The organism is Billgrantia desiderata, assembly GCF_900108215.1.
GTDB lineage: Bacteria > Pseudomonadota > Gammaproteobacteria > Pseudomonadales > Halomonadaceae > Halomonas > Halomonas desiderata.
Window position 1 is genome coordinate 1 of sequence record NZ_FNVC01000013.1, and the last position, 54,183, is coordinate 54,183.

59 protein-coding genes (1 of these 59 only partly in view) are annotated in these 54,183 nt (G+C 65.9%); 27 read left to right on the forward strand and 32 right to left on the reverse strand.

Annotated features, from left to right (window positions below):
• Positions 1-232 (reverse strand): DUF6444 domain-containing protein (locus C4S71_RS12610; protein WP_235014359.1); only part of this gene is annotated, 232 nt, incomplete at its 3' end.
• Between the two features lie 238 nt (positions 233-470).
• On the opposite strand from C4S71_RS12610, the gene C4S71_RS12615 reads away from it, so the two are divergent.
• The 3 genes from C4S71_RS12615 to C4S71_RS12625 are packed head-to-tail and all read left to right on the forward strand — an operon-like array spanning position 471 to position 2,708.
• Positions 471-1,430, forward strand: coding sequence for a DMT family transporter (locus tag C4S71_RS12615; RefSeq protein WP_103969355.1), 960 nt, complete (start codon positions 471-473; stop codon positions 1,428-1,430).
• The gene (locus C4S71_RS12620) at positions 1,427-2,170 is read left to right on the forward strand and encodes a carbon-nitrogen hydrolase family protein (RefSeq protein ID WP_103969356.1); all 744 of its coding nucleotides are present in this window, start codon (positions 1,427-1,429) and stop codon (positions 2,168-2,170) included. The genes C4S71_RS12615 and C4S71_RS12620 overlap by 4 nt, the downstream gene beginning before the upstream one ends.
• Before the next feature lie 37 nt (positions 2,171-2,207).
• Positions 2,208-2,708, forward strand: coding sequence for an arsinothricin resistance N-acetyltransferase ArsN1 family B (locus C4S71_RS12625; RefSeq protein ID WP_103969357.1), 501 nt, complete (start codon positions 2,208-2,210; stop codon positions 2,706-2,708).
• Between the two features lie 30 nt (positions 2,709-2,738).
• On the opposite strand, the gene C4S71_RS12630 is transcribed toward C4S71_RS12625, so the two are convergent.
• A complete protein-coding gene (locus C4S71_RS12630) occupies positions 2,739-3,383 on the reverse strand; it encodes an MBL fold metallo-hydrolase (protein WP_103969358.1) in 645 nt (214 codons plus the stop codon).
• A 171-nt stretch (positions 3,384-3,554) separates the two neighbouring features.
• Here C4S71_RS12630 and C4S71_RS12635 point away from each other — a divergent pair, with 171 nt between their 5' ends.
• On the forward strand, positions 3,555-4,619 hold the full coding sequence (locus tag C4S71_RS12635) for a calcium/sodium antiporter (protein ID WP_103969359.1): 1,065 nt from the start codon (positions 3,555-3,557) through the stop codon (positions 4,617-4,619).
• Positions 4,620-4,629: 10 nt separating this feature from the next.
• Here the strand turns inward: C4S71_RS12635 and C4S71_RS12640 are convergent, their stop codons facing one another.
• Complete coding sequence (locus C4S71_RS12640; RefSeq protein ID WP_103969360.1) at positions 4,630-5,298, reverse strand: glutathione S-transferase family protein; 669 nt, start codon at positions 5,296-5,298, stop codon at positions 4,630-4,632.
• Between the two features lie 92 nt (positions 5,299-5,390).
• Here C4S71_RS12640 and C4S71_RS12645 point away from each other — a divergent pair, with 92 nt between their 5' ends.
• The 3 genes from C4S71_RS12645 (at position 5,391) to C4S71_RS12655 (ending at position 7,456) form a co-directional block, all read left to right on the forward strand.
• Complete coding sequence (locus C4S71_RS12645; RefSeq protein ID WP_200825290.1) at positions 5,391-6,353, forward strand: arsenic resistance protein; 963 nt, start codon at positions 5,391-5,393, stop codon at positions 6,351-6,353.
• 102 nt (positions 6,354-6,455) lie between these two features.
• On the forward strand, positions 6,456-7,064 hold the full coding sequence (locus C4S71_RS12650; protein WP_103969361.1) for a cell wall hydrolase: 609 nt from the start codon (positions 6,456-6,458) through the stop codon (positions 7,062-7,064).
• Positions 7,065-7,258: 194 nt separating this feature from the next.
• Entirely contained in the window at positions 7,259-7,456 is a 198-nt protein-coding gene (locus C4S71_RS12655; protein WP_103969362.1) for a hypothetical protein, read from the forward strand.
• 41 nt (positions 7,457-7,497) lie between these two features.
• Here C4S71_RS12655 and C4S71_RS12660 read toward each other — a convergent pair whose 3' ends face one another.
• The gene (locus C4S71_RS12660; RefSeq protein ID WP_103969363.1) at positions 7,498-8,388 is read right to left on the reverse strand and encodes a LysR substrate-binding domain-containing protein; all 891 of its coding nucleotides are present in this window, start codon (positions 8,386-8,388) and stop codon (positions 7,498-7,500) included.
• A 160-nt stretch (positions 8,389-8,548) separates the two neighbouring features.
• Here C4S71_RS12660 and C4S71_RS12665 point away from each other — a divergent pair, with 160 nt between their 5' ends.
• Positions 8,549-8,884 (forward strand): hypothetical protein, encoded by a 336-nt coding sequence (locus C4S71_RS12665; protein WP_103969364.1) that lies wholly within the window; start codon positions 8,549-8,551, stop codon positions 8,882-8,884.
• 86 nt (positions 8,885-8,970) lie between these two features.
• A complete protein-coding gene (locus C4S71_RS12670) occupies positions 8,971-9,690 on the forward strand; it encodes an SDR family oxidoreductase (RefSeq protein ID WP_103969365.1) in 720 nt (239 codons plus the stop codon).
• A gap of 7 nt (positions 9,691-9,697) precedes the next feature.
• Here the strand turns inward: C4S71_RS12670 and C4S71_RS12675 are convergent, their stop codons facing one another.
• Positions 9,698-10,597, reverse strand: a complete 900-nt coding sequence (locus C4S71_RS12675) for an arylamine N-acetyltransferase family protein (RefSeq protein ID WP_103969366.1) — start codon at positions 10,595-10,597, stop codon at positions 9,698-9,700.
• A 162-nt stretch (positions 10,598-10,759) separates the two neighbouring features.
• Between C4S71_RS12675 and C4S71_RS12680 the strand changes: the two genes are divergently transcribed.
• Genes C4S71_RS12680 through C4S71_RS12700 form a run of 5 tightly spaced genes read left to right on the forward strand, consistent with a single transcriptional unit; the run spans position 10,760 to position 13,501 of the window.
• Positions 10,760-11,125 carry an ArsR/SmtB family transcription factor gene (locus C4S71_RS12680; RefSeq protein ID WP_103969367.1) on the forward strand — a complete coding sequence of 122 codons (366 nt, stop codon included), beginning with the start codon at positions 10,760-10,762 and terminating at the stop codon, positions 11,123-11,125.
• Positions 11,118-11,669, forward strand: coding sequence for an SRPBCC family protein (locus C4S71_RS12685; RefSeq protein ID WP_103969368.1), 552 nt, complete (start codon positions 11,118-11,120; stop codon positions 11,667-11,669). Before C4S71_RS12680 ends, C4S71_RS12685 begins: the two co-directional genes overlap by 8 nt.
• Entirely contained in the window at positions 11,642-12,037 is a 396-nt protein-coding gene (locus C4S71_RS12690; RefSeq protein ID WP_103969369.1) for a VOC family protein, read from the forward strand. The genes C4S71_RS12685 and C4S71_RS12690 overlap by 28 nt, the downstream gene beginning before the upstream one ends.
• Positions 12,038-12,050: 13 nt before the next feature.
• Complete coding sequence (locus C4S71_RS12695) at positions 12,051-12,755, forward strand: DUF899 domain-containing protein (protein ID WP_103969370.1); 705 nt, start codon at positions 12,051-12,053, stop codon at positions 12,753-12,755.
• A gap of 50 nt (positions 12,756-12,805) precedes the next feature.
• Positions 12,806-13,501 (forward strand): aspartate/glutamate racemase family protein, encoded by a 696-nt coding sequence (locus C4S71_RS12700; RefSeq protein WP_103969371.1) that lies wholly within the window; start codon positions 12,806-12,808, stop codon positions 13,499-13,501.
• A gap of 138 nt (positions 13,502-13,639) precedes the next feature.
• Here the strand turns inward: C4S71_RS12700 and C4S71_RS12705 are convergent, their stop codons facing one another.
• Positions 13,640-13,843, reverse strand: coding sequence for a putative motility protein (locus tag C4S71_RS12705; RefSeq protein WP_103969372.1), 204 nt, complete (start codon positions 13,841-13,843; stop codon positions 13,640-13,642).
• A gap of 110 nt (positions 13,844-13,953) precedes the next feature.
• Positions 13,954-15,138 carry an MFS transporter gene (locus C4S71_RS12710; RefSeq protein WP_103969373.1) on the reverse strand — a complete coding sequence of 395 codons (1,185 nt, stop codon included), beginning with the start codon at positions 15,136-15,138 and terminating at the stop codon, positions 13,954-13,956.
• Between the two features lie 165 nt (positions 15,139-15,303).
• Between C4S71_RS12710 and C4S71_RS12715 the strand changes: the two genes are divergently transcribed.
• The 4 genes from C4S71_RS12715 to C4S71_RS12730 are packed head-to-tail and all read left to right on the forward strand — an operon-like array spanning position 15,304 to position 17,660.
• The gene (locus C4S71_RS12715; protein WP_103969374.1) at positions 15,304-16,326 is read left to right on the forward strand and encodes an AraC family transcriptional regulator; all 1,023 of its coding nucleotides are present in this window, start codon (positions 15,304-15,306) and stop codon (positions 16,324-16,326) included.
• Positions 16,292-16,825, forward strand: coding sequence for a GrpB family protein (locus C4S71_RS12720; RefSeq protein WP_103969375.1), 534 nt, complete (start codon positions 16,292-16,294; stop codon positions 16,823-16,825). Before C4S71_RS12715 ends, C4S71_RS12720 begins: the two co-directional genes overlap by 35 nt.
• Positions 16,826-16,876: 51 nt before the next feature.
• Complete coding sequence (locus C4S71_RS12725) at positions 16,877-17,194, forward strand: ArsR/SmtB family transcription factor (RefSeq protein WP_234238663.1); 318 nt, start codon at positions 16,877-16,879, stop codon at positions 17,192-17,194.
• Positions 17,187-17,660 carry an SRPBCC family protein gene (locus C4S71_RS12730; RefSeq protein ID WP_103969377.1) on the forward strand — a complete coding sequence of 158 codons (474 nt, stop codon included), beginning with the start codon at positions 17,187-17,189 and terminating at the stop codon, positions 17,658-17,660. The genes C4S71_RS12725 and C4S71_RS12730 overlap by 8 nt, the downstream gene beginning before the upstream one ends.
• Before the next feature lie 39 nt (positions 17,661-17,699).
• On the opposite strand, the gene C4S71_RS12735 is transcribed toward C4S71_RS12730, so the two are convergent.
• The gene (locus C4S71_RS12735; RefSeq protein WP_103969378.1) at positions 17,700-18,137 is read right to left on the reverse strand and encodes an META domain-containing protein; all 438 of its coding nucleotides are present in this window, start codon (positions 18,135-18,137) and stop codon (positions 17,700-17,702) included.
• A gap of 162 nt (positions 18,138-18,299) precedes the next feature.
• Complete coding sequence (locus C4S71_RS12740; protein ID WP_103969379.1) at positions 18,300-18,620, reverse strand: DUF1330 domain-containing protein; 321 nt, start codon at positions 18,618-18,620, stop codon at positions 18,300-18,302.
• Between the two features lie 116 nt (positions 18,621-18,736).
• Between C4S71_RS12740 and C4S71_RS12745 the strand changes: the two genes are divergently transcribed.
• A complete protein-coding gene (locus tag C4S71_RS12745; RefSeq protein WP_235014361.1) occupies positions 18,737-19,546 on the forward strand; it encodes a helix-turn-helix domain-containing protein in 810 nt (269 codons plus the stop codon).
• Here C4S71_RS12745 and C4S71_RS12750 read toward each other — a convergent pair.
• The 3 genes from C4S71_RS12750 to C4S71_RS12760 all read right to left on the reverse strand — a co-directional run bounded on the left by C4S71_RS12750 (position 19,543) and on the right by C4S71_RS12760 (position 22,717).
• Positions 19,543-20,550 carry a zinc-dependent alcohol dehydrogenase family protein gene (locus C4S71_RS12750; protein WP_103969381.1) on the reverse strand — a complete coding sequence of 336 codons (1,008 nt, stop codon included), beginning with the start codon at positions 20,548-20,550 and terminating at the stop codon, positions 19,543-19,545. The genes C4S71_RS12745 and C4S71_RS12750 overlap by 4 nt on opposite strands.
• Before the next feature lie 93 nt (positions 20,551-20,643).
• Entirely contained in the window at positions 20,644-21,450 is an 807-nt protein-coding gene (locus C4S71_RS12755) for an aminoglycoside adenylyltransferase family protein (RefSeq protein ID WP_103969382.1), read from the reverse strand.
• Between the two features lie 64 nt (positions 21,451-21,514).
• Positions 21,515-22,717: an MFS transporter gene (locus tag C4S71_RS12760; RefSeq protein WP_160113387.1), complete on the reverse strand. Its 1,203-nt coding sequence runs from the start codon at positions 22,715-22,717 to the stop codon at positions 21,515-21,517.
• Between the two features lie 94 nt (positions 22,718-22,811).
• Between C4S71_RS12760 and C4S71_RS12765 the strand changes: the two genes are divergently transcribed.
• Positions 22,812-23,627 carry an AraC family transcriptional regulator gene (locus tag C4S71_RS12765; RefSeq protein WP_103969446.1) on the forward strand — a complete coding sequence of 272 codons (816 nt, stop codon included), beginning with the start codon at positions 22,812-22,814 and terminating at the stop codon, positions 23,625-23,627.
• A gap of 61 nt (positions 23,628-23,688) precedes the next feature.
• Entirely contained in the window at positions 23,689-26,127 is a 2,439-nt protein-coding gene (locus C4S71_RS12770) for a membrane-bound PQQ-dependent dehydrogenase, glucose/quinate/shikimate family (protein ID WP_103969384.1), read from the forward strand.
• Here the strand turns inward: C4S71_RS12770 and C4S71_RS12775 are convergent.
• Together C4S71_RS12775 and C4S71_RS12780 are read right to left on the reverse strand one after the other, a co-directional pair.
• A complete protein-coding gene (locus C4S71_RS12775) occupies positions 26,106-27,005 on the reverse strand; it encodes a LysR family transcriptional regulator (protein WP_103969385.1) in 900 nt (299 codons plus the stop codon). The genes C4S71_RS12770 and C4S71_RS12775 overlap by 22 nt on opposite strands.
• Before the next feature lie 44 nt (positions 27,006-27,049).
• Positions 27,050-28,090 carry a zinc-dependent alcohol dehydrogenase family protein gene (locus tag C4S71_RS12780; RefSeq protein WP_103969386.1) on the reverse strand — a complete coding sequence of 347 codons (1,041 nt, stop codon included), beginning with the start codon at positions 28,088-28,090 and terminating at the stop codon, positions 27,050-27,052.
• 341 nt (positions 28,091-28,431) lie between these two features.
• Between C4S71_RS12780 and C4S71_RS12785 the strand changes: the two genes are divergently transcribed.
• A complete protein-coding gene (locus C4S71_RS12785; RefSeq protein WP_103969387.1) occupies positions 28,432-29,181 on the forward strand; it encodes an NAD(P)H-dependent oxidoreductase in 750 nt (249 codons plus the stop codon).
• 30 nt (positions 29,182-29,211) lie between these two features.
• Here the strand turns inward: C4S71_RS12785 and aroQ are convergent, their stop codons facing one another.
• The 6 genes from aroQ to C4S71_RS12815 all read right to left on the reverse strand — a co-directional run bounded on the left by aroQ (position 29,212) and on the right by C4S71_RS12815 (position 38,405).
• On the reverse strand, positions 29,212-29,805 hold the full coding sequence (aroQ, locus tag C4S71_RS12790) for a gamma subclass chorismate mutase AroQ (protein WP_086511287.1): 594 nt from the start codon (positions 29,803-29,805) through the stop codon (positions 29,212-29,214).
• Between the two features lie 57 nt (positions 29,806-29,862).
• A complete protein-coding gene (locus C4S71_RS12795) occupies positions 29,863-30,765 on the reverse strand; it encodes a PA4780 family RIO1-like protein kinase (RefSeq protein ID WP_103969388.1) in 903 nt (300 codons plus the stop codon).
• A 28-nt stretch (positions 30,766-30,793) separates the two neighbouring features.
• On the reverse strand, positions 30,794-32,194 hold the full coding sequence (gene dbpA / locus C4S71_RS12800) for an ATP-dependent RNA helicase DbpA (RefSeq protein WP_103969389.1): 1,401 nt from the start codon (positions 32,192-32,194) through the stop codon (positions 30,794-30,796).
• 262 nt (positions 32,195-32,456) lie between these two features.
• On the reverse strand, positions 32,457-33,935 hold the full coding sequence (locus tag C4S71_RS12805) for an efflux transporter outer membrane subunit (RefSeq protein ID WP_235014363.1): 1,479 nt from the start codon (positions 33,933-33,935) through the stop codon (positions 32,457-32,459).
• Entirely contained in the window at positions 33,928-37,101 is a 3,174-nt protein-coding gene (locus C4S71_RS12810) for an efflux RND transporter permease subunit (RefSeq protein ID WP_086511284.1), read from the reverse strand. Before C4S71_RS12810 ends, C4S71_RS12805 begins: the two co-directional genes overlap by 8 nt.
• A 95-nt stretch (positions 37,102-37,196) precedes the next feature.
• Complete coding sequence (locus tag C4S71_RS12815) at positions 37,197-38,405, reverse strand: efflux RND transporter periplasmic adaptor subunit (protein ID WP_103969390.1); 1,209 nt, start codon at positions 38,403-38,405, stop codon at positions 37,197-37,199.
• A gap of 472 nt (positions 38,406-38,877) precedes the next feature.
• Between C4S71_RS12815 and C4S71_RS12820 the strand changes: the two genes are divergently transcribed.
• Positions 38,878-39,852: a LysR family transcriptional regulator gene (locus C4S71_RS12820; RefSeq protein WP_086511276.1), complete on the forward strand. Its 975-nt coding sequence runs from the start codon at positions 38,878-38,880 to the stop codon at positions 39,850-39,852.
• Between the two features lie 30 nt (positions 39,853-39,882).
• Here C4S71_RS12820 and C4S71_RS12825 read toward each other — a convergent pair whose 3' ends face one another.
• Together C4S71_RS12825 and C4S71_RS12830 are read right to left on the reverse strand one after the other, a co-directional pair.
• Positions 39,883-40,299 (reverse strand): RidA family protein, encoded by a 417-nt coding sequence (locus tag C4S71_RS12825; protein WP_176342922.1) that lies wholly within the window; start codon positions 40,297-40,299, stop codon positions 39,883-39,885.
• Positions 40,300-40,337: 38 nt separating this feature from the next.
• Entirely contained in the window at positions 40,338-42,221 is a 1,884-nt protein-coding gene (locus tag C4S71_RS12830; RefSeq protein WP_086511275.1) for an ABC transporter ATP-binding protein, read from the reverse strand.
• Positions 42,222-42,476: 255 nt separating this feature from the next.
• On the opposite strand from C4S71_RS12830, the gene soxR reads away from it, so the two are divergent.
• Positions 42,477-42,992, forward strand: coding sequence for a redox-sensitive transcriptional activator SoxR (soxR, locus tag C4S71_RS12835; RefSeq protein ID WP_086511274.1), 516 nt, complete (start codon positions 42,477-42,479; stop codon positions 42,990-42,992).
• Between the two features lie 75 nt (positions 42,993-43,067).
• On the forward strand, positions 43,068-43,691 hold the full coding sequence (locus C4S71_RS12840; protein ID WP_103969391.1) for a glutathione S-transferase family protein: 624 nt from the start codon (positions 43,068-43,070) through the stop codon (positions 43,689-43,691).
• Positions 43,692-43,729: 38 nt separating this feature from the next.
• Here C4S71_RS12840 and C4S71_RS12845 read toward each other — a convergent pair whose 3' ends face one another.
• Together C4S71_RS12845 and C4S71_RS12850 are read right to left on the reverse strand one after the other, a co-directional pair.
• On the reverse strand, positions 43,730-43,951 hold the full coding sequence (locus C4S71_RS12845) for a hypothetical protein (protein WP_010629912.1): 222 nt from the start codon (positions 43,949-43,951) through the stop codon (positions 43,730-43,732).
• Positions 43,952-44,054: 103 nt separating this feature from the next.
• Positions 44,055-45,245, reverse strand: a complete 1,191-nt coding sequence (locus C4S71_RS12850) for a M24 family metallopeptidase (protein ID WP_103969392.1) — start codon at positions 45,243-45,245, stop codon at positions 44,055-44,057.
• Positions 45,246-45,389: 144 nt separating this feature from the next.
• On the opposite strand from C4S71_RS12850, the gene C4S71_RS12855 reads away from it, so the two are divergent.
• A complete protein-coding gene (locus C4S71_RS12855) occupies positions 45,390-46,112 on the forward strand; it encodes a YebC/PmpR family DNA-binding transcriptional regulator (RefSeq protein ID WP_086511271.1) in 723 nt (240 codons plus the stop codon).
• Between the two features lie 88 nt (positions 46,113-46,200).
• Here C4S71_RS12855 and C4S71_RS12860 read toward each other — a convergent pair whose 3' ends face one another.
• From C4S71_RS12860 to C4S71_RS12895, 8 genes are all read right to left on the reverse strand, one after another.
• Positions 46,201-47,250, reverse strand: a complete 1,050-nt coding sequence (locus tag C4S71_RS12860) for a DUF3618 domain-containing protein (RefSeq protein WP_103969393.1) — start codon at positions 47,248-47,250, stop codon at positions 46,201-46,203.
• Complete coding sequence (locus C4S71_RS12865) at positions 47,247-47,702, reverse strand: phage holin family protein (RefSeq protein ID WP_086511269.1); 456 nt, start codon at positions 47,700-47,702, stop codon at positions 47,247-47,249. The genes C4S71_RS12860 and C4S71_RS12865 overlap by 4 nt, the downstream gene beginning before the upstream one ends.
• 51 nt (positions 47,703-47,753) lie before the next feature.
• The gene (locus C4S71_RS12870) at positions 47,754-48,227 is read right to left on the reverse strand and encodes a hypothetical protein (RefSeq protein ID WP_103969394.1); all 474 of its coding nucleotides are present in this window, start codon (positions 48,225-48,227) and stop codon (positions 47,754-47,756) included.
• Positions 48,228-48,500: 273 nt separating this feature from the next.
• Positions 48,501-49,334: an alpha/beta hydrolase gene (locus tag C4S71_RS12875; protein ID WP_103969395.1), complete on the reverse strand. Its 834-nt coding sequence runs from the start codon at positions 49,332-49,334 to the stop codon at positions 48,501-48,503.
• Positions 49,335-49,336: 2 nt separating this feature from the next.
• Positions 49,337-51,271, reverse strand: coding sequence for an ATP-dependent zinc metalloprotease FtsH (gene ftsH / locus C4S71_RS12880; RefSeq protein WP_086511266.1), 1,935 nt, complete (start codon positions 51,269-51,271; stop codon positions 49,337-49,339).
• A gap of 62 nt (positions 51,272-51,333) precedes the next feature.
• Entirely contained in the window at positions 51,334-52,080 is a 747-nt protein-coding gene (locus C4S71_RS12885; protein WP_103969396.1) for a creatininase family protein, read from the reverse strand.
• 16 nt (positions 52,081-52,096) lie between these two features.
• Positions 52,097-52,294 (reverse strand): tautomerase family protein, encoded by a 198-nt coding sequence (locus C4S71_RS12890; protein ID WP_086511264.1) that lies wholly within the window; start codon positions 52,292-52,294, stop codon positions 52,097-52,099.
• A 93-nt stretch (positions 52,295-52,387) separates the two neighbouring features.
• Entirely contained in the window at positions 52,388-53,707 is a 1,320-nt protein-coding gene (locus C4S71_RS12895) for a putative bifunctional diguanylate cyclase/phosphodiesterase (protein ID WP_160113388.1), read from the reverse strand.
• A gap of 378 nt (positions 53,708-54,085) precedes the next feature.
• Between C4S71_RS12895 and C4S71_RS12900 the strand changes: the two genes are divergently transcribed.
• Positions 54,086-54,183 carry the 5' portion of a DUF3008 family protein gene (locus C4S71_RS12900; RefSeq protein ID WP_010629922.1) on the forward strand. 91 nt of this gene lie beyond the right edge of the window, so the window shows 98 of its 189 coding nt (coding positions 1-98); the start codon lies at positions 54,086-54,088; its stop codon lies beyond the right edge, outside the window.

Here is a 54,183-nt window from a genome sequence, read left to right on the forward strand (position 1 = left end):
CGCCGGGGCGCCGCTCGCCTTTGGCGCGCGAGCGGCGCTGGCGATTGGGATCCTGGGACGGTGGCTTGCTGCTGTTGCGGCTACTGGTGGCCAGGCGATCGGCCATGAGCTTGACCAGCAGCATCAGCACATCGATGGCGGCACGCAGCGACGGCGAGACCGTCTGGTCTTCCTTGAGCTGCTGCCGGACCCGCTCCAGGGCCTCGTCGACGTTGATATCGCTGATGGTCATATCACCGCATAGGTGTGCCGAATGATGCTGTGCACTATGCCAGAAAAATCAGCTGGTTGGCGATATCCCATCCGCAGCCACCTGAATAGTTACACGCTTGGAACGTCAGATTCACTACGCCTGATAGGCAGCCCTGCTGCGCCAGCAGTTCGACCACTTCACTTCCAGCGCAAGAAGCGGAGTTCCTTCGTCGCCTTGCTGCCCTAGGTTGGCTCCATTACCAACCGGAGTGGTAGCGATGAAAACGATCGATCGAAGCATGGGGCGCACGCAGTGGGTGTTGTTGCTGGTCTTGTCGGTGCTGTGGGGCGGCTCCTTCTTTTTCGTCGGAGTGGCGGTCGCGGAGCTGGGGCCGATCACCATCGTGGCCCTGCGCGTGGGGCTGGCGGCGCTGGCGCTGCATGCGCTGATTTTGCTGCTGGGCCAGCGCATGCCGCGCGACCCGCGGCTGTGGATGGCCTTCTTCGGCATGGGCCTGCTCAATAACATGATTCCCTTCAGCCTGATCGCTTGGGGTCAGGGGCATATCGCCAGCGGCCTGGCGTCGATTCTCAACGCCACCACGCCTTTCTTCACCATCGTCGTGGCGCATTTCCTGACCCGCGACGAACCTCTCACCCCGGCGCGCCTTGCGGGCGTGGCAATCGGTTTTGGCGGCGTGGTGTACATGCTGGGCGCCGAGGTTCACGAAGGTGCCGTCAGCCACTCATGGGCGCAGCTTGCAGTGCTGGCCGGCGCGCTCTCCTACGCCTTTGCCGGGGTGTTCGGGCGGCGCTTTGGTGCGCTGGGCTGTTCGCCCCTGGTGGCCGCCTGCGGGCAGGTCACGGCATCGGCGCTGGTACTCCTGCCCTTGGCCCTGACGGTGGAGCGCTTCTGGCAGCAGCCATGGCCGGGGCTGGATACCTGGGCAGCCGTGTTCGGCCTGGCGCTGTTCTCCACCACGCTGGCCTACCTGATCTATTTCCGCCTGCTGGCAAGCGCAGGGGCGACCAACCTGCTGCTGGTCACGTTCCTGATTCCGGCCAGCGCCATCGTGCTCGGTATCTTCGTATTGAACGAGCGGCTGGAGTGGCGCCATCTGGCCGGCATGGGGCTGATCGGGCTTGGGCTTGCGGCCATCGACGGCAGGCCGTTGTGGTGGTTTCGAAAAATGGCTTACGCTTACCGGAAAGCCAGGCGAGAGGGAGCGGGCCGATGAAGCTGTGTGCCGTGCAGTACGCCTCGATAACGGGCGATATCGAAGGGAACGTGGCACGCCACACCGAGTTCATCGAACTGGCGGCAGCGCACGATGCCGAGCTGATTTTCTTCCCCGAGCTCTCGCTGACCGGCTACGAGCCGACGCTGGCCAAGGGACTTGCCACCCACCCGGAAGACCCACGGCTGGAGGTGTTCCAGCGCCTGAGCGACACTCATGAGATCGTGATCGGCGTGGGGCTGCCGCTGGTTACCTCGACGAAGCCGCGGATCGGCATGGTGGTGTTTCAGCCCCATTCGGGGCGCCAGGCCTATGCCAAGCAGCGGCTCCACGACGACGAACTGCCCTACTTCTCCTCCGGCGAGCGGCCGATGGTGATCGAAACCCGTGAGCACCGTCTGGCCCTGGCGATCTGCTACGAGTCGCTACAACCCGACCATGTCGCCACGGCGGCCAGTCTGGGGGCGGACGTCTATCTGGCCAGCGTGGCCAAGTTAGCGCCGGGCATGGACGAGGCGCATGCCTACTACGCCACCTTCACCCGTTCTCACGCCATGACGATTTTGATGGCCAACTGCGTGGGACCCTGCGACGGCGATGCCGGCGGGGGCCGCTCGGCGGCCTGGATCGACCGCGGCAAGCGTATCGCCAGCCTGGACGGCGAGCAGGAAGCCATGCTGATGCTCGACACCACCACGCTCACCGCTCGCGTGCTGAGCCTGGCGGCGCCGGCGGCCTAGGCATTGGATGGCAAACCATAGAGAGACGATATCGACCATGGAAATTACCCTTCGGCCTGCCGAAGCCGGCGATGCGGCCGCCATTACCGACATCTACAACCCTTTTATTGCCAACACCTGCATCACCTTCGAGATGGAGCCTATCGTGCCCCAGGAAATGGCTCGCAGAATCACCGAGACCCAGGCTGCCCAACTTCCGTGGCTGGTGGCAGAGGTAGAGGGAAAGGTGATTGGCTACGCCTACGCCTCGAGCTGGAAGGGTCGCTGCGCCTATGGCGGCTCGGTGGAGGCGACGATTTATCTGGACCCGAGCGTGACGGGCAAGGGGGTCGGGCGCCGGCTTTACTCGGCGCTGATCGATCAGCTGCGCCAGCGCTCCCTGCATACCGTGGTGGGCGGCATCGCACTGCCCAATGCCGCCAGCATCGCCTTGCATGAAGCGCTTGGGTTCGAGAAGGTCGCTCACTTCCGCGAGATTGGCTACAAGCAAGATCGATGGATCGATGTCGGGTACTGGCAGTTGCTCATGAGGCAATGAAAGCGTCGCTTACCTGACGCTTCGGCCCCTTCAACCCAGCAAGCGCCCCAAGGCGCCATCGACATGACGCTTCCAGTCCTCTGGTGTCGTTTCCTCAAAACCCCTATCACCGACGAAGGCGCTGCCGAACACCACGTCCGGCTCGAGTTCGCGCAGCAGCCTCAGGCTCTCGGCCAGCTGTTCGCGATCCTTTTCATCGTTGTGCCCGGGAATGAAGCCGGCGTGCCAATCGCTCTTCTTGCCACGGTAGAGAGTATCCCCGGTGAACAGGTAGCGCTTGCCATGAGGCGAGTGCACCAGGAAGCAGGTGCTTCCCGGGCTGTGGCCTGGGGTGGGGATCACCTCGACACTGCCCAGATGCATCTCGCGCCGCTCGAACAGAATGTCGGGCGTGCGATAGCGGGCAAACTCATCCCGCTCGGCACGATGGCCACCCAGCTTGGCCCCGAATCGCTGGTGAATGGTCTTGAGTGTTTCCCCCAGCTCGTCCTGGTGGCTCAGGTACTGGTAGGCCACGCCGCCCAGCTCAGCCATTTCATCGATCTCATGCTGATGCCCAGTGTTGTAGAAAAGGACATTGCCCCCGTCCCGGGTCAGCAGGTAGGCGTGAACGGTCAGCCCGGGAAAGGGGCTCTCCATTTCGGTTTCCCAAATATCCGGTTGAACGCGTTGCATGATTCGCTCCTTTGCGTGGTTACACAGCCGAAGCGTAAAACCTCAAGCAACATTGAGGTCAAGAAGAGCAATAACCACGCCGGGAGCGGTAAACTACGCTCTTGAAGAAAAGCCAGGCATGCATTCCCGCACTGTGGATAAGATACGACTTGAACGGTAAGGAACTCTCGAATGGTGACGCTGCTGCTGTTGGCCCTCGGCCTGGGGCTGTTGATCGTGGGTGCGGAGGGTCTGGTGCAAGGTGCGTCGCGCCTGGCGGCGCGATTGGGCATTCCGCCGCTGGTGATCGGGCTCACGGTGGTGGCTTTCGGCACCAGCGCACCGGAGCTCGTGGTCAGCCTCAAGGCCGCTCTGGACGGTCAGGCGGGCATCGCCATGGGCAACGTGGTGGGCAGCAATATCTTCAACGTGCTGTTCATCCTCGGCGTCTCGGCGCTGATCGTGCCGCTGGCGGTGGCCCAGCAGCTGATCCGCCTGGATATTCCGCTGATGATCGTGCTTTCCCTGGTAGTGCTGGTGATGACACTGGACGGCAGCGTCGGCCGGCTCGACGGTGGGCTGCTGGTCCTTGGCCTGGTGGTCTACACCGTCTTCCTGCTTTGGCAGGGGAAACGCCAGGCGGCCAGCGACGAGCCGGCAGCCGACCGCGAAGCCCTGGCCCGCCCCGGATGGCATGATGCACTCTACGTCCTCGGTGGGCTTGCCATGCTGGTGGCCGGCTCACGTCTGTTCGTCGACTCGGCCGTGACCATGGCCGGCTGGTTCGGGGTCAGCGATCAGGTGATCGGACTGACCCTGGTGGCGGCAGGCACCTCGCTGCCCGAGGTCGTGACTTCGATCGTTGCGGCCCTGCGCGGCCAGCGCGACATCGCCGTGGGCAACGTGGTGGGCAGCAACATCTTCAACCTGCTCGGCGTGCTGGGCATCACCGCCCTGATCGCCCCTGCCGGCATCGCCGTCACCCAGGCCATGCTCAGCCTCGACCTGCCGGTGATGGTCGCGGTAGCCGTCGCCTGTCTGCCGATCTGCTTCACCGCCAGCGCCATCGATCGCTGGGAAGGGGCCGTGCTGCTGGGTTACTACGTGGCCTATACCGCCTATCTGGTACTGGCTGCCACCCACCACGACGCGCTGGCCGGTTTCAGTGCCCTGATGCTCTATTTCGTGCTGCCGATCACTGCCCTGACCCTGGCCGTGCTGGTCGTGCCCGAGCTGCGCCGAAGAGCGAACGAGTAGCGCCTGAGGCTCAGCCCAGCATGTCCATGGCCGGCTTGGGGGAAACACCCTGGGCCAGGGCCGCCTCACGCTCGGCGACCTTGGCCCGCTGGAAGGCCTCCCGTGCCTGCAGGCGCTGCCAATAGGCCGCCACGGCGGGTTTGAAGCGCTCATCCAGGCCGATGTAGCTGGCCAGCAGCAGCGCATAACCCACCGACACGTCGGCCGCGGTGAAGCGCCCGGCGCAGACGAACGCTTCACGCTCCAGGCGCGGCTCCAAGGTACGCAGGCGGGAGAGGAACCAGCGTGAGTAGTCCTCCACCACCTGGGGCAAACGGCGCTCCTCGGGCTCGAACCGGCCGTAGCGCAGCACCAGGGTCTGGGGAAAGGTCAGCGTCGCTTCGCCGAAGTGCAGGAAGTTGAGGTAGTCGCCGTAGGCGGGGTCGTCCGGCGTTACCGCGAGGCCCGCCTGGGGATGGCGACCGGCGAGATACTGGCAGATGGCCGCCGATTCGGTCATCGCCACCCTGTCGTCGAACAGCGCCGGCACCGTTCCCAGTGGATTGATCTCAAGAAAGGCTTCATCGCGTACCCGGGGCGGGAAATCGTGCATCACCAGTTCATAGGGCACTCCGATCTCCTCGAGCAACCAAAGGGGACGAAACGAACGAGCGCTGACGCAGTGATGGAGTGTGATCATGGCGGCCTCCGGTCTGTCCTTGAACGTATTGGCTTTACAGGCACGAAGCGGCTGCGCGATGCTGAGCCGCCACTGCCAGGGAGCCCTTCAGATTGACACGCCAGACGCTCGAGAAGTATCAGGTCTTGGTCTATCTGGCGTTCATCGCCATGGGCCTGGCGCTGGGTAGCGCTTTGCCGCAGCGGGTCGGCGTGCTGGAAGCGCTGCTGTGGCCGTTGCTGGGGGCGCTGCTCTACGTGACCTTCACCCAGGTGCCGCTCACGCAGCTGCGCGCCGCCTGGCGCGATACGCGCTTTCTGGCCGCGGCGGTGGTCGGCAATTTCGTCCTGCTGCCGCTCATCGCCTGGGGGCTGGCGAACCTGTTCGTCACCGAGCCGGCGGTACGCCTGGGCCTGCTGCTGGTGCTGTTGGTGCCATGTACCGACTGGTTCATCACTTTCTCTCACTTGGGTGGCGGCAAGGCGCAGTACGCCATCGCCTTCGCCCCGGTAAGCCTGCTGTTGCAGCTTGCCTTGCTTCCCCTCTACCTCTGGCTGTTCCTGGAGGAAAGCCTGCGCCTCGCCCTGGTTCAGCGTGAGCTGTTGCTGGCCTTTGCCGGGCTGATTCTGCTGCCGTTGCTGCTGGCCTTCATCACCGAGAAGTGGGCCCAGGGACACCTCAAGCGCGCAGCCGGCATCGAGCGACTGGGATGGCTGCCGGTACCGCTGCTGGCCCTGGTGGTGTTCAGCATTGCCGCCACCCAGGTGAATGTCGTCGCCGGTTCCTTGCCGCTGCTCGGCGGGCTGTTGCTGGCCTTCATCGGCTTTCTGTTGCTGGCAGCTGGCTTGGCCCGGCTGCTGGCATCCATGTGGAAACTCCCCACCGCCCAGGGGCGGGTACTCGCCTTCAGCCTGGGCACACGCAACTCCTTCGTTGTGCTTCCCTTGGCCCTTTCCTTGCCTACCTCCTACGAGCTGGCCGTGGTCGTCATCGTGTTCCAGTCGCTGGTTGAGCTGATCGGCATGGCATTCTTCCTGTGGTGGGTGCCACGCCGCCTGTTCCCTGCCGTAGGATGAAAACCATGCGGTGGCGTCGGGGGGGCAGCACATCCGGACCGCTATACTCGTTACGTAACCTCTTCACTTCGCGAACCATAACGACACAACAAAGGTTCCGCCATGCGCCTTCCCCTGCTGGCCGGCTGGCTTTTCCTGGCGCTGCCCATCGCAGCCGTGCTGGCCGATAGCACGGTGCAAGCAGAAGAAGCCGTACGCAAGACCGAGGTACTGGAGCAGGTCGTGGCGCCGGATGTTGAGGTCCGTGAGCCGGTGAAGCCGCTCGAGGAGCAGGAGGCGCAGGTCATAGATCCGGAGGGCAGCGACCCGCTGGAAGAGCCGCTTACCTGCCTGGCACGCAGCATCTATTGGGAAGCCAAGGGAGTACAGGGCCGCGACATGGAGTCGGTCGCCAACGTGGTGATCAACCGGCTTGCCAGCGAGGAGTTTCCCAACACAGTCTGCGAGGTGGTAAAGCAGGGCTCTGAGCAGAGCCCGTGCCAGTTCTCGTGGTGGTGCGATGGTCGCCCCGATGAGGTGGTGGAGGGCGATGCCTATGAAGTGGCCAAGGAAGTGGCGCGCCAGGCGCTGAACCGGGAGCTGCCCGACCACACCGACGGCGCGCTCTATTTTCACGACCGCACGGTGCGGCCCCACTGGGCCAACGAGTTTCTGCTGACCATCGAAACCGAGGCGTTTTTCTTCTATCGCCCCAACGACATGGCGCAGTGAATCGTCATCTGTTGCCACCGTCACCCGACCGCTGCCTACGATTTTTTTGGTAGATGCACGAATCGGCACGGTTTCGGTGCGTCTGGATTTGACCGGCCCCGCTTCGGGAACTCACCATGCAGTTACAAAAAGAACAAATAAAGCCCCTGACATTCTCAGCCATCACAAGGGGCAACTTGCAGGAGGAAACGCTTATGATCGTCTCACTGATCCCCAGTATCGCTTCCGTTCCCCAAACCCAGCATGAAGCGGATATCGAAGCCTTGCTCGACGGCCTGATGAGCGATGAAGGCCTGAGCCGGCAGGAGCGTGACGAACTGCTCGATCTGCTGATACTCGAGCGGGCCGAAATCAAGCGTCAGCTCAATCGCATCCGCGAAAAACGCGGCTGACCTGCCAGTCATGCCAGGCAAATGCGCTGGCAGAGAAAGATTCAAAGCTTCTGAAAAGCCGCCATGACCTGCCCTGCCAGCGTTTCGCATGCCTGATCGGCGCCGGGCCGCCTCACCATCGCCAACTGATATTCGCCCAGCGGCGGCAACAGGCCGGGATCGATACGCTTCAGTGGCGGTCGCACCAGGCTCAGCGGGAAAGGTGCCACCGCCAGGTCGGCGAGCATGGCCGCCTCCTGGCCGGCACAGTGCTCGCAGGAGTAGGCGATGCGGTAACTCAAGCCGGCCCGGTCCAGGGCTTCGAGGGCCATGCCCCGCCAGGCGCAGCCGGCGTGCGCCAGAGCTACCGGTAGCGGCGAGCGCTGTGCGGCAAGCCCGCCTTCCCGTCCCGCCCACACCAGCGGTTCGCTGTGAACGATCTCGCCGCGTATCTCCTGCCCCGGGTTGCCGGCGGTCACCAGAATCAGATCGAGCTCTCCGGCTTCCAGTCGAGCCAGCATCTCGCGGCTGCTGCCCACCACCACGTCGACCTGAACCGCCGGGTGCGAGCGGGCAAATTGCGCCAGCACACCGGGCAGGATGCGCGTGCCCACGTCATCGGTGGTGCCGAAGCCCAGCCGCCCCGACACGCTGGGTGCGAGGAACTGCGTCACCGCCTCCTCGTTGAGCTTGAGCAGGCGCCGCCCATAGCCGAGCAGCGTTTCTCCCTCGGGCGTGAGGCGTACCTGGCGGGCCTCGCGAACGAACAGGGCGTGGCCAAGCGTCTCCTCCAGGCGCTTGATCTGCATGCTGAGCGCCGAGGGCGTGCGAAACACCTGGCGCGCGGCCCGGGTGAAGCTGCCGCATTCGGCAATTGCCACGAAGGTACGCAGCACGTCGGTATCGAGCAGCGGCAGCGGCGAATGCAGGGTGGTGGGGGGCAGTTGGGTCATGGTTCCACCTTTCAATTTCTCTTAAAGGAGACTCTAGTCTTTTTCGTTGGATTGATCCAATCGCAAGCGCGACACTGTCCTGCAAGAGGTCGCGACCCTCCACTCACTTTCAAGCGAGATCACGGCAGCCAGCCTGTGGCAGCCCGTGAGGAGGTGCGACATGAGTCAGTACGAACCGCTGCATCATCATCAGCCCCAGCCGACGCAAGCCAAGCATTCCACGCCGCCGCCCCAGCCGGACTTCTATATGCCGGCCATGCCGCCCCTGGAGCTTATCCATGCCATCGAAACCCTGCTGCACCGCTACCTGCGCCGACGGCGGTTCCGCCAGCGCTATCTGCCGCTGCTGGCCCACGACGACCATATGCTCGACGACATGAACCATCGGCGCGACGACATCCTATGGGCCTCGCGTCTGCCGCTGAAGGAGGACGCCGAGCAGGCCCTGGCCGAGCGTCGCGCACAGCGCAAGGCAGCACGGGGAAAGCTTTGCTGAGCTCCTTTGCTGAGCCCAGCGCTTGACCTCAGCTGCGCTTGAGGTCGTACGGTGCGGGCAACGTCAGCACAGCAAGGAGCAACACCATGAACGTGATGATCGTGGGCGCAAGCCAGGGCCTGGGCCGGGCTTTCATCGAAGGGCTTGGCGATGACGGCGACCGCTTGATCGGCGTATCGCGTCGCATGCCGGAACCGTTGCCCGTACGCGCCGGACTCGAGATCGACTGGATCGAGGCCGATCTGGCCTCACCCGAGCGGGCGTCCGCCACGCTGGCCGAAGCCGTGGAAGCGCGGGGGCTCGACGTGCTGGTCTACAACCTGGGGCTGTGGGAAAGTCGGGCCTTCGAGCCGGACTACCGCTTCCTGGACGACAGCCCGGCGGAGATCCAGCGCATCGTTACGGTCAACGTCAGCGGCGCCATTCTGCTGATTCAGGCGCTGCTCCCCGTGCTGCTGCGCTCCCGTGCGCCGCGTATCGTGCTCACCGGTTCGACCTCCGCCCTGCCCGGCCACGGCCGGCCGGAGGTCGCCTTCGGTGCCACCAAGCACGCCCTGCGCGGCGTTGCCGAGGCGCTGCGCGAGGGCTTTCGCGAACAGCGCCTGGCGGTGACCTGCCTGCAGCTCGGCTATCTCAACACCGAGGACGACCTGAGCGTGCCGCTCGAACGCGCAGCCCGCCGCGGCGACGGCGAGCTCATTCCCTTGCACGACGTAGTGCAGCTGGTGCGCACTCTGCTGGCGCTGTCGCCCAGCGCCTATGTCAGGGAGGTGGTGATGCCGGCAGTTGCCGATAAACGTTTCTAGCGATCCCTCAGGTTCCGAGCTGCTCCCCCTCGGAGGTGGTCTCGACGAGCGTCTCGGCTCGTTGCAGCAGCGCGCGCTCCTGCTCCGGGGTCAATGCCAGGCCGAAGCGTTGGCGCAGCACGTCGGGCAGCGCATCGGCTTCAATCCGCTGCAGCTCCGGCGCCTGACCCGGGCGGAAGATCTTCAGCTCGAGATCGGTGAGCGCCAGCCGAATCTCGGCGCCGTTGTGCTGAGCCACGATGCGCCGCACGAAGGGCGATCCGGGGTGGCGAGAGGCCAGATAGTTGTATTCGCCAGAGTCGGCGCGATAGCAGGGTTCGTCACTGAACTGGTAGATGTTGAACCATTCACCGAGGCGCTTATGACGCAGCAGCCAATACCCCAGCGGCGAGCGCTCCAGGCGATACTCCCAAGGGCCATGACTCACCTCAAGGTCCGCCTCGAGCCGGATCGGCTCACGCGGCCCGACATTGCCGACGCCGACATCGACCATCCAATCATGGCCCGCGACTTTCACCACCAGCAGGGTATGCCCGAGAGGAGTGACGACACTCGCATCCTCGCCCATCAGCATTCTCGCGTTGCGCCCCGCAACCTCGAAGCCGAGCCGGTCCAGCACCGTGGCGAACAGCGTGTTCTGCTCATGGCAGTAGCCGCCGCGCCGACGTCGTACCAGCTTGTCCTGGAGGCTTTCCAGGTCGATGCGGATCTCACCACCGGTGACGATCTCGAGATTCTCGAACGGCACCGCGGCGAGATGCGCCTGCTGGAGCGCCGTCAATGTCTCCAGGCTGGGGGCCAAGGGGCCACGGTAGTCGATACGTGCCAAATAAGCGTCGAGATCGAGCGCCGACGTCTCCCACTGGGTCGATTCATGAAGGGGTTGGGCGTTCCGTACAGCCTGCATGGCGTTCTCCTGTTCCTGCTTGTCTTGTAGAGCAACCTTGTAGCGCAGGCTAATACCTCAAGTTTGCTTCAGGTAAAGCGGAGACGTTTCTATCGCTCTGATAGTTTCAGGACATTCAACCAAGAGGTTGACTATCTCGCTCGCAAAGGCTATATCAACCATATGGTTGAATATGACGAAACGCATCTGGATCGGGTCTTCCATGCTCTGGCCGACCCAACCCGCCGCCTGCTGCTCGAGCGGCTGGCGGCGGGTGAGCGCAAGGTCGGCGAGCTGGCCGAACCGTTCCCCATCTCGCTGGCGGCCGTTTCCAAACACGTTCGCGTACTGGAGCAGGCGGGGCTGGTGGAACGCCGTATCGAAGGGCGCTCCCACTACTGCCGGCTACGACCGGAGCCGCTGGCAGCGGCGGAGCAGTGGCTGAGCTTCTACGAAGGCTTCTGGAGCCAGCGGCTGAACGCGCTGGAAACGGCGCTCAAGGCCGCCCCGGATGGCCAGTCGACGAAGGAGGAGAAGCAAGATGAGTGACACCGACTACGGCGAGCAGATTGCCGAAGAGAGCGTCCGCTTCGAGCGCCTGCTGCCGGGGCCCATCGAACGGGTCTGGGCCTTCCTCACCGAATCGGACAAACGTGCCCAATGGCTCGCGCCCGGCAACATGGAGCCGCGGGCGGGCAGCACCTTTGCTCTACACTTTCACAATACCGAGCTGACACCCGACAGAACGCTGCCCAGCGAGCGCTTTCGTCAGTTCGACGGCAGCTTCACGACACAACACCAGGTGCTGCGCTGCGAACCGCCTCATCTGCTTGCCTGGACCTGGGGCGGCGGCAACGAAGCCCCTTCGGAGGTGACCTTCGAACTCAGCGAGGCCGGCGAGCAGGTGCGCCTGGTCGTGACCCACCGCCGCCTCGCCGATGACGGCACCATGGTCAACGTGGCTAGCGGCTGGCACACCCACCTGGGCATCCTGGCCGAGGTGCTGCACGGTCAACCGCCCTCCCCGTTCTGGCCCACCTTCGAACGTCTCGAGGAGGAGTACCGATGCCGCATCACATCGCCCCGCAACTGATGTTCGAAGGCAACGCCGAGCAGGCCATGCGCTTCTACGTCTCGCTGTTCGACGATTCCGATATCGTCCGGCTCGAGCGCTACGGCTCTGAGGAGCCGGGGCGGGAAGGCAGCATAAAGCAGGCCGAATTCACCCTGGTCGGCAGGCGGTATACCTGTATCGACAGCCACATTGCCCATCCTTTTACCTTTACGCCCTCGATCTCGCTGTTCATCGAGTGCGAAAGTGCCGAGGAGTTCGAGCGCCTCCACCAAGCCCTGACGGAAGGCGGCGAGACACTGATGCCGCCTGACGACTACGGTTTCAGCACGCGCTTCGCCTGGCTCAACGACCGCTTCGGCGTCTCCTGGCAACTCAATCTGGCTTGAGGAGCAAGACTCCATGACGACCTCACCCTTGCCTCCCATCGTCTCCGAAGCGGAGTGGCACAGCGCGCTGGCGGAACAGATCGCTCGCGAAAAGGCCCATACGCGTGAGCGCGACAGGCTCAATGCCGCGCGGCGCCGTTTGCCGATGACCGAGGTACGCGCCGATTACGTCTTCGAAGGGCCACAGGGAGAGGTCACCCTACTCGACCTGTTCGAGGGGCGTCGTCAGTTGATCGTCTATCATTTCATGTTCGGGCCCGACTGGGAGGCCGGCTGCGACGGCTGCTCCTGGGTGGTGGATGCCATGACCCACCCCGCCCATCTCAACGCCCGCGACACCAGCCTGGTGCTGGTCTCCCGGGCGCCACTGGAGAAGCTCCAGCGTTACCAGGCGCGCATGGGCTGGCAGCATCCGACGTGGTTCTCGTCGCTGAACGGCAGCTTCAATCAGGACATGGGCGTGACCAGCTGCAACTGCCATGCGCCGGATACCGACCGCGGCGAGCGGCACGGCATCAGCGTCTTCCTGCGCGACGGCGAGCGGGTCTTTCGCACCTACTTCAGCGGCAAGCGCGGCGTGGAGTACCTGGGCAGCCTGTGGACCTACCTGGACCTGACGCCCTACGGCCGTCAGGAAACCTGGGAAGAGTCACCGCCCGGCTGGCCGCAGACGCCACCCTACGTATGGAATCGGCGTCACGACGAATACGAGACATAGCGGCACGGCAAGTAATACTGGAATAACGACAACCAGAGGGAACGCAAAACATGAAGACCATCGGCCTGCTCGGCGGCATGAGCTGGGAATCCACCGTCAGCTACTACCGTGCGCTCAACGAAGGGGTGAAGGCCGCCCTGGGCGGGTTTCACTCGGCCAAGCTGTGTCTCTACAGCGTCGACTTCGCCGAGATCGAACGGCTGCAGCATGCCGGCGACTGGGACGCCACCGCCGAGATCCTGAGCCGGGCCGCACGCAGCGTGGAAGCCGCCGGGGCGGATTTTCTGCTGATCGGCACCAACACCATGCACAAGGTCGCGCCGGAGATCGAGGCCTCGATCACGATTCCGCTGCTGCATATCGCCGATGCCACGGCACAGCGCTTGGCCGCCGACGGCATTCGCCGCGTCGGCCTGCTCGGCACTCGCTTCACCATGGAGCAGGATTTCTACAAGGGGCGGATCGCCGAAGGCTTCGGCATCGAGGTACTGGTGCCCGACGCCGCTCAGCGCGATCTCGTGCATGAGGTGATCTACCACGAGCTGTGTCTGGGGCAGGTGAAGGAGACCTCGCGGCAGCGCTACCTGGAGATCATCGAATCGCTAAGCGAGCAAGGGGCCGAAGCGGTGATCCTCGGCTGCACCGAAATCGCCCTGCTGGTACAGCAGAGCCACACCACGGTGCCGCTCTACGACACCACGGCCATTCACGCCGAAGAAGCAGTGAAGTGGGCGCTACAGAAATAGGCTTGAGCTGAAAAATCTTCGAGCGAAGGCCAGACAAGGCAAAAATCAGCGAAAAGACGGAGTTTACCGGTTGTAAATGAGTACTTTGAGCTGATTTTTAACGCTGTATGGCCAAGCGCAGAAATTTTTCGGCCAAGACTAGGCGTAGGTATTGATCTGCGTACCCACCATGCCATCGTTAGCAAGCTGCGGCTCCACCGAAGCCGAGGCCATCAGCGCCTGGACCTGATCCTTCTGCATGTCCAGCGCTTCCTTGTAGACCTCGAGCTGCACCTGCTGGGCGGCTTGGGCCTGCTGCATGACCAGCGACTGGCCGACGATGGTGTTGACGGCGGAATCCATGGCATTTTCTCCGTTGTTGGTTCTTCTGTCGCCCCACGCTAACAGCTGAAGGAAGCGAAGGCAAAAACGCAGCCCGCCGAAGCGGGCTGCGCACTTCTACCAGGCAGCGTTCAGGTCGAGGCGCTTGCCAGCGGTCGTGTCCTCACCCCCATCAGAATCATCAGTGCAGCCAGCAGCAGTACCGCGGCGCTGGCGGCGAACACGTTCAGCGCTCCGCCCAGATCGAAGATCAGCCCACCCGCCGCAGCGCCGGTGGCGATCGCCAGGTTGATGGCAGCCACCAGCAGCCCGCTGGCGCTCTCGGCCTCGTCCGGCACCGTGCGGGTGAGCCAGGTCGACCACGCCACCGGGATGGCACCGAAGGCCAGCCCCCACACTGCCACCAGCGCGGCATCGGTGGCCGGCGTGCTTTCCAGCAGCACCAGGGATAGGCCGAGCGTACCCATCAGCAGCGGCATCAATATCATGGTCAGCCGCAGGCTGCGTTCGACCATCCAGCCACCCAGGTAGTTGCCGAGGAAGTTGGCCACGCCGAAGCCGAGCAGGATGGTGGCCACACCGCTCACGCCGACGCCGGTCACCGTTTCGAGGAACGGACGAATGTAGGTGAAGAAGGCGAAGTGGCCGGTAAAGACCAGAGCCGCGGCCAGCATGCCCAGGCCGACTCGTGGCCGCATCAGCACGTCGAACAACGTACGCAGGCGGGTCATGCCGCTGGGTGCCATCCGCGGCAGGGTGAGGAATTGCACGATCAGCGCCAGCACGCCCAGCATTGCCGCCATGCGGAACACGTCGCGCCAGCCGAACAGATCGCCGAAGTAGCTACCCAGCGGCGCCGCGGCGATGGTCGCGGCGGAAACGCCGCTGAACATGATCGACAGCCCCCGCGGCACCAGATCCTCAGGCACCAGGCGCATCATGGTGGCGATCGACATGGTCCAGAAGCCGCCCAGCGCCATCCCCAGCAGCACGCGCCCGATCAGCAGTACCGTCAGGTTGGGGGAAAACGCCACCATCAGGTTCGAGGCCACCAGCAGCATGGAGAATCCCAGCAGCACATGGCGCCGGTCGATGCGGCGGGTCGCGGTGGAGATCAGCAGGCTGGTCAGCAGCGCCACCGCCGCGGTAACCGTCACCGCCTGACCCGCCATGCCTTCGGTAATGCCCAGGTCCGCCGCCATGGGCGTCAGCAGGCTGGCGGGCAGAAATTCCGCCGTCACCAGCCCGAACACACCGAGGGCCATCGAGATTACCGCCCCCCAGGCGGGCCGTGCCCGCGCTGCCAACTCGTTCATGCTCGTTCTCCTTTCCTAGAGAAGCATTCGTCAGGAACGAGAAGACTAGAGCGACCGGGCCGGACGATCTATGCTAGAAGCTCTCGAATAATTGATCGTTCATCCGAAACTTGTGAACGGTAACGCTGAAGGCGGCTGCGCAAATACGAATGAGGGGGGCGTGAGATGCCGAAACCGGAACTGCCCAACGACCTGGTCAGCGAGCTGCTGCTCGGCATGCGCCTGCGCGGTATCGCCTACCGCCGCATTCAGCTCTCGCCGCCCTTGGGGGTCGAGTTCGGACAGGTGGAGGGCTGGGCGCAGTTCCACTTCGTGGCCCGCGGCCCCGTCTACCTGCGCAGCCCCAGCGGCAGCGTGCATACCCTGGCCACCGGCGATGCGCTACTGCTGCCACGCGGCGGTTTGCATGCCCTGCTCTCGACACCCGACCAGCCGGCACAGGACGTTGCCGCCTTCGAAAGTGCCAGGCTGTGCGAGGCGGTCAGCGCGATTCGCGCCTGTCCGAAGGACTGCACCCTCGACGGCGCCCTGACCTTCAGTGGCTGCATGGAATTCGACCTGGGCAGCATGCACGCCCTGGTCTCGCTGATGCCCGAAGTGATGTACGTCGGCACTCTGCTGGAGCGCCAGCCCGAGATCCTGCCCATGCTCGAGGCGATGGAGCGCGAGGCGAAGAGCGAGCGTGCGGGTTATGCCGCCATTCTGGCGCGACTCGCCGACGTGATGGCGGCCTTCATCGTGCGCGGCTGGGTGGAGTGCGGCTGCGGCGATGCCACCGGCTGGATCGAGGCCCTGCGCGATCCGCGCCTGGGGCGCGTCATCGCCGCCCTGCACCGCGAGCCGGGGCGCAACTGGACGGTGGCGGAACTCGCCGCCGAGATGGGCAGCTCGCGCTCGGTGTTTGCCGAACGCTTCCTGGCGGTCACGGGCATGACGCCGCATCGCTACGTGACCGAGCTGCGCATGCGCCTGGCGGCCCAGTGGATCGGCCGCGAGCGCCAACCCATCGAGACCGTCGCCTATCGCCTGGGCTACGGCAGTACGGCCGCCTTCAGCCGCGCCTTCAAGCGCATTCACGGCCACCCGCCCGGTGCCCTGCGTCATCGGCTAGAGCCCGCTGCCATCCTGCAATCCTCCGCTTCAGAGAGCCCCCATGAACGAAGCCCAGTCGCTGCAGCAGGCCATTGACGAGCCGGTACGCCTGGTGGAATACGACCCCGCCTGGCCGGCACGCTTCGACGCCGAGCGCAGCCGCCTGCGGGAGCGTTTCCCCGCCGAGCTGATCGAGGTGCAGCATATCGGCAGCACCGCCATCCCCGGCATGCCGGCCAAGCCCATCATCGACGTCATGGCCGGGGTCGCCTCCATGGCCGTGGCCGACGCCCTGTTCCAACCGCTGCTCGAACACGGGTACGTGACTTCGGTGGAGTTCAACGCCAGCCTGACCGACCGGCGCTGGTTCATGCGCCATGCCAACGGCCGCCGTACCCACCATCTGCATGTGGTGGTGCACGACGGCAAACTATGGCGCCAGCGGCTCGCCTTTCGCGATGCGCTGCGCCCCGACCCAGCGCAGGCCGAGCGCTACGCCGCCCTCAAGCGCGAGCTGGCTTCGCGTCACGGCACGGATCGCGAAGCCTATACCCGGGCCAAGGGTGAGTTCGTGCGCTCGATCATTGCCTCCTGACTTCTTGACATGCAACTAAACAGTTGCCTAAATTGCTTCATGCAGAACGACATGAATGACGTCTTCAAGGCCCTTGCCGATCCCTGCCGCCGCGAGCTGCTCGACCGTCTGTACGAGAACAACGGGCAGACCCTGGGCGAACTTTGCGAGCGCATGGCCATGACTCGGCAAGGCGTCACCAAACACCTGGCACTGCTGGAAGCGGCGAACCTGGTCGTGGTCGTGTGGCGCGGCAGGGAGAAGCTGCACTACCTGAATCCGGCACCGATCCAGCAGATCCACGAACGCTGGATCGGGAAGTTCGAGCGTCGCCGACTGGAGGCGCTGGAAACGCTGAAGAGAGCCCTGGAGGACTCCCAAGATGGATAAGCCCGAGTTCGTTTACGTCACCTACATCGACACCACCCCGAACAAGGTGTGGGAAGCACTGACCAATGGCGAGTTCACCCGCCAGTATTGGGGCGGTCGCAGTATCACCTCGGACTGGCAGGTCGGCTCGACCGTCAAGCATCTCAAGCCGGACGGCACTCTCGACTGGGCAGGTGAGGTGCTGGAAGCCGACCCGCCGAGGCGCCTCTCCTACACCTTCGCTCCGTCCAGCGAGATGTCGGGGCAGAAAAGCGAGCAGGCAGCCCAGCCCCAGGCTGAGAACCCTTCTCGGGTCACCTTCGAGATCGAGGAGTACATGGGCAAGGTTCGCCTGACGCTGACTCACGACCGGTTCGAGCCGGGCAGCAAGGTGCTACAAGGTATCAGCGTGGGCTGGCCCGCCATACTCTCCAGCCTGAAATCCTTGCTGGAAAAAGGCGAGCCTCTGTTCCCTGAGTGGGGCTGAGGGGTCGAACAGTCTCCAATCTCCGAAGGCGGTCGCGGCCTAGTTGAGATGCACCGCCTCGAAGTGCGCCACGGCAGCGCCAGACGCATCGCGCAGGGTCAGCGTCTGGCCTTCGATCTGCCAGGTGGCCGTCGCCTCCAGCGCGGCCAGGAAGGCCTGCTCGGTCTCGCCGCCCTGCAGGCAGGCCATGCGCGTGGTGATCAGGGGGCCGAAGTGGAGGGCGTCGTTGTCCAGCCGATAGTTGCCCGCCAGGTGGTTGCATCCGGTGGAGCCCGCTATACGGTTCTCCTCGGTGTGCAGCACGAAATGCGCCTCGCGCTGGTTGTCCCCCGCCTCGGGCGTCGCATCGCCGACCTGGGTCAGCTTCCAGTAGGTGTTCACCAGCGGCTCGTCGTGCGTCATCGCTCCCTCCATGGCGGTACACCCCATCAGCACGATGGCCAGCGATCCCAACAAGATGGCAAAGCGCCTTTTCATTCTCGTTCCCTCATCCTGCTTTCTCCACTCCCGCCGCTAACGCAGCGGGCTCCATGTGCCGTAATGTCGGAAAAGCCGCGGCGAATAGCCAGCCTGAATTACGCAGATACCGGGGATTTCGCGCCCTCGGTCACAAGGCCAGGCTGACACCGCCTGGAGTATCTAACCAAGAATGTCGATGCCGCGGTGCCCTTCCTCGACGCCCTCCACCAGGATCACGTCGCCCATGGCGTTGGCGGTGCGCAGCGGCAGGATGCGCCGGTAGGCCTCGGAGCGATACCAGGCCCGGGCCTGCTCCAGGCTGGGGAAGCCGAGCATGATCGTATCGCCCTGCCAGCTGCCCTCCAGCACCTCGGTGGGGCCGCCGTGGATCAGGTAGCGGCCGCCGTAAGGCGTGAGGGTGGCATCGATCTTCTCCAGGTACTCGACGATCTCGGGGCCCATGGTGACGTCTTGCAGGCGGGCGATGGCGTAGGCGGTCATGGCGTTGCTCCAGTGGTGGGTTTGCCTCGACAGCTTCGCCCCGCTGGTGCGGCCTGGCGATTACCTGCAAGGTAATAGCCACGCATATCGCTTGGCGCTAATCTGGCTTTATGGCAATGAATTCCCCTACCCCCGGGCAGCTGTTGAAGGAGTGGCGTCAGCGGCGGCGACTGAGCCAGCTCGCGCTCGCCGCCGAGGCCGAGATCTCCCAGCGCCACCTCAGCTTCGTCGAGTCCGGAAGGGCCATGCCCAGCCGGGAGATGCTGCTGCGCCTGGCGGAACAGTTGGGCGTTCCCCTGCGCGAGCGCAACCGGCTGCTGCTCGCCGCCGGTTTCGCCCCCGCCTTCGGCGAGCGCGGCATCGACGCCCCCGAGCTGGGTGCGGTGCGCGGCGTGATCGAACGGCTGCTGGCGAGCCACGCCCCCTACCCGGCGCTGGCCGTCGACCGCCACTGGCACCTGCTGCTGGCCAACCGCCCGCTCGAGGCGTTGCTCGACGGCATCGACGCCGAACTGCTGAAGCCGCCGGTCAACGTGCTGCGGCTCACGCTGCATCCCCGGGGGCTCGCGCCGCGCATCGGCAACTTCCGCGAATGGCGCGCCCATATCCTCGAGCGCCTGACACGCCAGGCCGAGACGACCGCCGACCCGGTGCTGGCCTCGCTCGGCGAGGAGCTGAAGGGGTATCCGATACCGGCCGGCGCCCGCCCTCACCTGGCCAGCGCCTCATCACGCCACGGCGGCATCGTCGTGCCGCTGGAGCTGGTCATGCCGGATGGCCGCGTGCTGTCGCTGCTGAGTACCACCACGGTGTTCGGCACCCCGCTCGACGTCACCCTTGAGGAGCTCGCCATCGAGTCGTTCTTTCCGGCGGACGCGGCCACCCAGGAAGCGCTGCAGCAGTTGGCGGCCGCCTCAGCGGGTTAGAACGACAGGCAGATCTTTCCAAAGTGACGTCCCGACTCCTCGTGGCGGAAGGCGTCGGCGATCTCCTCGAGCTTGAAGGTGCTGTCGATGATCGGGCGTACACCGCAGGCCTCGATGCCGCGCACCATCTCCTGCTGGTGGATGCGGCTGCCGACGATCAGCCCCTGCAGACGTGCCTGCTTGGCCATCAGCTTGACGGTGGGCACCTCGCCGCCGCGCCCGGTCAGGATGCCGATCAGCGCAATATGGCCGCCGATGCGCACGGCGTCGATGGATTGCGGCAGGGTACCGGGGCCCCCCACCTCGATCACGTGGTCGACGCCCTGACCTTCGGTCAGCGCCTGGACCTTCTTGCCCCACTCCGGCTCGGCCTTGTAGTTGATGGTGTGGTCGGCGCCGAGCTTCTTGAGCGTCTCGATCTTCTCGTCGGAGGAGGAGGTGGAGATCACTCGCGCCCCCATGGCCTTGGCGAACTGCAGGGCGAAGATGGAAACGCCGCCGGTGCCCAGGGTGAGCACCGTATCGCCGGCCTTAAGGTTGCCGTCCACCACCAGCGCGCGCCAGGCAGTGAGCCCCGCCGTGGTCAGGGTGGCGGCCTCTTCGTGGCGGTAGCCCTTGGGCGCGTGGGTGAACCAGGTGGCCGGGCGAATGACCTGCTCGCGGGCGTAGCCGTCGATGCCGTCACCGGGCGTGGTCTTGAAGTCGGCGACCCGCGCCGGGCCGTCGAGCCAGTAGGGGAAGAAGGTGGAGACCACCGCATCGCCAACGACGAACTCCTCGACCCCCTCGCCAACCGCCTCGACCACGCCCGCCCCATCGGACATGGGAATGCGGCCATCCTCGGTAGGGATCATCCCGGCGACCACGGCATAGTCGTGGAAGTTGAGCGAGCTGGCATGGATCCGCACGCGGATCTCACCCGGCCCCGGCTCGCCCGGCGCATCGCGTTCGACGACCTGCAGTTGATCCAACCCACCGCCGCTGCCCAGGGTAACGACCTTCATGGAATACTCCTTAGCAATTCGAGCCAGCAATTCGAGCTAGCAATTCGAAAAAATGAGCGTGCTAAGAGACTAGCCTAATGGGCCCGCCTTCGGTCAAGCGATGGCGCGCTGCAGATAGGCCGCCAGCGCTTCCACCTGCGGCTTGCGCCGTGCCCATTCGTCGCCGTCTTCAGGACGTTCCCCTTCAGAACCATCCCCTTGGAGATAGCTGCGCCGCGCCAGCGCCATGGTGGCCCGATGCTCGGGCGGCAGGCGCTCCAGCGCCCAGGCGGCGGCAACGTCCTTGGGAGCGATCTCTCCCGTCTCCAGGGTCATCCACATGCGCGCCAGGGTCAGCAGCACGTTGCGCTCATCGCCCTGCAACCCCGCCATCAGGCCAGGCAGTGAATCGAGGATGGCCCGGCGCAGGTCCGTCTCGGGAATCGGCGCCACAAGCTCAGCGAGCTCCGGCCCGTACAGGGCGAGGCTGCACTGTCTGGCGGTGGTCAGCACCACGGCCAGATCGGGATCGGCAGCCGCCGGCGGTATACGGCCCTGCTCGAACTCGTCCCGCAGCCACTCGCCGTAGACCAGCTCGCTCCTCGGCGGGTAGTGCCACGGCATCAGCCCCTGACGGCACAGCAGCGTCACTTCCAACGGCCTGGGTGAGCCGTCGTTGGCGGGGCTGCCGGAGACCCGCATCAGCGCCTCGACCAGCCGCCGGCGTATCGCCTCCTCGGGTGGCTGGCCGACGATCACCAGCACGTCCACGTCGCTGTGGGGTCGCAGGCCGCCGGCAAGTGCCGAGCCGAACAGATAGACGCCAACCACGCTCTCGCCCAACTCACGGGCGACGATGTCGAAGGCGTCCCTGGCCTCCTGCGGTAGCGACTGGCCGGCCGCTCGAGATGAGAGTTCCATCGTGTCCTCCATTCTCCTGATGCGCCACGCCGAACCGCCCGCGCACTCCCCGTTACCCTCGATGTTACTGGCTATCGCCGAGAGCCGCCTGCGCGTAGCGTCGGGCCGGCAGCAGCAAGGCCGCCATGGCCACTCCGACGGCACAGGCTGCCAGCAACAGGTAGAGCCGGACGAATCCGCTGGCCGGCTCGTAACCCCAGGCCACTATCGGCACGGCCAGGGCACCGACTCCCAACGACAGCACGTACTTCACGGCAAAGACCCGTGCCCGCCAGGCGCTCGCGGTATGGCGTGCCACGATGGCATCCTGCACCGGAATGACACCGAACACCGTCAGCATCAGCCCTAGCGACAGGGCAACGATCTGCCATTGCCCACCCTGTACCATCAGCAGCAACAGCGGAACCTGCAACAACGCCAGCAGCAGCATCAATTGCCGCGGCGCGACCCGGTCCACCGCCCTGCCGGTGACGAGTTGCGCCATGGAGGCGCTGGCGAAGATCAGCGAGGCCAGCCCGGCGGCACCGAGCAGGGCATTCCCGCCGCCGCTGAAGGCGTCTTCCATGATCTTGGGCAGCGCGACAGTGGTGGAGGCAAACACGAGGCCGCCCATCAGAGCGGTGACGATCAGGTAGGCCAGGATCCGGCCCGGTATGGCCGTTGAGGCCTTCACCGCTGCCGGCGCATCGCCGGCCGACCGTAGCGGCTGACGCGGCTTACGCTGCGCCGGTACCAGCGCCAGGTAAGCGATGCCACTCGCCAGGCACAGCGCCCCGGGGATGAAGAAGGCTGCCTGCCAGCCGAGCATGCCCGTGAGCGCACCGGTCAGCAGCGGCGCCGCCGCGACGCCCATGTTGCCCCACACGCCGTTCACCCCCAGCGCCTGACCGACGCCATCACTGCTCTCCGCCACCATGGCGATGCCAACGGGATGATAGATGGCCGCGAAGCTACCCATCAGAAACAGCCCGGCCGCCAGCTGGTAAGGGCCGCTCGCAAAGCCTGTGAGCATGGAAGCCGCACCGAGTCCCAGGAACATCAGGGCCATCATGCCGCGCCGACTCCAGCGGTCGCCCAGCCAGCCCGCCGGCAGGGTAAAGGCGGCAAAGGCGACGAAGCCCGCCGTGGCCGGTAGTAGCAGCGCAGCGTAATCGCCCTGGCCGCGTCGCTCGAGCGCCACCGCCACCGTGGGATGGATCAGCATGAAATAGTGGGCGTAGGCGTGCCCCAGGTTGAGGAACAGTAGCGGAACGCGTTTGCCGTTCATGGCCAGACTCCAGAGTTGCCGAGCTTTCAGGCTAAACTGGACGCGAAGCGACTTCTCTCGCCATTCTGACAAGACATATCGCGAAACGGACAACATGCCCCACACCCTGGCCCACGCCACGCCCCTGTCACGCGACGCCCTGCAGCGGCGCATCGAGAGCGCCTCGGGTCCGGTACAGCCCTATGCCTGCGACTACCCCGCCGGCTGGGACACCGGCCGTCATCATCACCTGCGCCATCAGCTCGTCTTCGCTATCCAGGGCGTGATGACGGTGGCGACCCCAGCGGGGTGGTGGGTGGTGCCACCCCAGCTTGCGGTATGGATTCCCGCTCGCCTGGAGCATGCGCTGCTGATGCACCGGCCTGTGAAGCTGCGCACCCTCTATCTCGATGAGCGGCTAGGGCCATCGGCCCAGCCACGCGTAGTGAACGTCTCGCCGCTGCTGCGCGAGCTGATACTGCGTTTGATGGAGCTGCCAGCCGAGGCGACCGCCCACGGCGCCGGAGCGCGATTGGTAGCGGTACTGCTGGACGAGCTGCACGCGGGACCCACCGTCCCGCTGCACCTGCCCGAGCCCGACGATCCCGCGCTGCGGCGGATCTGCACCGCCCTGCGTGACAACCCGGCTAACCGGGACGACCTGACCACCTGGGGCAGTAGGGTCGGCGCCTCGTCACGCACCCTGGCACGACGCTTCCTGGTGCAGACGGGCATGGGCTTTGCCGCCTGGCGACAGCAGGCCCGCCTGCTCGCCGCCCTGCCCATGCTGGCGGAAGGGCGCTCGGTCACCGTCGTGTCCCAGGAGGTCGGTTACGAATCGCCCAGCGCCTTCATCGCCGCCTTTCGCCGCAGTCTCGGCACCAGCCCTGGGCGCTATTTCAACAAGCCCTTGGCCTCCTCCGATTCGTGACCTAGCTTTAAGCCTGCCCCCAATCGGGCCTACCTTCTCGCCCTTGACCACAGGTAACGCCATGGATGTGCACACCTCACGAGGAGCGGCCGGCTGGGCCGTCACCGTTCTCGCCTATGTTCTGCTGCTGCTCGGCCTGGCCATGTCGCTGGGCGGCGCCTACCTGATCTATCTCGGCGGAACGTTCTATTTTCTCCTGGCCGGCATCGGCACGCTGGCGGCTGCCGTCATGCTCATGCTGGGTTTGCCAGCGGGGGTGTGGGTCTATGCCGCCACCGTGGCAGGTACCTTTCTCTGGTCGCTGTGGGAAATTGCCGGCAAGGGTTGGATGCCGGTCTGGCACATCGACCTGATGGCGCGTACCGGCCTCATGGCCGGGCTGCTGGCTGTCGCCCTGCTGTTGCTGCCGGTGTTGTATCGCCGCGGCTATTACCAGCCGGCCCTGCCCTATGCCGGCCCACTGCTCGGCGTGCTGATCATGGTCGGCTACGCCGGGACGGTGCTGTGGCTCATCTTCGACTCCGGCCCCGACGCACCCACCACGGTAGCGGCCGAGGAGATCCGTCAGCCGAGTGCTCCGGACGACACCGACTGGGTCGCCTACGGCGGTACCAATCTGGCCCAGCGCTTCTCGCCGGCCGACCAGATCACGCCGCACAACGCCGATCGACTGGAAGTTGCCTGGGAGTTCAATACCGGCGACGAGCCGCCCAGCGATGCCGCCCCCTACGCCTTTCAGAACACCCCGCTGAAGATCGGCAACAGCCTCTACGTCTGCACCCAGAGCAACCAGGTCTTCGCCCTCGACCCCGGCACGGGCGAGCAGCAGTGGCACTTCGACCCGCAAGTGGCGGTGGAAGCCCAGGAGCACGTGTTCTCGACCGCCTGCCGCTCGGTGGCTTATTTCGAGGCCCCCGAGCCGGTCGAGGAGTGCCCTCGTCGCCTGCTGCTGGGCACGCTGGACGGCCGCCTGATGGCACTGGACGCCGAAGACGGCTCGCTGTGCAGCGATTTCGGTGACAACGGCACGGTGGATCTCAACGACCGCATGGACCCGCAGGCGCTGGGGCTGCTCTCCAACACCTCGGGGCCGATCGTGGTGAACGGCATCGTCGTGGTGGGCCATCAGGTCACCGACAACCAGCGCCGCGACGCACCCTCCGGCGCCGTGCGTGCCTACGACGCCATCAGCGGCGAATGGCAGTGGACCTGGGACTCGGTATGGACCACACCGGACCGGCAGCCGCCTGAATACGAGGTCTACCCGCGCGGCACGCCCAACGTGTGGACGGCGATCTCCGCGGACGAAGAACTGGGGCTGGTCTACCTGCCCACCGGCAACCCCGCCAATGACCAGTACGGCGGCGACCGCAGCCCCGAGGAGGAGGAGTTCACCTCGACGCTGGTGGCGGTGGAGGTCGACAGCGGTGAAGTGCGCTGGAAATTCACCACGGTGCTCCACGACCTGTGGGACTACGACCTCGGCGCCCAGCCCGCGCTGATCGACTTTCCCACCGACGATGGGCCTCGCCCCGCCGTGGTTCAGGCGACCAAGTACGGCCAGGTGTTCGTCTTCGATCGGGAGACCGGTGAGCTCTTGCTGCCCATCGAGGAGCGCCCGGCCCCCCAGGGCGCCATCGAGGGCGACTGGACCGCCGAGGTGCAGCGCTTCTCCCCACAGATGCCGAACTTCGGCTCGATACCCGGCCAGGAGGTCGAGCATTTCACCGGCGCCCACACCTGGGGCGCCACCCCCATCGACCACCTCTATTGCCGGATTCAGTTCGAGCGCATGCGCTACGAAGGCATGTTCACTCCCCCGACCCTCGACCATCCCGGCGGCATGCTGCAGTTCCCGGGCATTCTCGGTGGCATCAACTGGGGTAGCGCCGCCTTCGATCTCGACAACGGGCTGATGCTCGTCAACAACAACCGCATGCCGTCACGGGTGGTGCTCTACCCGCGTGAGGAAGCCGACGAGATGGAGAACATCGCCCCCATCGGCGAAGAGGATGCCAGCTATATCGATCAGGAAGCACAGCCCATGCTCGGCGCCCCGGTGGCGGCGCAGCGTGGCGCCTGGCTCTCGCCGCTGGACATGCCCTGTGCCGCACCACCCTGGGGCTTTCTCAGCGCCACCGATCTCGTCACCGGTGAACTGGTCTGGTCCCGGCCGATCGGCACCAGCTTCGACCAGGGCCCCTGGGGCATCCCCTCGCGACTGAAGATGACCGTCGGCGCGCCCACCAGCGCGGGGCCGGTCACCACCGCCGGCGGCGTGACCTTCATCGGCGCCACCATGGACGACTACATCCGTGCCTTCAACAACACCAGCGGCGACATGCTGTGGGAGGCGCGCCTGCCCGCCGGCGGCCAGGCGACGCCGATGACCTACATGCATGAGGGGCGTCAATACGTGGTGATCGCCGCGGGCGGTGCCTTTCAGGCCGAAACCAGCCTGGGCGACAGCGTGATGGCCTATGCCCTGCCCGAGGAGTGAGCCGGCCGCGCCGGCTGGCCCGCTAGTCGGTAGTCGGATGCCTTCACGGCCTCGGCGACGTAGGCCATGAAGGCGCGGATGCGCGCCACCCGGCGCAGGTCGGGGTGGGTCAGCAGCCACAGATCGGTGGCCAGCTCGGGGATCGGCTCGCCGAGTCGCGTCAGGGCCGCTTCGGCATCGGCGAGATAGCAGGGCAGCACGGCGCGGCCGAGCCCGTCGCGGACGGCAGCCAGCATGCCGAGCATGGTGTCGACGCGATAGCGGCAGCGCTCGTTGGCCTCCTGGTCGGCCATCCAGGCGTCGAGTGCGGCATAGCCCAGGTGACGGTCCGGCCCGACCCAGGCATCGGCGGCGTCATCGGCACGAGCGTAAACGGCCTGAGCGACGGTGCCGACCCGCCGTCCCACCAGATGCTCGGGTGGCGAGGGCGAGGGCCGCACCGCCACGTCGGCGTCGCGCTGGGAGAGGTTGAAGAGCTGGTTGGAGACCGCCACTTCGAGCACGATTTCGGGGTGCACACGCTGGAAGCCGGCGAAGATCGGCGACAGCAACCCCATCAGCAGCGTATCGGTGGTGGTCACGCGGATGCTGCCGGAGAGGCGCAGATCACGCCCCACCACGCGCCGCTCGGCGCCCAGCACCTCGGTTTCCACACGGGCGGCGGTTGCCGCCAGGTCCTCCCCCGCCGGGGTCGGTGCGTAACCCGTGCGCGAGCGCTCGAACAGCGCCACGCCCAGACGCCGCTCGATGGCGTTCAGGCGGCGGAACACCGTGGCGTGGCTGGCTCCCAGCCGCCGCCCGGCGCCGGAGAGCGAACCCGCCTCGGCGATGGCCTGCACCACGCGCAGGTCGTCCCAGTGCAGCGACTGCTCAGTCACGATTCACTCCCCCCAACCCCGGCATGGCGCGGCTCAGCTGCTGCTCAGAACTCGGTCACCACGGTCACGCCGACGCCTTGGAACTCATCCATGCTCGTCAGCGCCTCGATCGACCGTTCCAGGCTGATCCTCTGGCCGACCAGCTTCTCGGGTGAGAGCTTGCCGGTCTGGATCATGTCGAGCATGGCGCCGTAGCGATGGGCCTGCATGCCGTGGCTGCCGAGGATCTCCAGCTCGTGGGCAATCACCTTGCTCATCGGAATGGCCGGCGTGCTGTGATCGGCCAGCATGAGCCCGACCTGAACGTGCTTGCCGCGCTTGCGCAGATTGCTGATCGAATTGAAGCAGGTGGTGGGGTGCCCCAGGGCATCCAGCGACACGTGGGCACCGCCCCGAGTCACCTCGATGACCGCCTCGGCGACGTCTGCCACCTCGGTTGCGTTCACGGTGGCCACCGCGCCCAATTCACGGGCCAACTGGAGTTTCTCGGCCGAGATGTCGACGGCCACCACGTTGGCGCCCACGGCATTGGCGATCATGATCGCGGAGAGGCCGACACCGCCGCAGCCGTGCACCGCCACCCACTGGCCCGCGGATGCCTTGCCCTGGTCGACCACGGCGCGAAACGAGGTCACGAAGCGGCAGCCCAGGCTGGCCGCCGTGGCGAAGTCCAACGTCTCTGGCAAGGCCACCAGGTTGATGTCCGCCTGGTGAATGCCGACGTATTGGGCAAAGGAGCCCCAGTGAGTGAAGCCGGGCTGGAACTGGCTGTCGCAGACCTGGTGGTTACCCGAGTAGCACTCGGGGCAGCTGCCGCAGCCGCCGACGAAGGGCACCGTGACGCGATCGCCCTCTCTCCACTGCGTCACGTCCTTGCCCACCGCCTCGACGATGCCCGCCAGCTCGTGCCCCGGCACGTGGGGGAGCCGAATGTCGGGGTCGTGCCCCATCCAGCCGTGCCAGTCGCTGCGGCACACGCCCGTCGCCATCACCTTGACCACCACGCCGTGCGCTTCCGGCGTCGGATCGGGAACGTGCTGGATTTGCGGCGGAGCGGCAAAGGCCTCGTAGACCACGGCTTTCATGCAAGATCCTCTCTGGCGGGCTGTTCAATCATGCAAAGTCGGCTGTCATGTTTTGGGAATGTCGGTTCGTCAACGTACAGCATAGCCTTAAGGCACGCATCAAGGGAAACGCTGAACAAATCGACGAGCGAGATGAAGTGCAAGGCGCACGGAGCACAGTACCGAGCGAAGCGACAAACAGCCGTAGGCTGGCCCCGAAGGGGCGAGAAGCCGAAGGCTGCGAGTCAACCGGAGCATATGGGGTATATGTGAGGATTCCGCGCACCGCGCAACGCAGCAATTCGCTCGCGCAGGCATTTGTGCAGTGTTTCCCAAGTAGGCCAGCCAAGCGGAGACCCAAGATGCATGCCCTGATCGTGTTCTGCCACCCCGAACCGCGCTCGTTCAATGGCGCCCTGAAGGAGGTCGCCGTCGAGACCCTGCAGCGGCAAGGCTACCGTGTCGAGGTCTCGGATCTCTACGCCGAGGGCTTCGATCCGCTGGAGCGGCCTGGCCACTACGTCGAACGGGCCGAGCCCGAGACGTTCTTCCCCCTCACCGAACAGCGCCACGCCTACGAGGGTGGCTTTTTACCCGCCGACGTGAAGCGCGAGATCGAACGCCTGGAGCGTGCCGATCTGGTGATCCTGCAGTTTCCGCTGTGGTGGCATGCCCAGCCGGCCATGCTCAAGGGCTGGTTCGACCGGGTGTTCGTCTACGGCGGGCTCTACAGCGGTCGCATGCGCTACGACCGCGGCCGTTTTCCCGGGAAGAAGGTCATGCTCTCGGTGACCACCGGCGCCCCGGCGCCGACCTTCAGCCGGCACGGGCGCAGCGGCCATATCGTGGCGTTGCTGTGGCCGATCCACTACTCGCTCTACTATCTGGGCGTCAGCGTGCTGCCGCCCCAGGTCACCTACGGGGTGCAGGGCGGCGGGCTGAGCTACCAGGACGAGGCGGCGTTCCGTGAACGCCTGGAAGCGGAGAAAGCCGCCTGGGCACGGCGGCTGGAAGGGCTGGACGGCGAGGCAGCGATCCCCTTCGCCGGCTGGGACGACTGGGACGACCAGGGGGTGCTCAAGGCCGAACACCCCCGAGCCTGGCAGCCCTAGGCTCCGCGATGGTGGAGTAAGAAGTGGCCGCTAGGGCGCGAAGCGCTCTCTCAGCGGCGCAATCGCCACGTCACGCGGCTCGCCGTCGAAGTCATCCTGGATCAGCTCCGCGGCGCGTTGTTCGAGGTAGCGCCCTGAGCCTTCCACCTCGGCGATACGCTGCATGTCGGCCAGCGCTTCGATCAGCTGTGGCGTCAGGCGGTCGAGCACCGGGCGCACCTCCTCGGCGAGATCGGGCGGATCGGCGAAGGGGGAACGCCCCTCCTGCAGCCATTGGTGGTGCAGGCGCCGCTGGATCTGCTTGCTGGCCTCGAACTGCTTGTCGAAAAAGCGTCGGGCGAAGGCATCGTCGACGCCGGCCGCCTCGGCATCTTCTGCCACCTGATCGAGAATCTGCGCCTCGCGCTCCGGCGCCTCGATGGGCGCGCCGCTGTTCCATTTTGACTGCGCCACCAGCGGCGCCACGTCGAGCCGCTCGTCGATCAAGACCAGCATGCGGTCGATGGCCGCCTTGTCCTCGTCAGGCGGCTCCGGCGGCTGGGTTTGGCACCCTGCCAGTAGCAGGACCAAGGCAATGGCCAGCCAGCGTCCGGAATGGATGGGCAGCGCTCTATGCAACGACATGGCGATCCTCGCTCGGTTATTGATTGGAGATGATTCGAAAGAGTACTCCAATTCGGCTCAACGCTCCCGCTGGGATTCCTGCCACTCCTCGGCGGCCTCCTCCACGCCGGGCTCGTCGCCGCGGTTACGCCTCCCCTGGCGGTAGGCCTCCTCCTCGCGCACGTCGTCGATCACGCTCATCAGCTCGTTCACGTCCACGGTGCCGGTGTCATGCTCGAAGCAGCCGGTCAGCCGGCTCTCGGGATGCAGCTCGCCGGCTTCGTAGAGCGCCCAGATCTCCTTGCCGTAGTCGGTGCCGAGCAGCTCCGGGGCGAAGCGCCCGAAGTAACGACGCATGTTGTCCACGTCGCGCTCGAACATCCACTCGGCGCTGTTGTTGCCGGCGGCATCCACCGCCTGGGGCAGGTCGATGATCACCGGGCCGTCGGTGGCCAGCAGCACGTTGAACTCGGAGAGATCGCCGTGCACCAGGCCGGCGCAAAGCATCTTGACCACGTCGCGCAGGATCTTGGCGTAGTACTCGCGGGCCTGTTCGGGGCTCAGGATCACGTCGTCCAGTCGCGGGGCGGTCAGGCCCTCGGCATCGCTGATCATCTCCATCAGCAGCACGCCGTCGATGAAGCCGTAGGGCTGCGGCACCCGCACGTCCGCCGCCGCCAACCGGTAGAGGGCATCGACCTCGGCGTTGAGCCAGGCCTGCTCCTGCTCCTTCTGGCCGTAGCGGGTCTTCTTGGCCATGGCCCGCGAGCGGCGGCTGTTGCGTTCGCGACGCCCCTCCTGATACTGCACCGCCTGCTTGAAGCTGCGCTGCTTGGCCTCCTTGAAGACCTTGGCGCAGCGCCGCTCGCCGTGGGAAATCACCACGAAGACCTGGGCTTCCTTGCCGCTCATCAGCTGGCTCTCGACTGTGTCGATCAAGCCGTCGTCGATCAGCGGCTGCAATCGTTTAGGTACCTTCACCTATCCTCCTACTGTTCTAAAGCGGCCATCAGCGGCTGACACGCCGGGCGCGAAACGAGCGCCCCTTGAGCTTGCCCGTGCCGAGCTGGGCAAGCGCCGCCTTGGCGACCTCGCGCTGCACCGCCACGTAGGCGCTGCGCTCCAGCACCTTGATCTTGCCTACCTGTGCCCCCTCGATGCCACCCTCGCCGGTCAAGGCACCGAGAATATCGCCGGGGCGCACCTTCTGCTTCTTGCCGCCGTCGAGCTGCAGCGTGGCCATCTGCGGCAGGAACGGCTCCCGCGTCAGCACGCTGCGCGGCGGCAGCGGTGCCTCCTCCAGCGGCTCACCGAGGAATTCGTTCAGCCGCTCTAGGCGATAGGCCTCGCTCTCGCTGACCAGGGTGCAGGCGATGCCGGAGCCGCCGGCGCGGCCGGTACGTCCGACGCGATGCACGTGGACTTCGAGATCACGGGCGATCTGGTAGTTGAATACCGCATCCAGTGCGGCGATATCCAGCCCGCGGGCCGCCACGTCGGTGGCCACCAGGATGGAGACGCTGTGATTGGCGAACAGCACCAGGATGCGGTCGCGATCGCGCTGCTCCAGGTCGCCGTGCAGCGCCAGGGCGCTGAAGCCCGCCTCAGCGAGGGCGTCGGCGAGCTCCTGGGCCTCACGCCGGGTGTTGCAGAACACCACGCTGGAGCGCGGCCGGTGCTGCAGCAGCAGCCCGCGCAGCGCGGCGAAACGCTGCGTCTCGTCGGCCACCCGGTAGACGCGCTGGCGGATGGTGCTCTCGTCATGGGCCTCGGCCACCGCCACCTCGGCCGGGTCACGCATCAGCCCCTGGGCGATGCCCCTGACCTCGTCGCTGTAGGTGGCGCTGAACAGCAGGGTCTGGCGGCTGGCGGGCGTCGCGCCGACGATCGCCTCCAGGCTGGGCTGGAAGCCCATGTCGAGCATGCGGTCGGCCTCGTCCAGCACCAGCACGTCGAGCGAGGCGAGATCGAGCGCGCCCTTGCGCAAATGCTCTTCGATGCGACCGGGCGTGCCCACCACCACATGCGCGCCATGCGCCAGCGAGGCCAGCTGCGGACCGAAGGGAGCGCCACCGCACAGGGTCAGCACCTTGACGTTGGACAGCGTGCGCGCCAGCCGCCGGAGTTCGCCGGCCACCTGATCGGCCAGCTCGCGAGTGGGGCAGAGCACCAGCGCCTGAACCTGAAAGCGCGAGACATCGAGACGCGAGAGCAGCCCCAGGCCGAACGCCGCGGTCTTGCCCGAGCCGGTCCTGGCCTGGGCGATCACGTCGCGGCCCGCCAGCACCGGCGGCAGGCTGGCGGCCTGCACCGGCGTCATGGCCAGGTAGCCAAGCGAATCGAGATTGGCCAGCAGCGGTGGCGCCAGCGGCAGCGAGGCAAAGGCCCCGTCGTTGGGAGAGTCGGACACGGAAATGAACCTGCGAGACTGAGCGATTGCCGAAGCGGCAAGCAAGCGAGGGTGGATGCGAAGGCACGAGCCGAGGTCGCGCTTCGTCTAAAGGCAGGCGAGCAGCATAGCAGATAATCGCGGGCAATACGCCCTACCGGCGCAGCGAGGTCAGCGAGTGCTTACTGGGGGACGTAGCGGGGAACGTGGGACAGGTTGAGCCGGCACGGCGCATGGCGCCATGCCGGCTCGTCGTCATGCAGGCGAGCCGGGCTCGCCCTCATCAGGTGGAGCTCAGCGCCGGTTCGGCATTCGCCTGGCGCGGCGCGTCCATGCGCTCCTCCCAGCCGCCGGCCAGCGCCCGGTAGACGCTCACCAGGGCGGTGGCGGCACGCACGCTGCTTTGGGCCAGGCCGTCCTCGGCCTCGAGCCGTGAACGCTCGCTGTCGATCACTTCGAGGAAGTCGATCACGCCGACCTCGAAGCGCACCCGCGCCTGGCGGGCCGCCTCGGCGCTGGCCGCGGCGGCGGCCTCCAGATGCTCGCGCTCGCGCAGCGACTGGGCGTAGCGGGCGAGCGCCGTCTCGGCCTCCTCCAGCGCCTGCAGCACGGTCTGCTCGTAGCGCGCCAGATTGGCCTCGGCGTCGGCATCGGCGGCGGCCATGCGCGCCCGCACCCGACCGCTGTCGAGGAACGACCAGTCCACCCCCAGCGCCACCAGCCGGGTCTGGCTGTCGCGACCGAACAGGTCGCCGGTGCTGGCGGCCTGGGTACCGAGCAACCCGCTCAGGGTGAAGCGCGGGTAGAGATCGGCGGTGGCCACGCCGATGCTGGCGGTGGCGGCGTGCAGGCGCCGCTCGGCGGCGGCGATATCGGGGCGGCGGCGCAGCAGCTCGCCGGGCAGGCCCACCGCTACCCGCTGATGCAGCGCCGGCAGCGGTGCCGGCGCCTCCAGCCGGGCGATCAGGGCGCCGGGCTCGCGCCCGGTCAGCACCGCCAGGCGATGGACGATGGCGGCGATCTCGCCCTGCAGCGCCGGTATACGCGACAGCGTGCTCTCGAGCTGGGCCCGGGCGCGCACGCTGTCGAACTCGGTGCCGCGCCCCGCCTCCAGCCGCGCATCGACCAACGCCAGCGACTCGCGCTGGTTGTCGGCGTTGGCTCGCGCCACGCGCAGCTGCTCCTGCAGGCCGCGCAGGCGCACGTACTGATCGACCAGCTCGCCGACCACTACCACCTGCATGGCGCGCACATCGGCGGCCGAGGCCTCCGCTTCGGCCTGCTGAGCCTCCACGGCACGCCGCACGCGGCCGAAGAAGTCGAGCTCCCACAGCGCGGCGACGCCGGCATCATAGCTCTCGAAGTCGCGCTGGGAGCGCGTCGCCTGGGGCATCTGGTCGGCGCTGGCACGCTGGTGCGAGGCGCCGCCCTGGGCGGTGACGCTGGGCGCCAGGTCCCGGCGCGACTGGCGCAGCAGTGCCAGGCTGCGGTCGTGACGCGCCAGGGCGATGCGCAGGTCGTGGTTGGCGTCGAAGGCCTCCTCGACCAGCTCGCTCAGCAGCGGGTCGTCGAAGCCGCGCCAGAACTCGCGCTCGACCGCCTCGGGAGTGACGAGCTCAGCCTCGGCGCGCGCCAGGGCGGCGGGCTCGGCCAGCGTCGGCGCGCGGTAGTCGGGCCCCACCGCACAGGCGGCCAGCGCCAGGGCGAGCGGCAACGGCATCAGGTTGCGCAGGGCTCTCATCGGTTTGGCCAGATCAGGCATGGTAGGCGCCCTCCACGGGCTGTGCGTCACGGGGTTCGGCCTGCCCGCGCGAGACCAGCTTGCGCAGGGCGACGTAGAACACCGGGGTCAGGAACAGGCCGAACAGGGTCACGCCAAGCATGCCGGCGAACACCGCCGTGCCCAGCGCCTGGCGCACCTCGGCGCCGGCACCACCGGCCAGCATCAGCGGCACCACCGCCGCGGTGAAGGTGATCGAGGTCATGATGATCGGACGCAGGCGCAGGCGGCACGCCTCCAGCGCCGCCTCGACGATGCCGCGGCCCTGCATCTCCAGCTCACGGGCGAACTCGACGATCAGGATGGCGTTCTTGCACGCCAGGCCGATCAGCACCACCAGGCCCACCTGGACGAAGATGTTGTTGTCGCCGCCGGTGAGCTTCACGCCGATCAGCGCCGAGAGCATGCACATCGGCACGATCAGGATCACCGCCAGCGGCAGCGTCCAGCTCTCGTAGAGCGCGGCCAGCGCCAGGAACACCAGCAGGATGGCCAGCGGGAACACGATCAGCGCCGCCCCGCCCTGGTTGACCTGCTGATAGCTCAGGTCGGTCCACTCGAACGCCATGCCGGCCGGCAGCACTCCCGCGGCGAGCTGCTCCACCACCTGGATGGCCTGGCTCGACGACAGCACGCGCGGATCGGCCTCGCCCATCAGGTCCGCCGCCGGGTAGCCGTTGTAGCGGATCACCGGGTCGGGGCCGAAGGTGCGGTCGACGCGGATCATGCTGCCGATGGGCACCATCTCGCCATGCTCGTTGCGGGTGCGCAGGCGCTCGATGTTCGCCACGTCCATACGGAAGTCGCCGTCGGCCTGGGCCATCACCTGCCAGGTGCGTCCGAAACGGTTGAAGTCGTTGACGTAGACCGAACCGAGATAGACCTGCAGGGTCTCGAACAGGTCGGTCAGCGCCACGCCCTGGGTCTTGGCCTTGACCCGGTCGACGTGCAGGTCGAGCTGCGGCACGTTGGACTGGTAGGAGGTGATCGGATAGCCCATGCCCGGCGCCTGCATCAGCGCCCCGCTGAAGCCGTCCACCGCCTGCTGCAGCTCGCCGTAGCCGAGCCCGGCGCGGTCCTGCACGAACAGCGAGAAGCCCGAGCCCGAACCGATGCCGAGGATCGCCGGCGGAGTGAAGGCGAAGCTGAACGCCTCCTGCATGGCACCGAACTTGCCGTTGAGCTCGGCGACGATCTCGTTGGCGCTACGCGAGCGCGACTCGAACGGGTCGAGGCCGAAGAACACCGTGCCGGTGTTGGGCGTGTTGGTGAACTGCAGCGGGTTGAGCCCCGGGAAGGCCACCGCCGAGGTCACGCCCTCGGTCTCCAGCGCCAACTCGGTCATGCGCCGGATCACCGCCTCGGTGCGGTCGAGGGAAGCGCCCTCGGGCAGCTTGGCGCCGCCGATCAGGTACATCTTGTCCTGGGTGGGAATGAAACCGCCCGGCACCACCTGGAACATCACCCCGGTACCCGCCAGCAGCAGCGCGTAGACGGCGAACACCGCGCCGCGTCGGCGCAGGCTGCGCGCCACGCCGCCCTGGTAGCCCTTGGAGCTGGCGTTGAAGAAGCGGTTGAAGGGGCGGAACACCCAGCCGAACAGGAAGTCGATCAGCCGCGACAGGCGGTCCTTGGGTGCGTCGTGGGGCTTGAGCAGCAGCGCCGCCAGCGCCGGCGACAGGGTCAGCGAGTTGATCGCCGAGATCACCGTGGAGATGGCGATGGTCACCGCGAACTGGCGATAGAACTGCCCCGTCACGCCCTCGAGGAAGGCCATCGGGATGAACACCGCGCACAGCACTACCGAGATGGCGATGATCGGCCCGCTCACCTCGCGCATGGCCTGGTGGGCCGCCGCCAGCGGCGCGAGCCCCTCCTCGATGTTGCGCTCGACGTTCTCCACCACCACGATGGCGTCGTCGACCACGATGCCGATGGCCAGCACCAGGCCGAACAGGGTCAGGGTATTGATCGAGAAGCCCAGCAGATAGAGCACGGCGAAGGTACCCACGATCGACACCGGCACCGCCAGCAGCGGGATCACCGAAGCACGCCAGGTCTGCAGGAACAGCGTCACCACCAATACCACCAGCAGCACCGCCTCGAGCAGGGTCTTGATCACCGACTTGATCGAATCGCGCACGAACACCGTCGGGTCGTAGACGATCGTGTACTCCACCCCTTCGGGGAAGCGCTGGGAGAGCTCCTCCATCTTGTCGCGCACCGCATCGGAGAGCGCGATGGCATTGGAGCCGGGCGCCTGGAAGATACCGATGGCCACCGCCTGCTGGTTGTCGAGCAGCGCTCGCAGCGAGTACTCGGCGGCGCCGAGTTCGATGCGCGCCACGTCGGAGAGGTAGGTGATCTGGCCACCGCTGCCGGCCCTGACCACGATGTTGCCGAACTCCTCCTCGGTGGTCAGGCGCCCCTGGGCGTTGATCGAGACCAGGAAGTCGGACGACTGCGGCGTCGGCGGCGCGCCGAGCTGGCCGGCCGAGACCTGCACGTTCTGCTCGCGGATCGCGGCGATGATGTCGCCGGCGGTGAGCCCGCGCGCGGCGGCGCGGTCGGGATCGATCCACACCCGCATGGCGTAGTCGCCGGCGCCGAACAGCATCGCCTGGCCCACCCCCTCGAGCCGCGCCAGCTCATCGCGCACGTGCAGCGCCGCGTAGTTGCGCAGGTAGGTGCTGTCGTAGCGCCCGTCGGGCGAGATCAGCTGCGGCACCATGGTCAGGTCGGGCGACTGCTTGTCGGTGGTCACGCCCTGGCGGCGCACCGCCTCGGGCAGCCGCGCCAGGGCCTGGCTGACCCGGTTCTGCACCTGCACCTGGGCCTCGTCCGGGTCGGTACCGGGACGGAAGGTCAGCGTCAGCGCCAACACCCCGTCGGAGCCGGCCACCGACTTCATGTACATCAGATTCTCGACCCCGGTGATGGCCTCCTCCAGCGGCGTGGCCACCGTGTCGGCGATCTCGCTGGGGTTGGCACCCGGATAGACGGCGCGCACCTGCACGGTGGGCGGCACCACATCGGGGTACTCGCTGACCGGCAGCAGCGGAATGGTGATCGCGCCGGCAATGAAGATCAGGATCGACAGCACCGCGGCAAAGATCGGCCGGTCGACGAAGAATTTGGCAAAATTCATGACGAGACTCCCTTACGGGACGGACGCGTGGTCCGCCCCGTGAACGTCATTCAGGGGTTATGGTTATACGGAGTCGTGCTGGGCGGTGCGTCGGCTCAGCGCACGGCGGCGTACTCGCCGGCCGCCGCCCCCGAGCCGCGCATGTCGACGCTCTCCGCCGCCACCGGCATGCCCGGGAAGAAGATCCGCTGGGCGCCGTTCACCACCACCTGGTCGCTGGGCTCGAGGCCCGCCGTCACCACCCGCAGGCCGTCGACCATGCGCCCGAGCTCCACGTCGCGACGCATGGCTCGGCCCTCATCGACCACATACACGTACTTGCGGTCCTGATCGGTGAGCACCGCCTTGTCGTCGATCAGCAGGGTGCCCTCGGCGCTGCCCGCCAGCAGCTGAACCCGGGCATACATGCCGGGCGCGAAGCGACCCTCGCCGTTGTCGAGCACGGCACGGGTCAGGATGGTGCCGGTGTCGGCATCGAGACGGTTGTCGATGAAGTCGACCACGCCGCGGTAGGGGTAGTCCTCGTCGCTGGCCAGGCCCACACGCACCGGAACGCCGCCGTCGCGCAGGCTGAACTGACCGCCGTTGCGCGCCAGGGCGTCGTAGTGCAGGTAGGCCCGCTCGTCGCTGTGGAAGTGCACGTGGACTCGGTCCAGGGCGACGATGCTGGTCAGCGGCGTGGCCTCGGAAACGAGGTTGCCCGCGGTCACCAATGCCCTGCCGGCACGTCCGGCGATGGGCGCGCGTACCTCTGTGAACTCCATGTTGAGCCGGGCCGTCTCGGCAATGGCCTGAGCGGCGAGGATGTCGGCCGCGGCGGTAGCCGCCGCTGAACGACGCTGGTCCAGCTCTTCACGCGAGATCGAGCGGCTCTGACCCAGCGCCTCGGCCCGGGCGGCTTCGCTGCGTGCCAGTTCGGCACGGGCTCGGGCTCGCTGCAGTTCGGCCTCGGCCCGTTCCAGCTCGGCGCGGTAAGGGCGCGGGTCGATGACGAACAGCACGTCGCCCTTCTCGACCTTCTCACCCTCGGTATAGTTGACGCTCTCGATGTAGCCGGACACGCGCGGGCGCAGGTCCACCGTCTCCACTGCCTCGATACGGCCGGTGAAGGCATCCCACAGCTCCACGTCCTCGACCAGCACCTGAGCCACGCTGACCTGCGGTGGCGGCGGCCCCTGTTCGGCGCCGGCCTGGGTATCGGCCTGGCTCTCGCATCCTGTCAGCACGACGATCCCGGCAAGCATGGCGGTAACCATGAGCGCACGCCGGCTCCCTCGACTCTCGAACATCTTGTGGACGTTCATCGATACTCCCTCTCCCCATTGACCAACACGAAGTTCGCCATGCCGTTTAGGAAACACTGCACAAATGCCTGCGCGAGCGAATCACTGCGTTGCGCGGTGCTCGGAATCCTCACATATACCCCATATGCTCCGGTTCCTATGCTCCGTGCGCCTTGTGCTTCATCTCGCTCGTCGATTTGTTCAGCGCTTCCTTTACTCAGCCTGGCCGCTATTCCTTTGCCTCTATTTCTTGGTCTCTATCTTTTCTGACTTATTAATGTCGTTCGGCGGCGTGATTAATCGACGGCAAACTTCGCAAACCGCCACCTTATAGTGTTACCGGGCACTTGATTAGTCGGGCCAGCAGGGAAATACTGTCCCTTTGGCGGGACAGTCTCCGTGCAACCGTTCTTGCCCTCCTGCAGTATTTCCCTGACACGGTGCTTTTCCTCACAGGGTTTCCCGGCACTGCGCACGGCACAGGAATACGACCATGCTGCAAGACCTCAACGACGCCCTGATCTTTGCCAAGGTCGTGGAACAGGGCAGCTTCAGCGCCGCCGCCAAACAGCTTCGCCTCGGCAAGACCACGGTGAGTCGCAAGGTGCAGGACCTGGAGCGGCGCCTCGGCGCGCGGCTGCTGCACCGCACCACCCGCAACCTGAGCCTGACCGAGGCGGGTGCCATCTACTTCGATTACTGCAACCGCATCGCCCGCGACCTGGGCGAGGCGGAAAAGGCGGTGCACCATCTCGAAGAGAGTCCCCGCGGCTGGCTCAGGGTCACCGCGCCCTTCACCATGTGCACCGAGTTCACCTCGATCCTGGTGCGCGACTTCCGTCAGCTCTATCCCCAGGTGCGCATCGAGCTGGTGCTCTCCAACGAGCGCCTGGATCTGGTCGCCAACCAGATCGACGTCGCGCTAAGGGTCGGCCCTCTGCCCGACTCCAGCCTGGTGGCCCGCCCCCTGGCCCGCTTTCGCTCCTACGTCTATGCCAGCGAGGCCTATCTCGCCCGGCACGGCGAACCCCGCGAGCCGTCGGAGCTGGCCGCCCATCCCGTGCTGGCCAAGGCCATGGAGCAACGCGGCCAGCGCTACGTCTGGCAGCTGCACCACAGCGAGAGCCGGGAAGCCGTGGAGGTGGAAGTCGACCCCATCGCCATCGCCAACGACCCCTTCGCCCTGCGCGGCATGCTCGAGGACGGTCAGGGCATCATGCTGGCCAACGAGTTCGTCACCTGCATGAGCCCCGAAGCACGCCGCCCGCGGCGTATTCTCGAAGGCTGGGAAGGCCCCGAGGTCGAGCTCAACGCCGTCTTCCCCGGCGGCAGCCTGGTCTCGCCCAAGGTGCGCACCTTCGTCGACTTCGTGGTCGAGCGCATGCGCATCACGGTAGAGCCCGCCGGAGATACCTGGCAGCCGCCTGCCCACGCCGCACCGGCGGAAGAAGAACAGGCGCTGGCATAGCGTCTGGCTCAGGCAGCTTCCCGTATCGCTTCAGGGCAGCTCCGGCAGCACCGCCTCGGCCTCTATCTCGATCAGCCATTCCGGTTCGGAAAGACCGCTGACGATCACCCAGGAAGAGGCCGGTGGCGACTTGGGAAAGCGCGAGCGCAGTGCCTCCACCACCCCTTCCTGATCGTAGCGGGCGGGCTCGGCGATATAGATGCGCAGCATCACCACGTGGGACAGGTCGCCGCCCAGCGTGCCGAGAATCGCCTCGATGTTGTCCAACGCGGCAAAGGTCTGCCCTTCCAGGTCGGGCCCCACCAGGCACTCGTGGGCATCCACCCCCACCTGTCCCGAGAGATGCACACGGTAGCCGCCCTTGACCATCACCGCCTGGCTGAAGCCGTACTGCAGGGTATTGGGCACGCCCCGCGGGTTGATGACTTCACGTTCCACGCCTTGCATGTTCACCCCCTCCTTCGTTGCCTATGGTTGTGCCCGACTCACGACTCCGCGTTCAACGGGCTTTCCTGCCGCTCGCTCTCCTCGGTGTCCAGCCCCAGGAAACCGCCGGACTGACGCCGCCACAGCGAGGCGTAGAGGCCATCGAGCGCCAGCAGCTCGCGGTGGGTACCGCTCTCGACGATGCGTCCCTCGTCGATGACGATGAGTCGATCGAGCATGGCGATGGTCGACAGCCGGTGTGCGATGGCGATGACCGTCTTGCCCACCATCAGGGTGTCGAGCTGCTCCTGAATGGCCGCTTCGACCTCGGAATCGAGCGCCGAAGTGGCCTCGTCGAGCACCAGGATCGGCGCATCCTTGAGCAGCACCCGGGCGATGGCGATGCGCTGGCGCTGGCCGCCGGAGAGCTTGACGCCACGTTCGCCGACATGGGCGTCGAGGCCGCGCCGCCCCTTGTGATCGACCAGTTCGAAGATGAACTCGGCATGGGCCCGACGCACCGCTTCCAGCACCTGCTCGTCGGTGGCCTCGGGGCTGCCGTAGCGAATGTTGTCGCGCACCGAGCGGTGCAGCAGCGAGGTGTCCTGGGTCACCATGCCGATCTTGCGCCGCAGCGACTCCTGGCTGACCTCGGCGATGTCCTGCCCGTCGATCAGGATGCGGCCGCCTTCCAGGTCGTAGAAGCGCAGCAGCAGGTTGGCCAGGGTCGACTTGCCGGCGCCGGAGCGGCCGATCAAGCCGACCTTCTCGCCCGGCGCCACGGTCAGGCTCATGCCGTCGAAAACGCGGGCCTGCGCGCCGTCGGGCCGGTCGTAGCCGAAACGCAGCGACTCGAAGCGGATCTCGCCGCGGGGCACGCTGAGCATCGCCGCACCGGGCAGATCCTTGACCGTGGGCTCACGGGCGATGGTATTGATGCCGTCCTGCACCGTGCCGATGTTCTCGAACAGCCCTGCCACCTCCCACATGATCCAGTCGGACATGAAGCGAATGCGCATGACCAGGGCGATGGCCACGGCAATGGCGCCGAGTGACATGGCCTGGAAATACCAGGCCCCGATGGCAATGGCGGCCACGCTGGCCAGCAGCAAGGAGTTGAGCACCGTCAACGAGACCGAGAGCAGCGTGGCCAGGCGCATCTGCCGGTGCACCGTGACCATGAACTGCTCCATGGCGTCGCGGGCGTAGGCCTGCTCGCGCTGGGTATCGGCGAACAGCTTGATGGTCTGGATGTTGCTGTAACTGTCGACGATGCGCCCGGTCATGCGCGCACGGGCGTCGGCCTGCTCCATGGAGACCCGGCGCAGCCGCGGCACGAAGACCCACATGATCGTGCCGTAGCCCACCAGCCACGCCACCAGCGGCACCATCAGCCAGGGTTCGGCACCGCCCATCAGCCACATGGCACCGATGAAGTAGACCAGCACGTAGACCATCAGGCCCAGCAGCTTGGTCACCGTCTCGCGGATCGCCAGCGCCGTCTGCATCACCTTCTGCGATACGCGACCGGCGAATTCGTCCTGGTAGAAGGCCAGGCTCTGGCTCAGCATGTGACGATGCGCCAGCCAGCGCCCGAGCATCGGGTAGTTGCCGAAGATGCCCTGGTGCGAGAGCAGCGACTGCAGCAGCACCAGCAGCGGCAGGCCTACCACCACCAGCGCCGCCATGCCCGCCAGGCGCCAGCCGTACTCGGCGAAGAAACCTTCGCGTTCGGCATTGGCCAGCCAATCCACCAGCTCACCCATATAGCCGAAGAACACCACCTCGGCGGCCGACACCATGGCAGTGACCAGCGACATGGCCAGCAGCAACGGCAATACCGGACGTGAGAAGTGCAGGATGAACTTGAATAGTCCCTTGGGTGGAGTACCGGCCTGCCCTGAAGGGTAGGGGTTCACCAATCTCTCGAAGTAACGGAACATGACAACTCCATCGTCAAGAATACTTAAGAAAACTTTGTATCAAGCAGGATTCGATCCAATGACAGGAAGCAGGCTAAAACCTAAACTTAGATTGAGGTCAAGGAGTTCATGAAACCTTCATGGACAACACGTGAAAAAGGGAAGCGAAAACCATACGAGCATTGTGGAAGAATGCACAATCAAACTTCCTGATCGTTTATATCAATGAAGCTGATAAATTATTTTAAAAGAAATAACTGACGAGGCACTGCGACGATGAGCGACTCCACCCCCTGCGATGTTTCGAGCACACCTCTCCGAAAGCCGTCGGGCAAACGCAAGGGTCCCGCGCTGCTGCATCGCGAACTCAGCGTCGGAGAGGTCGCCCGGCGCAGCGGGTTGGCAGTCTCCGCCATTCACTTCTACGAAGCCAAGGGGTTGATCAGAAGCCGACGCAACGCAGGCAACCAGCGACGCTTCTCGCGCGACGTATTGCGCCGCGTGGCAATCATCAAGGTCGCTCAGCGCACCGGCATCACCCTGGGCGAGATTCGCGCTGCCTTCGAGGCACTGCCGGAATCCCGCGCGCCGACCGCCGCCGACTGGCAAAAGCTATCGGCGAGCTGGCGCCAGGCGCTCGACGACAGGATCGTGCGGCTCACCCAACTGCGCGACCAGCTCGACCACTGCATCGGCTGCGGCTGCCTGTCGATGGACGAGTGTCCGCTGCGCAATCCAGAAGACGAACTGGCCGAGGAGGGTGCCGGGCCGCGCCTGCTCGACCCCGCGTGAGCTTGCGTTTAACCGTCCGGCTACATCCTCTTAGGAAGACTGCTATCTTGGGGAGAGCCCAAGGAGAGCGCTGCCATGTCGGATACCCTCATCCTCTACACCAATCCCGTATCGCGGGGGCGCATTGCCCGCTGGATGCTGGAGGAGATCGGTGCGCCTTATCGTACGGAAGTCGTCGAGTTCGGTCCCGCCATGAAGTCGCCCGCCTTTCTGGCCATCAATCCCATGGGCAAGGTCCCGGCCATACGTCACGGCGAGACGATCGTGACCGAGTGCGCCGCCATCTGCGCTTACCTGGCCGATGCCTTTCCGGAAGCGGGCCTGGCGCCGCCGTTGGCCGAGCGCGGCCCCTACTACCGCTGGCTGTTCTTTGCCGCCGGTCCGCTAGAAGCCGCCATGACGGATCGTGACCTGGGCATGGAACCCAACGTCGATCAACAGGGCCGGGTCGGCTACGGCAGTATCGAAGCCGTGCTGGATACGCTGGAGATCGCCGTCAGCGAACACGAGTACATTGCCGGCCCCCAGTTCACCGCCGCGGACGTCTATCTCGGCGCGCATATCGGCTGGGGGCTGAAATACGGCGGCCTGGGCCCCTGCCCTGCCTTTGCCGACTACTGGGCGCGGGTCAGCAGCCGCCCGGCGTATCGCCGGGCCAGCGAACTGGATGACCAGGCCAAGAACAAGGCTCACCGCTGAGCGTCGCCTGACCGGCCCGGCGCATCCAGCTCCAACGTTCAATGGGCTTCGTAGGGGCGGGCCCAGAGGTCGTCCGGCTGATGCCGGCTGAGAATCTTTTCCGCTTCGGGCTTGGAGTCGTCCGGCACGATCACCTTGATCTGGCTGGCCTCCTTGTCGAAATAGAGCTTCTCCCGCGGGAAGCCCTCAGAAACCAACTCGTCGTAGGCATTCGCTGCCTTCATCAGGTCCTGATAGGTCGCCGTTACGGTCTGAGTCATGGCGTCCTCCTCCTCTCGGTTGAGGCATTCATCGGCGCAGCGCCAAGCGACTGGCGCGCCGTGTGCATCCTTGAGTATAGCGCTCACCTGGCGCCTCTCCCGTTCAGAGCACGCTGCTCTCGAGCTGCCAGTCGTTGTCGGTCAAAGGCTCAGCCCCCAGCGGCGTGACGTGTACGGTGTCGCTGAGGCCGATGCCCCACTGGCCGGGTATGCGCAGGCACAACGGCAGATGGAAGACCATGCCGGCCTCGAACTCGCGCTGCTGGCCGCGCGCAATATAACCGCTGCCCTCCACCCAACTGGGCGGGAACTGCGCCCCCACGGCGTAGCCGAATACGCCGGAGAAGAAGACCCGTTCGGCGTGCGGCGCCAGCACCTCCGCGGCGGCCCGCGCGGCATCGTCGAACGTATTGCCGGGGCGCATCTTCCCCCTGAGCGCCTCGAACAGGTCGCGACAGAGCTCCCCCGTCCTAAGCATCTCCTGGCTGGGCGTGCCCGCGATGAGCGTCTTCATCATCGGTGCGGTATAGCGCCGGTAGGCGGCGCCAAACTCCATGAAGACCGGCTCGCCGGGGGCGATGCGATGGCGCTGATGGTTCAGGTGAATCACGCTGCTGCGAGGCCCGACGGTGACGATGGGCTGCATGCTCATGAACTCGCTGCCACCGGCCAGCATGGCGCGGGCGCCTTCGGCCGCCACGTCGCCATCCAGCATGCCAATGGCGGCGACCCGGGCAGCCGCCTTGAGCCCCAGCGAGGTGATACGGGCGCTCTCGCGCAGACAGCCGAGCTCCGCCTCGCTCTTGACGATACGAATGCGGTCGAGCAGCTCGCCGCCATCGTCGCGGAAGCGCTCGGCGCCCAGCCGCGCCTGGAGCTCACGCAGCACGCCGTGGCGCAGCCCCGCACCGTACAGGTCCAGGCCGATGGCGCGAAACGGCGCCAGGGTGTCGACCAGCGGTTCGATCACCTCGCCGATTCCCTCCCAGCGGTAGCCCAGCAGCTCGTCGACCCGCGCGGTGACCACCGCCGGCCCGGTCTCGATGGAGGGCACCTGCAGCGTCAGCCGCTCGGGCGAGCAGACCAGGCAGGCGTGCACCGACACCTCGAAGGTGTTGTAGCCGGTCAGGTAGTAGATGTCGGACGGGTCCGTCAGCAGCAGCGCATCCAGGCCGGCCTCCCCCATGGCGTTGCGCACACGGCTCTGCCGGGCCTCGAACTCGCTGTCGGCAAAGGCCAGCTCGCTGGCCTCGCGCTGTGCGGCCAGGGCATGACGGTACTGAAGGTGGTCCATGAAGAAGCCCTCGGGAGTGAACCAATGCCGACAGTGTAGACATGATCCGCATCACACCCGAGGCAGGGAGATCAAATAGGGCTGTTCCCTGCCGGGCCGGTTTCGTAGAATCCAGCCTCGTACCCGATTCGACAGGAAAACGCTATGGGCAGGGCCTTTCAGAACCGCAAGGAATCCATGGCCAAGACGGCCGCCGCCAAGACCAAGGTGTACAGCAAGTACGGACGCGAGATCTACGTCTGCGCCAAGCAGGGCGGCACCGACCCCAACGGCAACCTGGCGCTGCGCGGCCTGATGGAGCGCGCCAAGAAGGACCAGGTGCCCAGCCACGTGATCGAGAAGGCGCTGGACAAGGCCAGCGGCGTGGGCGGCGAAGACTATTCACCGGCCCGCTACGAGGGCTTCGGCCCGGGCAACTGCATGGTCATCGTCGACTGCCTGACCGACAATCCCAACCGCACCTTCGGCGACGTGCGCGCCTGCTTCAACAAGGCCAAGAGCAAGCTCGGCACGCCGGGCAGCGTCAGTCACATGTTCGACCACTGCGCCATCCTCGCCTACCCCGGCGACGACGAGGAAGCGGCACTGGAGGCCTTGATGGAGGCCGATGTCGACGTCACCGACATCGAGAACGAGGAAGGCCGCATCACCGTCTTCGCCCCGCATACCGAGTACGCCAAGGCCAAGCAGGCGCTGATCGATGCCTTCGGTGAGCTGGAGTTCGAGACCGACGAGATCCAGTTCGTGCCGCAGACCACCACCACCCTCTCAGGCGACGACGTGGCCATGTTCGAGAAGCTGCTCGATGCGCTCAACGACCTGGACGACGTACAGAACGTATTCCACAACGCCGAGATCGACGCCTAGGCATGAAAAAAGCCGCGCTACTCCCACCGGGGGTGGCGCGGCAAGGCACTGTCTGCCTGACTGCTCTGCTACGTAAAATGGTGGAGCTTCAGCTCCCCTTGGCGGGCGGAGTGCTTCCACCCTTCTTCGTTGCCTCGCCCTGTTGGGTATCGGAGCCACTCTTGGTCGGTGAACCCGCCTTGGCGAAGCGCTCTTCGCTGGAAGGATTCTCCACGTAGCTGGCCGCGTTCGAGGAGTGGCTTGCCCGGCTCTGGGACCCATCCTGCGCACGCTCGCGAAGCTCCTCCTTCACTCGGTCCACGCCTTCGTGCAGCTTCTCCTGGGCTCGCTCGGCCTGCTCCTGACCGGCCTCTTCGGCACGCTGCACCGCCCGGTCGCGCAGTTCGCCCAGCTGGCGATTCTCTACTCGCGTCGGTGCAAACAGGCTGCCCAGCACCGCACCGACGGCGACGCCCAGTGCCCCCGCCACCAGCGGATGCTCCTGCACGAAGTGGATGGTCTGGCTGCCAACCTCGCGTGTGCGGTACGAGGCGGCGTCCATGGCCGCATGACGCTGCTCGTCGAGATGAGCGGCGCGTTCACGCATCTGGTCGCTCAGGTGATGCACCCGATCTTTGGCCCGGCCGCCTGCGTGTTCGGCCCGCTCACGCAGGTTCTCCGCCATCTGCTGCGCCTTGCGTGTCATGCCGCTGCCGTCGTCATGAGCCGCGCTGCCGTGTCGTGGCGTGGCGCCGAGCGCCGCCGGGTCATGGCCCAGGGTGGTGGTGCCGGCTCCGCTGACGGTTTCGCGACCGTCGTATGACGCCATCGAGGCGCTGGGCAAGGTGGCGCCCGGGTAGCCGCCCCGCTGCGGCAGCGCCTCGTGGTGATGCGCGTGCGACTTGCGCTGGGCCAGCACCAGCCAGCCAAGGCCGATACCGGTCACCATCACCGGCAGAGGGGTCTCCTTGAGGCGCTGCCCCAGGCTGGTGACGATCCGTTCGGCTCCGCCGCGACGGAGATAATCGTAGGTCATGTTCATAAGCTGCTCGGGAGAAAGTCTCGCTTCGAGTTGATGAAGGGTCTCATCCAGACGCGCCCGCGCCTGGTGGATCTCGCTCTCGATCTCATCGGCACGGCGCCGACCGTCCTGGCTCATTTGAGCTCCTCCTTGGCCGTCTCTTCGTGCTGCTGAGCCAGCGCCTTGTCGCGCCGCAGACTGGCCAGCGTGCGGGTCGGCATCAGGCTTTCACGCTGGAGCTTCTTGCGCCCCGCCTGGAGCATGATGAGCCCGATCACCACCACGACTCCGCCGACGATGAGCGCAGAGAGCCACGGGGTGGTTTCAGGGGGAAGCACGGTATTGAGCCCGAACACCGCGGCGGCCAGCAGGACCAGAAAGCCGCACAGCAGTACCGCCCCGGCAATGGCGATGGATGCGATGGCACCCATGGCCTGATGGGTCTTCTCGCTCATCTCCACCTTGGCCAGCTCGGACTCCTTGCGCACGAGCGCAGTCACTTCCCGCGCCAGGCTGGTGAAGAGAACGCCGATCGAGGATTCCTCCGTCCGTACCCTGTTTTTTGCATCAATGGGGTTTTCCGCATCCATGAGGTGTCGCCTCCCTTGTTCACTCGGCTGAAGTGAGGGCTGTCCCGAGGGCTAGTGGCTGCGCATGTCGTCCTGACTGGAGCTACGCAGGAAGCGGGAAAGCATGAAGCCGGCTGCGACCGCACCGCCCAGAAACAGGGCGGGGTGCTGACGGCCGTAATCGCGGGTCTGCTCCAGCAGGGTCGTCAGGTCGCGCTCGCGCAGGTTGCGGGTAAAGGCGTCGGAGCGCTTGGCCAGCTCACTGACACAGCCCGAGAAATAGGGCTGCTCCTGGCGCTCGAACTCGTCGGCCATCTTGTGCAGTACCGTCGTGAATCTCTCGGCCTGATCGACCGCCGCGGCCTTCTGGCGGTCAAGCAGGCTCTCCGCCTGCTGTTGGGCGGCGTCGCGCAGCTCATCGCCTACTTCCGCTGCCTGCTGACGAATCTCCTCACGGTCAACACCGGGCTGACCGCTTCCGTTGCCCACGCTTGCTTCCGAGCTTGCGCGGCCGTCCGAACTCCCACGGCTATGGGTATCGCTCATTCGCCACCTCCATGTTTTGTCAGATATGACCAGCCCGCGAATCGGGCTTTGAGCCAACAATCCGGTGCAGACTCATTGCTTGGCTGACACTCGAAAAATAGTACCCGTGGAAAGCCTGTCAATTCGCACCGCCGGGCGCAGCGAAATACCACTTACCCGGCGGCAATCGGCCGACATGAAGCGTTACTTTTCATGACGCTACCTTAATGTCATCACGGCCCTACAGAGCCGCCTATCCTTCTGTTTTCATTCACTTTACGCCAGAATGACGAGTCAGTGAGGAAGCCCGGCATAACGCTCGAGAAAAGCGTCGATACCCGCGGAATAATCCGGCTCGCTGTCGATGAAACCGGTATTGTGGCCACCGCGAATGGTGAGCAGTTCCTTTGGCTCATTGGCCGCCCGGTACACCGCTTCACCCTCGGAGAAAGGGATGATTTCGTCGTCGCGGCTGTGGATGAACAGCAGCGGCGACTCGATATGGGTGACATAACGCTCGGTGGGATAATCCAGCGTTGCCAGCCAGCGTACCGGCAGGAAGGGGTAGAGCTGTTGGCCCAGTGCCGGCACCGAGCGAAACGGCGACTCGAGAATCACCGCTGCCGGCTGCCCCTGCGGCGCCAGCGAGGCCGCCAGTTCAGCCGCCACCGCCGCCCCCAGCGAGCGGCCGAACAGCACGATCTCGTCGGCAGACGCCTCCTGCTGCTCGGTCAGCCAGCGCCAGCCGGCCCTGGCATCCTGGGCCGTGCCCTCTTCGGATGGGCGGCCTTCGCTGCGGCCGTAGCCGCGATAATCGAGGATCAACACCGACAGGCCCAGGCGGTGGAACTGCAGGATCGAGTCGAGGCGGTGCGAGATGTTACCGGCATTGCCATGGAAGAACAGCAGCTTGCCGCGAGCGTCCTCGACGGGTATCCACCAGGCGTCCAACTGCACGCCATCGGCGGTTTGCAGCTCGACCTGCTCCCACCCCAACCCGCGCTCGGCCGGCGTGGCGACATGCTCGCGCCCCACGTGGGGCAGGTAGAGCAGGCGCTCCTGAAAGAACCAGGCCAACAGCACCACGAGGCCATAGATGCCGGCCAGGGTGGACGCAACGCGCAGCACGATCAGCCCTCCTGCTCGGCCGGTACCAGGCCATGGAGCAATTCACGGATTTCAGCGGCATCCAGGGTCTCACGCGCTTCGAGCTCCCTGGCCAGGGTATCCAGCGCCTGGCGATGCCGTTCGAGCAGTTCACGTCCGCGGGCTTCCTGCTCGGTCAGCAGACGGCGAACCTCCTCGTCGACCAGCCCTGCCATGGCTTCGCTGTGCTCTCGCGCCTGAGCCATCTCCTTGCCCAGGAAGACATGCTCGTGGCTCTCCGAGAACATTGCCGGCCCGATCCGCTCGCTCATGCCCCAGCGCCCTACCATCCGGCGCGCCAGGCGTGTCGCCTGTTCGATGTCGTTTTCCGCACCGCTGCTGACCTCACCGAACACGATCGACTCGGCCAGGCGGCCGCCGAACATCACCGTGATACGGTCGCGCAGGTACGCCTCCCCCATGTTGTAGCGCTCCTCGTCCGGCACCTGGGCGGTAACCCCGAGGGCACGGCCACGGGGCAGTACGGTGACCTTCTCCAACGGATCGGCCTTGGGCAGCAGGTAGGCCAGCAGGGCATGCCCCGACTCGTGGTAGGCCACCACACGCCGCTCATGCTCGGCCAGGCCGACGTCCTTGGTCTCGCCCAGCAGCAAGCGATCGCGGGCATCGGCGAAGCAGGCCCAGTCGACCTCCTGCTGCTCGCGGCGACCGGCGAAGAGCGCCGCCTCGTTGGCCAGATTGGCAAGATCGGCGCCGGAGAAGCCGACGGTGATCTCGGCCAGCCTGGCCAGGTCGACGTCGTTTGCCAGCGGCATCTTGCGCGTATGGATTTCCAGGATGCGCCGACGCGCTTCGCGGTACGGGTTCTCCAGGGTGATCTTGCGGTCGAAGCGGCCCGGGCGCAGCAGCGCGGAGTCGAGCACGTCGGGGCGGTTGGTCGCGGCCAGCACGACCACCGACTCCTCCACCTCGAAGCCGTCCATCTCGGCCAGGATCTGATTGAGCGTCTGCTCGCGCTCGTCGTGCCCGCCGCCCATACCGGCCCCACGCGAGCGGCCGATGGAGTCGAGCTCGTCGATGAAGATCACCGCCGGCGCCTGCTCCTTGGCCTGCTTGAACAGATCGCGCACCCGCGAGGCGCCCACGCCAACGAACATCTCGATGAACTCCGAGCCGCTGATGCTGAAGAACGGCACCCCGGCTTCGCCCGCCACGGCGCGGGCCATCAGCGTCTTGCCGGTACCGGGCGGCCCCATCATCAGGATGCCGCGGGGAATCTTGGCTCCCAGGTCGAGAAAGCGCCGGGGGTCCTTGAGGAAGTCGATCACCTCGGCGACCTCCTGCTTGGCATTCTCGGAGCCGGCCACATCGGCCAACCGCACCGGGCTCTCCTCGCTGCGTATCTGACGCGCACCCGACTTGCCCATGCTGAACAGGCCGCCGCCCCCCGACATGGCCCGCTGCTGCATGCGGCTCCAGAACCAGAACAGCAGGCCGAGGATCAGGATCCAGGGCAGCGCCCCCAGCAGCACGCGCTGCCACCAGGGCGGGTCGACGGGCCGCGCGGCAATATGGATGCCATGGGCTTCCAGACGCTCCAGCAGCCGCGAATCCTCGACATCGGGCCGGGTGGTCTGAAACTCCTCTATCTGCTCGGCATCGCGGGCCTCACGACCGCTCTCGGAGAAGCGCCCTTCCACCGACTGGCCGCGCAGCGTCACTTCCTCCACATGCCCGGCCTCCACGGCCTCGAGAAACTCGCTGTAGCTGAGTTCGGCCTGGGGCCGCTCGCCCGCGGCATCGAGGAAATGAAAGACCAGCAGGATACCGATGGCAAACCACAGGAACAGCAGCCACTGCGGACGCTGCGGGCGCGCCGAGGCCTGCTCGGGCTCCATGTCCAGCGGAGAACGCCCCCGGCGTGAGGCTTTCGATGGCTTCTGCGGGTCGGAGGTCATAGGCACTCATGTCGACTGCACTGTGCCTATGACCATGGTAACTCAAGCCAGCCTTTGCAAGGTCAAGCGGGTTTGGCGAAGGCCCGGTAGGCTTCCCACACATCGTCCACACTGGCCTCGAAGAAGCGCTTGCCGTGTTCGATGCTGGCCAGACTCGGGTCCGAGCCCATGCGGCCGTCGGGAAAGCGACGGCGGAACTCGTCGGCGTCGCACTGGGCGCTGCCGCGGGGGGCGATTCGTGGCGACATCTCGACCTGCTTCACCACCTCGGGGCGGGCGAACCAGGAGAGCGCGACCTCCGAGGCGGTGGCATGGGTGCCCTCCGCATCGCCGTAGAGCGACTCGGCCAGCTCCCGCACTCGCGGCCCGGCAAACCAGTTGTTGGTGGTGAGATGCAGCTCGCCGCCTGGCGCCTGTTGCAGGCTGCGCTCGGCATAGACCTCGGCAAAGGCCGCACTCAGGGTGGCGATGTTGCCGCCGTGGCCGTTGAGGAAGAAGACGTGAGTGAAGCCATGCCGCGACAACGACTGCACGGTGTCGCGCAACACGGCGATCAGCGTGCTGGGACGCAGGCTGATGGTGCCGGGAAAGGCCAGGTGGTGCTGAGCCATGCCCAGGTTCTGGGTCGGCGCCACCAGCACGCCGTGACGCTCACCGACCTCCCAGGCGACGGTTTCCGGGCAGATGGCGTCGGTTCCCACCAGACCGTTGGGGCCGTGCTGTTCGGTGGAGCCGATCGGTACGATGATACCGGTCTCGCGGGTCAGGTAGGCCTCGACCTCCTGCCAGGTAGCATGCTGTAGACGCATGTGTGCCTCCTTGGCCTCAGCCTTGCCCTTGTTGACGGTCGCAGCCCATCTTGCCCGCCTTGGCCCAGTTCTCGCCGTCCACTTCACTGAAGAAGACCTGCACGCTCTCCTCCGGGGTGCCGTAGACCTCGACGAACGCCTGGGTGATGCGCTGGGCCAGTTCGCGCTTCTGGGTCAGGTCGCGGGGAAATTGCTGGATGGTCACGATGGGCATGGCGGCTCCTGTCAGGGCTGGCTGGGGAAACGAGATGCCATCGTCGGCCGAAAGCGGCTTGCCCGCAACTCGCGTTGCCTCGCTGCTGCCCGGCTAATCCCAGGCTTGCGCCAACGGGTCGCTGTATTCCATGCGCGACCATAGACTTCCCTGCAGCAGGTCGCAGCCCTGCTCACGCAGGAAATCCACCTGCCGACGCGAGCTGACTCCGCTTGCCGCCACGCGGATCCCCAGTTCGTGAGCCATGGCGATGACCGAGCGGATGATCGCCTGGTGGCGTGGGTTGTCGAGGCAGTCGTTGATGAACAACGCATCGAGCTTGAGCGTATCGAGCGGAAACAGGCCGAGATGCCCCAGAATGGAGTGGCCGCTGCCGAAGCCGTCGATGGCAAGGCGAACGCCCATGGTCTGGAGCCTGCCCAGCATGCGGCTGGCGTGATGCGGATCGCGCATCAAGCCGCCCTCGGTCAGCTCGACTTCGAGCAGCCCAGGCGGCAGGCAGCTTTCGGCCAGGGCCTGCTCGACACGCTCGACCAAGCCCTCGTCTGCCACGCCTTCGGCCGGCACGCCAACCAGCACCCGCAGCCCCGAACCGGCTTCGTACCAGGAGCGGGCATGCCGACAGGCGTGCTTCAGCACCCAATGACAGATATCGGTCAGTTGGCCATTGTCGCGGGCTGCCGGTGTCCACTTGGACAGCTCCAGCACGCCGAAGCGCGGCGAATTCCACTGTGGCTGAGCCGAGATCGCCACGACCTGTCCGCTACGCGCACAGAGCAGGGGGCGGTAGACCAGCGTCATTTCTCCCCGCTCCAGGGCATGACGCAGGTCACAGCGCAGCTGCACACGATCAGTGTCGTCTTCCAGCAGGCTCGGCGAGAAGACACTGTATCGAGAAGCGCCCCTGGCCTGTGCCTTGCGCCTGGCCAGGTTGGCGTGGCGCATCAGCTCGGTGACGGTAACGCCGTGGTCGGGATAGAGGGCAATGCCGATACAACAGCTGGAGAAAAGCACCTGCCCGGAAATTTCGAGCGGTCGGCGGGTATGCTCCAGCAGCCTCTCCACCAACGGAATCACGTCATCCAGTCCCGCCACCCCCGGCAGCTCGACCATCAGCTCATCGCTGTCCATGCGGCTCACGCTGCCGCGGCTGTCGACGGTCTCGACGATACGCTGCGCCATGAGTCGCAGGCAGGCATCGCCCACGGGACGCCCCAGCGAGTGGTTGATCTCCTTCAGGCGATCGACATCGACATGCAGTACGGCCACGCCGGCTTCCTGCTCGGCAGCCTGAACCAGCGCAGCGGCCAGCTGGCGCTCGGCGCAGCGGCGCGTGACCAGACCGGTGACGTCGTCGTGGCAAACCTGAGTGGCCGCCCCCTGGGACCGGCCATGAAAAACGAGCTGGCGCATGCAACTCCTTCCCTGCAGCATACGACGGGGCTTCCCGTCATGTTTCCGGTGGTCCCTTACTACCGACTTGTACTCACGCCAGGTCGCTATCGTTCTTCTTCTTGAGGGTTCAGATATCATGCCGGCCACGACCAGTCAAAGGAGTTTTGCAACTTCAAGTATCCGTATTTTAGTTATTAACGGAGTGGGTCAGTAGCCGAGAGCAGGGCCGAGACAAATTGTCGGAATTAGCGAACACCGTATTCGGATACTGACGGCAGAGACATGTAACATCTTGAAACGGAAGGCTTCTCAAACACCGACTAAGTTCAGTGATAAGCGCGCCATGGAATCAGGCCGCTTGAATTGACGATACGGTCGACGAAAAGGAGCAAGCCCATGCCAGCCAAATCACAGGCGCAGCAAATGGCTGCCGGTGCTGCACTTGCCGCCAAGCGCGGAGAGAAGAAGGTAAGTGAACTCGAAGGCGCATCGAA

Coding starts and splice junctions, on each gene's coding strand:
- C4S71_RS12710 (WP_103969373.1), bottom strand. CDS start 15,138: ATGAACGAGTTGGCAGCGCGGGCACGGCCCGCCTGGGGGGCGGTAATC.
- C4S71_RS12725 (WP_234238663.1), top strand. CDS start 16,877: ATGAATGACGTCTTCAAGGCCCTTGCCGATCCCTGCCGCCGCGAGCTG.
- C4S71_RS12720 (WP_103969375.1), top strand. CDS start 16,292: ATGAACGAAGCCCAGTCGCTGCAGCAGGCCATTGACGAGCCGGTACGC.
- C4S71_RS12855 (WP_086511271.1), top strand. CDS start 45,390: ATGGGCAGGGCCTTTCAGAACCGCAAGGAATCCATGGCCAAGACGGCC.
- aroQ (WP_086511287.1), bottom strand. CDS start 29,805: ATGTCGTTGCATAGAGCGCTGCCCATCCATTCCGGACGCTGGCTGGCC.
- C4S71_RS12765 (WP_103969446.1), top strand. CDS start 22,812: ATGCCCCACACCCTGGCCCACGCCACGCCCCTGTCACGCGACGCCCTG.
- C4S71_RS12640 (WP_103969360.1), bottom strand. CDS start 5,298: ATGATCACACTCCATCACTGCGTCAGCGCTCGTTCGTTTCGTCCCCTT.
- soxR (WP_086511274.1), top strand. CDS start 42,477: ATGAGCGACTCCACCCCCTGCGATGTTTCGAGCACACCTCTCCGAAAG.
- C4S71_RS12650 (WP_103969361.1), top strand. CDS start 6,456: ATGCGCCTTCCCCTGCTGGCCGGCTGGCTTTTCCTGGCGCTGCCCATC.
- C4S71_RS12805 (WP_235014363.1), bottom strand. CDS start 33,935: ATGCCTGATCTGGCCAAACCGATGAGAGCCCTGCGCAACCTGATGCCG.
- C4S71_RS12890 (WP_086511264.1), bottom strand. CDS start 52,294: ATGCCCATCGTGACCATCCAGCAATTTCCCCGCGACCTGACCCAGAAG.
- C4S71_RS12700 (WP_103969371.1), top strand. CDS start 12,806: ATGAAGACCATCGGCCTGCTCGGCGGCATGAGCTGGGAATCCACCGTC.
- C4S71_RS12810 (WP_086511284.1), bottom strand. CDS start 37,101: ATGAATTTTGCCAAATTCTTCGTCGACCGGCCGATCTTTGCCGCGGTG.
- C4S71_RS12730 (WP_103969377.1), top strand. CDS start 17,187: ATGGATAAGCCCGAGTTCGTTTACGTCACCTACATCGACACCACCCCG.
- C4S71_RS12680 (WP_103969367.1), top strand. CDS start 10,760: ATGGTTGAATATGACGAAACGCATCTGGATCGGGTCTTCCATGCTCTG.
- C4S71_RS12740 (WP_103969379.1), bottom strand. CDS start 18,620: ATGACCGCCTACGCCATCGCCCGCCTGCAAGACGTCACCATGGGCCCC.
- C4S71_RS12865 (WP_086511269.1), bottom strand. CDS start 47,702: ATGGATGCGGAAAACCCCATTGATGCAAAAAACAGGGTACGGACGGAG.
- C4S71_RS12675 (WP_103969366.1), bottom strand. CDS start 10,597: ATGCAGGCTGTACGGAACGCCCAACCCCTTCATGAATCGACCCAGTGG.
- C4S71_RS12630 (WP_103969358.1), bottom strand. CDS start 3,383: ATGCAACGCGTTCAACCGGATATTTGGGAAACCGAAATGGAGAGCCCC.
- C4S71_RS12760 (WP_160113387.1), bottom strand. CDS start 22,717: ATGAACGGCAAACGCGTTCCGCTACTGTTCCTCAACCTGGGGCACGCC.
- C4S71_RS12750 (WP_103969381.1), bottom strand. CDS start 20,550: ATGAAGGTCGTTACCCTGGGCAGCGGCGGTGGGTTGGATCAACTGCAG.
- C4S71_RS12825 (WP_176342922.1), bottom strand. CDS start 40,299: ATGCAAGGCGTGGAACGTGAAGTCATCAACCCGCGGGGCGTGCCCAAT.
- C4S71_RS12755 (WP_103969382.1), bottom strand. CDS start 21,450: ATGGAACTCTCATCTCGAGCGGCCGGCCAGTCGCTACCGCAGGAGGCC.
- C4S71_RS12845 (WP_010629912.1), bottom strand. CDS start 43,951: ATGACTCAGACCGTAACGGCGACCTATCAGGACCTGATGAAGGCAGCG.
- C4S71_RS12695 (WP_103969370.1), top strand. CDS start 12,051: ATGACGACCTCACCCTTGCCTCCCATCGTCTCCGAAGCGGAGTGGCAC.
- C4S71_RS12815 (WP_103969390.1), bottom strand. CDS start 38,405: ATGAACGTCCACAAGATGTTCGAGAGTCGAGGGAGCCGGCGTGCGCTC.
- C4S71_RS12670 (WP_103969365.1), top strand. CDS start 8,971: ATGAACGTGATGATCGTGGGCGCAAGCCAGGGCCTGGGCCGGGCTTTC.
- C4S71_RS12780 (WP_103969386.1), bottom strand. CDS start 28,090: ATGAAAGCCGTGGTCTACGAGGCCTTTGCCGCTCCGCCGCAAATCCAG.
- C4S71_RS12885 (WP_103969396.1), bottom strand. CDS start 52,080: ATGCGTCTACAGCATGCTACCTGGCAGGAGGTCGAGGCCTACCTGACC.
- C4S71_RS12665 (WP_103969364.1), top strand. CDS start 8,549: ATGAGTCAGTACGAACCGCTGCATCATCATCAGCCCCAGCCGACGCAA.
- C4S71_RS12785 (WP_103969387.1), top strand. CDS start 28,432: ATGCATGCCCTGATCGTGTTCTGCCACCCCGAACCGCGCTCGTTCAAT.
- C4S71_RS12770 (WP_103969384.1), top strand. CDS start 23,689: ATGGATGTGCACACCTCACGAGGAGCGGCCGGCTGGGCCGTCACCGTT.
- C4S71_RS12635 (WP_103969359.1), top strand. CDS start 3,555: ATGGTGACGCTGCTGCTGTTGGCCCTCGGCCTGGGGCTGTTGATCGTG.
- C4S71_RS12615 (WP_103969355.1), top strand. CDS start 471: ATGAAAACGATCGATCGAAGCATGGGGCGCACGCAGTGGGTGTTGTTG.
- C4S71_RS12660 (WP_103969363.1), bottom strand. CDS start 8,388: ATGACCCAACTGCCCCCCACCACCCTGCATTCGCCGCTGCCGCTGCTC.
- C4S71_RS12895 (WP_160113388.1), bottom strand. CDS start 53,707: ATGCGCCAGCTCGTTTTTCATGGCCGGTCCCAGGGGGCGGCCACTCAG.
- C4S71_RS12820 (WP_086511276.1), top strand. CDS start 38,878: ATGCTGCAAGACCTCAACGACGCCCTGATCTTTGCCAAGGTCGTGGAA.
- C4S71_RS12705 (WP_103969372.1), bottom strand. CDS start 13,843: ATGGATTCCGCCGTCAACACCATCGTCGGCCAGTCGCTGGTCATGCAG.
- C4S71_RS12870 (WP_103969394.1), bottom strand. CDS start 48,227: ATGAGCGATACCCATAGCCGTGGGAGTTCGGACGGCCGCGCAAGCTCG.
- C4S71_RS12850 (WP_103969392.1), bottom strand. CDS start 45,245: ATGGACCACCTTCAGTACCGTCATGCCCTGGCCGCACAGCGCGAGGCC.
- C4S71_RS12830 (WP_086511275.1), bottom strand. CDS start 42,221: ATGTTCCGTTACTTCGAGAGATTGGTGAACCCCTACCCTTCAGGGCAG.
- C4S71_RS12690 (WP_103969369.1), top strand. CDS start 11,642: ATGCCGCATCACATCGCCCCGCAACTGATGTTCGAAGGCAACGCCGAG.
- C4S71_RS12840 (WP_103969391.1), top strand. CDS start 43,068: ATGTCGGATACCCTCATCCTCTACACCAATCCCGTATCGCGGGGGCGC.
- C4S71_RS12655 (WP_103969362.1), top strand. CDS start 7,259: ATGATCGTCTCACTGATCCCCAGTATCGCTTCCGTTCCCCAAACCCAG.
- C4S71_RS12715 (WP_103969374.1), top strand. CDS start 15,304: ATGCCGAAACCGGAACTGCCCAACGACCTGGTCAGCGAGCTGCTGCTC.
- C4S71_RS12735 (WP_103969378.1), bottom strand. CDS start 18,137: ATGAAAAGGCGCTTTGCCATCTTGTTGGGATCGCTGGCCATCGTGCTG.
- C4S71_RS12745 (WP_235014361.1), top strand. CDS start 18,737: ATGAATTCCCCTACCCCCGGGCAGCTGTTGAAGGAGTGGCGTCAGCGG.
- C4S71_RS12625 (WP_103969357.1), top strand. CDS start 2,208: ATGGAAATTACCCTTCGGCCTGCCGAAGCCGGCGATGCGGCCGCCATT.
- ftsH (WP_086511266.1), bottom strand. CDS start 51,271: ATGACCTCCGACCCGCAGAAGCCATCGAAAGCCTCACGCCGGGGGCGT.
- C4S71_RS12685 (WP_103969368.1), top strand. CDS start 11,118: ATGAGTGACACCGACTACGGCGAGCAGATTGCCGAAGAGAGCGTCCGC.
- C4S71_RS12860 (WP_103969393.1), bottom strand. CDS start 47,250: ATGAGCCAGGACGGTCGGCGCCGTGCCGATGAGATCGAGAGCGAGATC.
- C4S71_RS12620 (WP_103969356.1), top strand. CDS start 1,427: ATGAAGCTGTGTGCCGTGCAGTACGCCTCGATAACGGGCGATATCGAA.